At 51.0% G+C, this 57,671-nt stretch carries 53 protein-coding genes (1 of these 53 only partly in view); 30 read left to right on the top strand and 23 right to left on the bottom strand.

Annotated elements, in window-relative coordinates; all coding sequences use genetic code 11:
• The 5 genes in view from T488_RS16940 to T488_RS0104265 are tightly spaced (at most 13 nt apart) and all read right to left on the bottom strand, a layout consistent with a single transcriptional unit that may run on beyond the window.
• Positions 1-813: the 5' portion of a HAMP domain-containing sensor histidine kinase gene (locus tag T488_RS16940; RefSeq protein ID WP_051536260.1), read on the bottom strand. 459 nt of this gene lie to the left of the window's left edge; only the first 813 of its 1,272 coding nucleotides appear in the window; it begins with the start codon at positions 811-813; its stop codon lies off the left edge, out of view.
• A complete protein-coding gene (locus T488_RS0104280) occupies positions 810-1,550 on the bottom strand; it encodes a response regulator transcription factor (protein WP_028519731.1) in 741 nt (246 codons plus the stop codon). The genes T488_RS16940 and T488_RS0104280 overlap by 4 nt, the downstream gene beginning before the upstream one ends.
• A 13-nt stretch (positions 1,551-1,563) precedes the next feature.
• Positions 1,564-3,483, bottom strand: a complete 1,920-nt coding sequence (locus tag T488_RS0104275) for a serine hydrolase domain-containing protein (RefSeq protein WP_028519730.1) — start codon at positions 3,481-3,483, stop codon at positions 1,564-1,566.
• A gap of 12 nt (positions 3,484-3,495) precedes the next feature.
• Entirely contained in the window at positions 3,496-6,009 is a 2,514-nt protein-coding gene (locus T488_RS0104270) for an ABC transporter permease (protein ID WP_196243264.1), read from the bottom strand.
• Positions 6,010-6,014: 5 nt separating this feature from the next.
• Complete coding sequence (locus T488_RS0104265) at positions 6,015-6,776, bottom strand: ABC transporter ATP-binding protein (RefSeq protein ID WP_028519728.1); 762 nt, start codon at positions 6,774-6,776, stop codon at positions 6,015-6,017.
• A 471-nt stretch (positions 6,777-7,247) separates the two neighbouring features.
• On the opposite strand from T488_RS0104265, the gene T488_RS0104260 reads away from it, so the two are divergent.
• The 4 genes from T488_RS0104260 (at position 7,248) to T488_RS0104245 (ending at position 10,544) form a co-directional block, all read left to right on the top strand.
• Positions 7,248-7,766, top strand: a complete 519-nt coding sequence (locus T488_RS0104260; protein ID WP_028519727.1) for a cysteine hydrolase family protein — start codon at positions 7,248-7,250, stop codon at positions 7,764-7,766.
• 69 nt (positions 7,767-7,835) lie between these two features.
• On the top strand, positions 7,836-8,816 hold the full coding sequence (locus T488_RS0104255) for a 2-hydroxyacid dehydrogenase (protein ID WP_028519726.1): 981 nt from the start codon (positions 7,836-7,838) through the stop codon (positions 8,814-8,816).
• A 10-nt stretch (positions 8,817-8,826) separates the two neighbouring features.
• Positions 8,827-10,023, top strand: a complete 1,197-nt coding sequence (coaBC, locus tag T488_RS0104250) for a bifunctional phosphopantothenoylcysteine decarboxylase/phosphopantothenate--cysteine ligase CoaBC (RefSeq protein ID WP_028519725.1) — start codon at positions 8,827-8,829, stop codon at positions 10,021-10,023.
• Entirely contained in the window at positions 10,023-10,544 is a 522-nt protein-coding gene (locus tag T488_RS0104245; RefSeq protein ID WP_028519724.1) for a DUF3592 domain-containing protein, read from the top strand. Before coaBC ends, T488_RS0104245 begins: the two co-directional genes overlap by 1 nt.
• Positions 10,545-10,594: 50 nt before the next feature.
• Here T488_RS0104245 and T488_RS19785 read toward each other — a convergent pair whose 3' ends face one another.
• Complete coding sequence (locus T488_RS19785; RefSeq protein ID WP_051536258.1) at positions 10,595-12,589, bottom strand: DUF6583 family protein; 1,995 nt, start codon at positions 12,587-12,589, stop codon at positions 10,595-10,597.
• Between the two features lie 195 nt (positions 12,590-12,784).
• Here T488_RS19785 and T488_RS0104235 point away from each other — a divergent pair, with 195 nt between their 5' ends.
• Positions 12,785-12,967, top strand: coding sequence for a DUF1540 domain-containing protein (locus T488_RS0104235; RefSeq protein ID WP_028519723.1), 183 nt, complete (start codon positions 12,785-12,787; stop codon positions 12,965-12,967).
• 60 nt (positions 12,968-13,027) lie between these two features.
• On the opposite strand, the gene T488_RS0104230 is transcribed toward T488_RS0104235, so the two are convergent.
• From T488_RS0104230 to T488_RS0104190, 9 genes are all read right to left on the bottom strand, one after another.
• A complete protein-coding gene (locus T488_RS0104230) occupies positions 13,028-13,198 on the bottom strand; it encodes a DUF362 domain-containing protein (RefSeq protein WP_019680871.1) in 171 nt (56 codons plus the stop codon).
• A 202-nt stretch (positions 13,199-13,400) separates the two neighbouring features.
• Complete coding sequence (locus tag T488_RS16930) at positions 13,401-14,909, bottom strand: O-antigen ligase family protein (protein ID WP_051536256.1); 1,509 nt, start codon at positions 14,907-14,909, stop codon at positions 13,401-13,403.
• A gap of 32 nt (positions 14,910-14,941) precedes the next feature.
• Positions 14,942-16,663: a dockerin type I domain-containing protein gene (locus T488_RS0104220; protein ID WP_028519722.1), complete on the bottom strand. Its 1,722-nt coding sequence runs from the start codon at positions 16,661-16,663 to the stop codon at positions 14,942-14,944.
• Positions 16,664-16,840: 177 nt separating this feature from the next.
• Entirely contained in the window at positions 16,841-18,418 is a 1,578-nt protein-coding gene (rny, locus tag T488_RS0104215; RefSeq protein WP_028519721.1) for a ribonuclease Y, read from the bottom strand.
• Between the two features lie 511 nt (positions 18,419-18,929).
• Positions 18,930-19,316: a YegP family protein gene (locus T488_RS0104210; protein WP_028519720.1), complete on the bottom strand. Its 387-nt coding sequence runs from the start codon at positions 19,314-19,316 to the stop codon at positions 18,930-18,932.
• A gap of 252 nt (positions 19,317-19,568) precedes the next feature.
• Positions 19,569-20,426, bottom strand: a complete 858-nt coding sequence (gene ispE, locus T488_RS0104205) for a 4-(cytidine 5'-diphospho)-2-C-methyl-D-erythritol kinase (protein ID WP_028519719.1) — start codon at positions 20,424-20,426, stop codon at positions 19,569-19,571.
• Positions 20,426-21,604 carry an aminotransferase class I/II-fold pyridoxal phosphate-dependent enzyme gene (locus tag T488_RS0104200; protein WP_037297069.1) on the bottom strand — a complete coding sequence of 393 codons (1,179 nt, stop codon included), beginning with the start codon at positions 21,602-21,604 and terminating at the stop codon, positions 20,426-20,428. The genes ispE and T488_RS0104200 overlap by 1 nt, the downstream gene beginning before the upstream one ends.
• Before the next feature lie 2 nt (positions 21,605-21,606).
• Positions 21,607-22,101, bottom strand: coding sequence for an Lrp/AsnC family transcriptional regulator (locus T488_RS0104195; RefSeq protein WP_242838298.1), 495 nt, complete (start codon positions 22,099-22,101; stop codon positions 21,607-21,609).
• Between the two features lie 6 nt (positions 22,102-22,107).
• Positions 22,108-22,956 (bottom strand): histidinol-phosphatase HisJ family protein, encoded by an 849-nt coding sequence (locus tag T488_RS0104190; protein ID WP_028519716.1) that lies wholly within the window; start codon positions 22,954-22,956, stop codon positions 22,108-22,110.
• A 289-nt stretch (positions 22,957-23,245) separates the two neighbouring features.
• On the opposite strand from T488_RS0104190, the gene T488_RS0104185 reads away from it, so the two are divergent.
• The 8 genes from T488_RS0104185 (at position 23,246) to T488_RS0104150 (ending at position 29,402) form a co-directional block, all read left to right on the top strand.
• Positions 23,246-23,515: an ACT domain-containing protein gene (locus tag T488_RS0104185; protein ID WP_028515335.1), complete on the top strand. Its 270-nt coding sequence runs from the start codon at positions 23,246-23,248 to the stop codon at positions 23,513-23,515.
• 18 nt (positions 23,516-23,533) lie between these two features.
• Positions 23,534-24,892 carry a PFL family protein gene (locus T488_RS0104180; protein ID WP_028519715.1) on the top strand — a complete coding sequence of 453 codons (1,359 nt, stop codon included), beginning with the start codon at positions 23,534-23,536 and terminating at the stop codon, positions 24,890-24,892.
• Between the two features lie 81 nt (positions 24,893-24,973).
• The gene (locus T488_RS0104175) at positions 24,974-25,954 is read left to right on the top strand and encodes a phosphotransferase enzyme family protein (protein WP_028519714.1); all 981 of its coding nucleotides are present in this window, start codon (positions 24,974-24,976) and stop codon (positions 25,952-25,954) included.
• 119 nt (positions 25,955-26,073) lie between these two features.
• Positions 26,074-26,844, top strand: a complete 771-nt coding sequence (locus T488_RS0104170; RefSeq protein WP_028519713.1) for a dihydroorotate dehydrogenase electron transfer subunit — start codon at positions 26,074-26,076, stop codon at positions 26,842-26,844.
• Positions 26,844-27,755 carry a dihydroorotate dehydrogenase gene (locus tag T488_RS0104165; protein WP_028519712.1) on the top strand — a complete coding sequence of 304 codons (912 nt, stop codon included), beginning with the start codon at positions 26,844-26,846 and terminating at the stop codon, positions 27,753-27,755. Before T488_RS0104170 ends, T488_RS0104165 begins: the two co-directional genes overlap by 1 nt.
• Positions 27,756-27,798: 43 nt before the next feature.
• A complete protein-coding gene (locus T488_RS0104160) occupies positions 27,799-28,233 on the top strand; it encodes a hypothetical protein (RefSeq protein ID WP_028519711.1) in 435 nt (144 codons plus the stop codon).
• Positions 28,234-28,242: 9 nt separating this feature from the next.
• Positions 28,243-28,593: an ArsR/SmtB family transcription factor gene (locus T488_RS0104155; protein ID WP_028519710.1), complete on the top strand. Its 351-nt coding sequence runs from the start codon at positions 28,243-28,245 to the stop codon at positions 28,591-28,593.
• A gap of 8 nt (positions 28,594-28,601) precedes the next feature.
• Complete coding sequence (locus tag T488_RS0104150) at positions 28,602-29,402, top strand: amidohydrolase family protein (RefSeq protein ID WP_028519709.1); 801 nt, start codon at positions 28,602-28,604, stop codon at positions 29,400-29,402.
• A 409-nt stretch (positions 29,403-29,811) separates the two neighbouring features.
• Here the strand turns inward: T488_RS0104150 and T488_RS16925 are convergent, their stop codons facing one another.
• Together T488_RS16925 and T488_RS0104140 are read right to left on the bottom strand one after the other, a co-directional pair.
• The gene (locus tag T488_RS16925) at positions 29,812-30,060 is read right to left on the bottom strand and encodes a hypothetical protein (protein ID WP_037297056.1); all 249 of its coding nucleotides are present in this window, start codon (positions 30,058-30,060) and stop codon (positions 29,812-29,814) included.
• Positions 30,061-30,078: 18 nt separating this feature from the next.
• On the bottom strand, positions 30,079-30,645 hold the full coding sequence (locus T488_RS0104140; RefSeq protein WP_028519708.1) for a DUF1836 domain-containing protein: 567 nt from the start codon (positions 30,643-30,645) through the stop codon (positions 30,079-30,081).
• Positions 30,646-30,993: 348 nt separating this feature from the next.
• Here T488_RS0104140 and ruvX point away from each other — a divergent pair, with 348 nt between their 5' ends.
• A complete protein-coding gene (gene ruvX, locus T488_RS0104135; RefSeq protein ID WP_028519707.1) occupies positions 30,994-31,422 on the top strand; it encodes a Holliday junction resolvase RuvX in 429 nt (142 codons plus the stop codon).
• Here ruvX and T488_RS19780 read toward each other — a convergent pair.
• The gene (locus T488_RS19780; RefSeq protein ID WP_173330340.1) at positions 31,415-31,588 is read right to left on the bottom strand and encodes a hypothetical protein; all 174 of its coding nucleotides are present in this window, start codon (positions 31,586-31,588) and stop codon (positions 31,415-31,417) included. The two genes, ruvX and T488_RS19780, sit on opposite strands and share 8 nt — an antisense overlap.
• Positions 31,589-31,821: 233 nt before the next feature.
• Here T488_RS19780 and trmL point away from each other — a divergent pair, with 233 nt between their 5' ends.
• The 4 genes from trmL (at position 31,822) to T488_RS0104110 (ending at position 34,783) form a co-directional block, all read left to right on the top strand.
• Positions 31,822-32,319, top strand: coding sequence for a tRNA (uridine(34)/cytosine(34)/5-carboxymethylaminomethyluridine(34)-2'-O)-methyltransferase TrmL (trmL, locus tag T488_RS0104125; RefSeq protein ID WP_028519706.1), 498 nt, complete (start codon positions 31,822-31,824; stop codon positions 32,317-32,319).
• Between the two features lie 13 nt (positions 32,320-32,332).
• On the top strand, positions 32,333-33,205 hold the full coding sequence (locus T488_RS0104120; RefSeq protein ID WP_028519705.1) for a DegV family protein: 873 nt from the start codon (positions 32,333-32,335) through the stop codon (positions 33,203-33,205).
• A 217-nt stretch (positions 33,206-33,422) separates the two neighbouring features.
• Positions 33,423-34,001: a helix-turn-helix domain-containing protein gene (locus T488_RS0104115; RefSeq protein ID WP_037297054.1), complete on the top strand. Its 579-nt coding sequence runs from the start codon at positions 33,423-33,425 to the stop codon at positions 33,999-34,001.
• A 65-nt stretch (positions 34,002-34,066) separates the two neighbouring features.
• Complete coding sequence (locus T488_RS0104110) at positions 34,067-34,783, top strand: hypothetical protein (protein ID WP_028519703.1); 717 nt, start codon at positions 34,067-34,069, stop codon at positions 34,781-34,783.
• Positions 34,784-35,113: 330 nt separating this feature from the next.
• Here the strand turns inward: T488_RS0104110 and T488_RS0104105 are convergent, their stop codons facing one another.
• Entirely contained in the window at positions 35,114-35,311 is a 198-nt protein-coding gene (locus T488_RS0104105) for an alpha/beta-type small acid-soluble spore protein (RefSeq protein ID WP_028519702.1), read from the bottom strand.
• 170 nt (positions 35,312-35,481) lie between these two features.
• Here T488_RS0104105 and T488_RS0104100 point away from each other — a divergent pair, with 170 nt between their 5' ends.
• Positions 35,482-37,779 carry a hypothetical protein gene (locus T488_RS0104100; RefSeq protein WP_028519701.1) on the top strand — a complete coding sequence of 766 codons (2,298 nt, stop codon included), beginning with the start codon at positions 35,482-35,484 and terminating at the stop codon, positions 37,777-37,779.
• A gap of 210 nt (positions 37,780-37,989) precedes the next feature.
• Here T488_RS0104100 and T488_RS0104095 read toward each other — a convergent pair whose 3' ends face one another.
• Genes T488_RS0104095 through T488_RS0104085 form a run of 3 tightly spaced genes read right to left on the bottom strand, consistent with a single transcriptional unit; the run spans position 37,990 to position 41,473 of the window.
• Positions 37,990-39,117 carry an ATP-binding protein gene (locus tag T488_RS0104095; RefSeq protein WP_028519700.1) on the bottom strand — a complete coding sequence of 376 codons (1,128 nt, stop codon included), beginning with the start codon at positions 39,115-39,117 and terminating at the stop codon, positions 37,990-37,992.
• 9 nt (positions 39,118-39,126) lie between these two features.
• Positions 39,127-40,797: a sensor histidine kinase gene (locus T488_RS0104090; protein ID WP_028519699.1), complete on the bottom strand. Its 1,671-nt coding sequence runs from the start codon at positions 40,795-40,797 to the stop codon at positions 39,127-39,129.
• Positions 40,790-41,473 carry a winged helix-turn-helix domain-containing protein gene (locus T488_RS0104085; protein WP_028519698.1) on the bottom strand — a complete coding sequence of 228 codons (684 nt, stop codon included), beginning with the start codon at positions 41,471-41,473 and terminating at the stop codon, positions 40,790-40,792. The genes T488_RS0104090 and T488_RS0104085 overlap by 8 nt, the downstream gene beginning before the upstream one ends.
• 288 nt (positions 41,474-41,761) lie before the next feature.
• On the opposite strand from T488_RS0104085, the gene T488_RS0104080 reads away from it, so the two are divergent.
• The 8 genes from T488_RS0104080 (at position 41,762) to T488_RS16915 (ending at position 50,977) form a co-directional block, all read left to right on the top strand.
• Positions 41,762-42,142, top strand: coding sequence for a hypothetical protein (locus tag T488_RS0104080; protein WP_028519697.1), 381 nt, complete (start codon positions 41,762-41,764; stop codon positions 42,140-42,142).
• 3 nt (positions 42,143-42,145) lie between these two features.
• Positions 42,146-43,096: a D-2-hydroxyacid dehydrogenase gene (locus tag T488_RS0104075; protein ID WP_028519696.1), complete on the top strand. Its 951-nt coding sequence runs from the start codon at positions 42,146-42,148 to the stop codon at positions 43,094-43,096.
• A gap of 15 nt (positions 43,097-43,111) precedes the next feature.
• Positions 43,112-43,903: a glutamate 5-kinase gene (gene proB, locus T488_RS0104070; protein WP_028519695.1), complete on the top strand. Its 792-nt coding sequence runs from the start codon at positions 43,112-43,114 to the stop codon at positions 43,901-43,903.
• Between the two features lie 28 nt (positions 43,904-43,931).
• On the top strand, positions 43,932-44,420 hold the full coding sequence (locus T488_RS0104065) for a deoxycytidylate deaminase (RefSeq protein WP_028519694.1): 489 nt from the start codon (positions 43,932-43,934) through the stop codon (positions 44,418-44,420).
• A 3-nt stretch (positions 44,421-44,423) separates the two neighbouring features.
• Positions 44,424-44,756, top strand: a complete 333-nt coding sequence (locus tag T488_RS0104060; RefSeq protein WP_028519693.1) for a hypothetical protein — start codon at positions 44,424-44,426, stop codon at positions 44,754-44,756.
• 16 nt (positions 44,757-44,772) lie between these two features.
• Positions 44,773-46,020, top strand: a complete 1,248-nt coding sequence (locus T488_RS0104055; protein ID WP_028519692.1) for a glutamate-5-semialdehyde dehydrogenase — start codon at positions 44,773-44,775, stop codon at positions 46,018-46,020.
• 54 nt (positions 46,021-46,074) lie between these two features.
• Positions 46,075-48,444, top strand: coding sequence for a hypothetical protein (locus T488_RS16920; RefSeq protein ID WP_037297051.1), 2,370 nt, complete (start codon positions 46,075-46,077; stop codon positions 48,442-48,444).
• 538 nt (positions 48,445-48,982) lie between these two features.
• Positions 48,983-50,977, top strand: coding sequence for a protein kinase domain-containing protein (locus tag T488_RS16915; protein WP_196243263.1), 1,995 nt, complete (start codon positions 48,983-48,985; stop codon positions 50,975-50,977).
• Between the two features lie 126 nt (positions 50,978-51,103).
• Here the strand turns inward: T488_RS16915 and T488_RS18595 are convergent, their stop codons facing one another.
• Positions 51,104-54,355: a carbohydrate-binding domain-containing protein gene (locus T488_RS18595; protein ID WP_051536252.1), complete on the bottom strand. Its 3,252-nt coding sequence runs from the start codon at positions 54,353-54,355 to the stop codon at positions 51,104-51,106.
• Positions 54,356-54,728: 373 nt separating this feature from the next.
• Here T488_RS18595 and T488_RS0104030 point away from each other — a divergent pair, with 373 nt between their 5' ends.
• The 3 genes from T488_RS0104030 (at position 54,729) to pflA (ending at position 57,574) form a co-directional block, all read left to right on the top strand.
• Complete coding sequence (locus T488_RS0104030; RefSeq protein ID WP_028519691.1) at positions 54,729-55,271, top strand: glutathione peroxidase; 543 nt, start codon at positions 54,729-54,731, stop codon at positions 55,269-55,271.
• A 237-nt stretch (positions 55,272-55,508) separates the two neighbouring features.
• A complete protein-coding gene (locus T488_RS0104025) occupies positions 55,509-56,834 on the top strand; it encodes a CCA tRNA nucleotidyltransferase (RefSeq protein WP_028519690.1) in 1,326 nt (441 codons plus the stop codon).
• On the top strand, positions 56,831-57,574 hold the full coding sequence (gene pflA, locus T488_RS0104020) for a pyruvate formate-lyase-activating protein (RefSeq protein ID WP_028519689.1): 744 nt from the start codon (positions 56,831-56,833) through the stop codon (positions 57,572-57,574). Before T488_RS0104025 ends, pflA begins: the two co-directional genes overlap by 4 nt.
• The last annotated feature ends 97 nt before the right edge of the window (positions 57,575-57,671 follow it).

Genomic DNA, 57,671 nt, shown 5'->3' with positions numbered 1-57,671 from the left:
GGCAAGAAGGTCGCTGACCAGCACGTTTATCTGCTCCGCCTTCTGGTGGATGTCCCCTATCTTTTTCTTAACGTACTCGTCCTCCGTTTTCACCGTCATCAGCTCACAGAGCAGCTTTATTCCCGTAATTGGCGTTTTCAGGTCGTGGCTCAGCGACGCCACCATTTCCTTTTCTCTTATCTTCAGCTCGTCCTCTCTGCGGCGGGCGTTTTTCAGCTCCTCGCGCATGATGTCGAAGCTCCCTGTAAAGGCGCCGAACATATTGTTTTTCTCCAGCCTTATGGGCACGTCCAGTTTGCCCGAAGCCACGTTCTCCGCGAATTTTTCCATCTCGCCGAAGGGCTTGACTATTGTCCTGCGTACGTATCTCCCGTAAATTATCCCTGCCAGCAGGAACATCACCGAAAGCACCGCCGCAGCTGTACAGATACGCCTGTTCACCCTTTCGTACTCCAGCCTGTCGGGGTCGGGTATCACCACTGTGCCAAGATAGCGGCTGTCTGCTGTGACCACCAGTGAAATGCAGCCCTTTTCTGTTGCCTTTTTCGTGGAGTCAACGCCCTCAAGCTCCTCATCGGCTGAGGAATAGACGATGAAGTCCTGGCTGTCGAAGACTATCATCTCCGTATCAAAGCGGCTGCCGTCGAAGCTGTCCATACTGTCCCAGCTCTCTCTGACGGAGCTTATAATATCGTTTATCATCAGTGTGTCGACGCCGCTGCCCCTGTATGAAAAAGACATTTTCATAAACAGGAAAATGCCTGTGAGCAGGAGTGCCGTGCTGATAATGAGTATCCTTCTGTAAGCCTTCATGTGTCCTGCCCGTCCTCAATGATATATCCCACGCCCCAGACCGTCTTTACGATACAGGGAGAATTCGGGTTCTCCTCGGTCTTTTCGCGGATATGGCGTATATGTACGGCAAGAGTGCCCTCACCTATGAACTCATCTCCCCAGACATTTTTCAGGAACTCGTCCTTGGTGACCACCCTGCCGCGGTTGGCAAGAAGATAAGCCAGCATCTTGTACTCCATAGCCTTGAGAGGCACTACTTCACCGTCCCGAATGAGCTTATGGGCGCCCGTATCAAGTATGAGCCCCTCTCTTATAGCTATCTCGCGGGAACTGCTGACACCCTCCCCGTAAACGGCTTTGGCGGAGACAGCTTTCGCTGCCTCCGCTGAACGCTCGTATCTTTTCAGTATCGCCTTGACCTTGGCGAGGAGTATATTAAGGGTGTAGGGTTTCTTTATGTAGTCGTCTCCGCCTATATTCAGCGCCGTCAGCACATCGTCATCGCTGGTCCGCGCGCTGATGAACAGTATGGGCATATCGTATTCCGCCCTTATCTGCTTGCACAGCTCAAAGCCTGATCTGTCGCCCAGATTGATGTCAAGGAGCAGCAGCGACACCTGATTATCCTCCAGAAATCCGACAGCATCGTCATAGCTTGTGACATAGGCTGTCTTTATATCGAATATATTGAAATACTCCGCTGTTGTCTCCGCAATGGTAACATCATCGTCGATCATTAGGCACTGATACTTCATTGATACTCTCCTTTCAACTGCTGATCTTCACGGTCCCGCCGTCCTCGCCCAGGAACACTATCTTTCCCTTTGCGGGCAGGGGAACTGAATCCCCATGATCTTTCATGTAGCTGGAGTATACGACACGATCCACCGAATCATAGACATATACCGCAGCATTTTCGGGTATATCCAGAGTAATGGTCCTGGACTCGTTATCGGCTGTCCTGAACCACACAGCCTTTTTAGTGGAAAGCTCCACCTCTGAGATACCGCCTGTGAACTCGGGTATAGCCTCCTCGGAGATGAACTCCAGAGCGCAGTTTTCAGCCACCGCAAATTCCTTACCGTCCTCATATCTGATCTCAACATCTCTGAGGTCACGTCCGCCGGGCATTTTCAGAGCCGCCTCCAGGTGGTCCTTGTCAATTATCTTACTGCCCGAAACATACCCCTCTGCCTCGGGAGCAGTTCTGAAGGAAACGACTTCCTCCCCGTTATATACGGCATTGGAATATTTTCCGTTATACAGGTAATACCTCCTGCCGCTCCTCTCGTCCCATGCCTTCTGAGCCTCATCGCTTACGGGATTGGGCTCAGCCTTCTGCATTTTATAGTAACGGTACTGTGCACCTATATCCCCTGAACCCATATATTCATCGGCACAGATATAGTCAATGCCGTTCCTGCTGCGGAAGCTGAGCAGTGAAGCGTTTTTGGGCTGTACAGCTCTTCCCGCCTTCACCGAGCCCTCCACCTGCACGAACCTGTCGTCGGCGGTATACATAAACTGCTGTGTCTTCCGTCTTTCTTCCGTCAGCACGGTTATCTCCATATATTCCCCGTCGGGGAACGCTACCTCATATTCGGCATCTGAGGAGATGTATATTCCCGCATAGGACAGGTACTTCTCGGGTACCTTGTCCAGAGTCTCCGCCTTTTCGGGCTTGGGGTGAGAGATATTTATCCCCTTCTCCGCAAGGGCAATGTCCATGAGAGCCATTGCCATGAGCTGGTTCACGGTGCTGTTTCCGCCCGAGGAAAGCACCGATACGCTTATCTCCTCATCGGGAGCCACTACAAGGCTTGCGTGCTGGTGCATTACGTCTCCGCCCTTGGAGACCACCTTTACTCCTGCTGCGCTGTAATCCTCATACTCGGTCTGGTCCCAGCCCAGTCCGAAGCCGTCCTCATAACGGTCCTTTGCGGCTGCTCTGCCCATTTCCTTCTTGGACTTTTCCGACAAGAGCCTGTTGTCTCCGCTGAAAAATGTGCTGCCGAAGCTGCACAGCTCAGCCGCCGTGGACATTATTCCTCCCGAGCCCAGATCCATGCAGTAGTCGGGAGCAATGGCGATATTCTTGCCTGTAAAGGTGTCCACCTGCTCCTCTGTGCGGAAGGCGTTCCAGGGAGTTCCTGTCTGTGTAAGCCCCAGGGGATCGCAGATATGACCGTCCACATAGTCGGTGAAGCTCTCTCCGCTCACCGCCTCAACGATGAGCTCCAGCACCTCGAAACCGTCGTTGCAGTAGGCGCCGAAGTCTCCGGGGTCAGCCTTGAGTCTCTGACTGCTCAGCTCAGCCAGCATGGTATCATGGGGAGCGGCGTCCCTGTCATCATAGAGCATGAAGTCGCCCTCTGTGGTCCCCATGAGTCCCGATGTGTGGTTCATGAGCATACGGACGGTGATGTCCTTGTACCTGGGGTCAGCCATACGGAAATCGGGAAGATACTCCGTTACCGGCTTGTCTATATCCACCTTTCCCTGCTCTGCAAGCTGCATTACTGCGGTAGTCGCGAACATTTTGCTTACCGAGCCTACACAGGAGAGGGTGTCCCCCTTCCCGGAGACGTTATCCTTTTCTGTGGTGCGGCCTGCATTTACGGGCATAGCCGCCGCTGTGGCCGTCATAACAGCCGCAGCCAGAATTGAAGCTATCCTGCCTTTTCTCATACCTGTCCTCCCTTACTCCGTCATAAGCTCGTATACGGATATTTTCTTGATCTTTCTTGCGCCTGCATATGCACACAGGAAGCAGAACAGGAGCAATACCGCGTCCATGAAGAATACTGCTGCCATATTTGTTTCGATAACGCCGATAAAACTTGCGAAGAGCTTTACAGCAATAACCGAAAAAGCCGTACCGACAGCCACCGATATAACAGCCGCAGGCATTATCCTGAACGCCAGCTGGAGCATAAGCTCACGGGAGGTGTATCCCATGCTCTTCATTACGCCGAATTCCTTGCGCTGGCGTCTTATGGAAGACTCCATAAGGATAAAGAGTATTATCATTACCACCAGTGCCGAAAGCAGCATGAGCACGGTCGTCAGTGCGGATATTGCCTTTGCCATGCCTGCCAGCTGAGTTTTAATAACGCCGCTCAGATTGATGACAGAGTCAATGATAAAGCCGCTGCTGCTGCCCTTGATGACAGTATCACCCGACTGTATAGCGTACTCAACATGGTTGCCGCCCTGATTGGCGATGATCTCGGCTATCTGCTTTTCAGCCTCAGCCCTTATCCTGTCCTCATATGAGCCCTCTCCATCAGCCGCATTGCCTGCATCTGCGATGCTCCTGCCGTATCTGTCGGTGAGAGTATATTTGAACTCATCCGCATCAACTCCGTCCTTCAGATAAAGCTCTATGGTATCGGGAGCATAGGTGGGGATAAGTCTTTTCATTCCGTCCTCGGTGATATAGAGGTTGATACCGCCGTTGGTAAGCGAGGTGACGAAGCCTGTGATGATGTATTGTCTCTTTACTCCGTTGTATTCCAGGGTAACACTGTCACCTGTGCTGAAGCCGTCAAGCTTGCCCAGCATATTTGTCAGCATTATCTCGTTGTCATGCTGAGGGTATCGTCCCTCTGAGGTGAAGATGTTCTCTGTAACGTCAAAGCTGGTGAAAGCCGTGGGCAGGAGCACCTGTTTCTTTTCGGGCATATTTATCATGATGCTCTCGCCTGATGTGGGAGTAGCCTTTCTTACCTCGGGAAGAGTCTCAAGCTCCTCTGCCAGCCATTTCGTGTCCGTTGGATTGATAAGAGTTATCTTCATATCGCTGAGCTCAATGCCCGAGCTCTTTGAGATAGCGCTCATACCGCCGCTGAAGAAGGTGAATATGATGAAGCAGAATACTATCGCCGCAGATGCAGCGGTGATACAAACTGTAAGTCCCAGATTCTGTTTGAAGTTCTGTACGAAGCCCTTCATGGCGAGACGGAGGTGTACGCTGCTCTTTGTCTTTCTCAGTGGGAAATGCTCCCTGCCGAAGCGGTGGTCGCCCTGTCCTTTGCGGAATGCCTGAACAGGCGGGAACTTCCTTACGGCTCTTGCTCTCAGGAATGAAATGACCGTCACGAAAGCGATTATAATAACAGCAGTTACGATAAGGGGCTTTGCAGTTATCCTGCTGTCGCTGAGGTGTCCCGACATTATCTCTCCCGTGCGGAAGAAAGCAGGCGACACCAGGAAGCAGCCTGCTGTACCGATGATTATGCCCGCAACAGTGATGAGCAGGTACTCAAGAACGTAGGAAAGGGTGATATTCTTTGAGGTATAGCCCATAGCCTCAAGAACGCCGATATTCACTATCTGATCCTTTATATCTCCTGCTATCCTGAAGCGTATCATTATTGCAACTGCGATTATGATAAGGACCGCCATGCCCACAAGTATCTTCAGCAGGACATCCGTATCATATGTGATGCCCTCTTTCAGATCCTTATACAGGGCAGACATAACGTTGTCACTCACATTGGAGTTTGAATATTCATCGAATTCTCTGAGGGTTTCCTCCAGCAGCTTATCTCCGCCCTTGCCCTGACCGTCATTATATGCCAGCACAGTATACTTATCAATGATCGCCTCAAGCAGATGATAATCCTGATCGCTGACGATCATTTTCAGACCGACGCCGGGAGTATCAAAGAGTATGGCGTCATAGAAGCCTGCGATCACAAAGGAAAACCTGCGGGTACCGAAGATCATGTCGAAGTCGTCTCCCACCTTATAGCCCATGCTGTCTCTTGCCGCATAGGGCATATAGATGGGGTGCTCAAGAGCAGCGATCTCCTCGTCGCTGAGAGTTGTCTCTATCTCTGAGAGCTCCAGTATCTCGTGGCTGTACCCGGTAGAGAAGCACATAGTCAAAGCCTGTTCCTTGCCCTCGTCGTCCAGGTAATCAGTGCTCATACTGTAGATGACCTCTGCGTGAGCGGCATCGGAAACTCTCTCGTCAGAGGCGAGTATATCTGCGAACGCCTCTTTGTAATACTCATCGGGAATGAATATATGGTTCTCATATCTGCAGGTATGCTCCATGAGGTGGGGGAATATGGACTTTGCTCCCTTTATTCCCTCCAATGCAGAGCCCATGAGCAGCATACAAAGAGTGACCAGAACCACAAGGGCGGCAGTCTCAAGCTTGTGCTTTCTGATATTCGCCCATGATAATCTCAGGATCTTTTCCATTGCCGTCACCATCCCATCCTGTCAAGGAAATCCTGAAGCCCGTCACGGCGCTTTTTCAGATCGTCGGTGCCGTAGGGCGGCATCTCATGCTCTCCTACAACCGAGCCGTCGGAAAGGAAGATGACCCTGTTTCCGCGGAGGGCTGTCCTTATGTCATGAGTTACCATGACTATGCTCTGTCCCTTGCTGTGAAGCTCGGTGAAGATGTCCAGCACATCACGGCTTGAGGCTGAGTTGAGACTTCCCGTAGGCTCGTCCGCAAAGAGTATGGCGGGCTCATTGATGACAGCGCGGACAATGCCCACACGCTGGCACTCACCGCCCGAGAGCTGATTGGGATACTTCTTCCAGGTCTCCTTGTTTATGCCTACCTTTATCAGCAGGTCCTCCGCCTTTTTGATAAGCTCAGGAGAGTTCTTCTGTGCTACGAGAGCACCTGTCATCACGTTGTCGAAAACGTTCATATTCTCCAGAAGGTATATGCTCTGGAACACGAAGCCGCAGTTCTTTCTGCGGAATATGGCGAGCCGGTCGTTGGAATAGTCCGAAATATCCTCCTTTCCGAAGAATACCTTGCCCAGAGTGGGCTTGTCCATACCCGAAAGTGCATAGAGCAGAGTGGACTTTCCGGAGCCCGAGGCTCCCATTATTACAGTGAAATCCTTCTCGCGGATCTCAATATCCAGATTTTTGATAACGTGCTGCTGGAAGCCTCCGTTGGAGAAGGTCTTGCACAGCTTTTCCGTATGTAATACAGCAGTACCCATAATATTCTCCTTTTCCGCGGCACCCCGAGGGCGCCGCATTTATCCTGTGATCTAAGTATAGCGTATTTCCGGGAAAACTTCTTTATCATACTGCTATTAATTTCTTATCTGTTTCTTAAATATTCATTATCACCGTTGAATGGCAATAATAATTACAGCATAAAAGCGGAGCGTTATGCTGTAATTGCCCGATTGCAGGGAGCAGATCTCCGATCTGCGTATCTGCAAGGGCTTTTAATAATTTATAATGAATACTTTGTATTCATTATAGCATAAAGAATATATAATAGCAAGGAAGGGGGACGGTCACTGCCTTCACATTTTTTTGCGTTTTTAAGGGTAAGATTTCGTGATTATGACTACTGCTCAATTAATTGACACAACTGCCGCGATGTGGTATACTAAAATAAAAAAATATCTGCCGCTGTTTCAGCAGGCGGATACAGCACTTTTTCTTAGGGAGATATGAATATGAAAGAAGCTTTGATCATCATTGACGTTCAAAACGATTACTTCGAGGGCGGAGCCTGCGAGCTCCATAACCCCAGACAGGCTGAGGCGCGCATTGCCGAGCTTATCAGCGAGAGCCGCCGTATCGGCAGGCACATCATCTACATACGACACATCAACCCCGATGATGAGACTTTCTTCAACGAAGGGACCTACGGCTGCGAGATCTCGGACCGCATAAAGCCCCTTCCCACAGACATTGTTATCAATAAGTACTGCCCCAACAGCTTCCTGGGTACAGAGCTCAATGACTGCCTCCGCAGTCTCGGGGTGGAAAAGCTCATAGTATGCGGCATGATGACCCATATGTGCGTTGACACCACTGTCCGCGCCGCTATGGACCACGGCTATGAGGTGTCTCTCGTTGCAGACGCCTGCGCAACTATGGACCTTGAGATAAACGGCGAGGTAATACCTGCCGAGACCGTTCAGAAGACCTATATCGCTTCTCTGGCAGGAATATTCGCCAAGATAGTGTAAATAATCAAAACAGCCGACGTGAACGCTTCCGTCGGCTGTAAACACATCATAACGAAAGAAGGTAATGCAATGAAAGTCGCGTTTTTTGACGCAAAGCCCTACGATATGCCATCATTCGAGAAGTTCGGCAGCGAAAACGGCATACGCTTCAAGTTCTACGAGACCAAGCTCAACGAGGACACGGCAGAGCTGGCAAAGGGCTGCGAAGCTGTGTGCGTATTCGTAAACGACACCGTCAACGCCGCCGTTATCGACAGGCTCTGTGAGCTGGGCGTGAAGACTCTGGCGCTCCGCTGTGCAGGCTACAACAATGTGGACATACAGTACGCCAAGGGCAAAATAACGGTCGTAAGCGTCCCCGCCTACTCACCCTATGCAGTCGCCGAGCACGCCATGGCTCTGCTGCTGACCTCAATACGCCGCGTCCACAAGGCTTATATCCGCACAAGGGATCACAACTTCTCACTGAACGGACTTACAGGCTTCGACCTTCACGGCAAGACCGTGGGCGTTGTGGGAACAGGTAAGATAGGACGCATCTTCATCAATATATGCCGCGGCTTCGGCATGAACGTCATCGCCTATGATAAGTTCCCCGCAAAGGACAGCGGTATCGAATACGTTGAGCTGGACGAGCTGTTCAGCCGCAGCGACATAATCTCATTCCACTGCCCTCTCACCGACGAGACCTATCACCTTATCGACGAAAAGTCAGTGGACAAGCTCAAGAAGGGCGTAGTCATAATCAATACCTCAAGAGGCGCCCTCATCGACGCAGAGGCTCTCCTTGAGGGAATAAAAGCCCGTAAGATAGGCGCTGCCTGCCTTGATGTATACGAGGAGGAGGCTGACGTTTTCTTCCAGGACTTCTCGGGACACATCATCGCCGACGATACTCTCGCCCGTCTTATTTCCATGCCAAACGTTATCGTAACTTCTCATCAGGCATTCCTCACAGAGGAGGCTCTCAGCAATATCGCCGAGACCACTGTGAACAACATCATCACCTGTCACAAAGGTGAGGAGTGTCCCAATGAGCTCCGTATATGAGGTGGATAATATGCTTACAGGAAAAACAGTTTTACTGGGAGTGACAAGCTCCATAGCCATTTACAAGACCTGCAACCTTGCCCGTATGCTGACCAAGCTGGGGGCAGATGTTCACGTTGCTATGACGCCAAACTCCCTTAATTTCGTACACCCTCTTACCTTTGAGACCCTTACTCAGCACAAGTGCCTCATCGACACCTTTGACCGCAACTTCGAGTACAGCGTGGAACACGTCTCGATCGCAAAGAAGGCAGATGTAGTCATGATAGCTCCTGCCTCCGCAAACGTCATAGGCAAGATAGCAAACGGCATTGCAGACGATATGCTGACCACAACTGTCATGGCGTGTACCTGCAAGAAGATAATCGCTCCTGCCATGAACCATAATATGTTCCACAACCCCATAGTCCAGGACAATCTTGACAAGCTGAGAAAGTTCGGCTATGAGATAGTGGAGCCGGTCCGCGGTATGCTGGCAAACCGCGACATCGGCGACGGAAAGCTCCCCGACGAGGAGACCCTTCTGGAGTACATCGTCCGCGAGGCTGCCTTTGAGAAGGACCTGGCAGGCAAGCGCATACTGGTCACCGCAGGTGCTACCCGCGAGAGCATAGACCCTGTACGCTTCATCTCAAACCATTCCAGCGGCAAGATGGGCTTTGCACTTGCAAGAGCAGCAATGCTCCGCGGCGCAGAGGTAACGGTTGTTGCTGCACATACCGATGTGGAGCCCCCCATGTTCGTGAACGTTGTCCCCGTAAAGTCTGCGGAGGATATGTTCAATGCCGTAAGGGAGCGTCTTGACGAGACCGACATCATCATAAAGGCTGCCGCCGTAGCGGACTATACTCCCGTTACCACTGCCGACAGCAAGATAAAGAAGTCCGACGGGGATATGAGCATACCCCTGAAGCGCACCACGGATATTCTTGCCTATATCGGCGAGCACCGCCGCGAGGGACAGGTGGTCTGCGGCTTCTCCATGGAGACTGACAACGTTATCGAGAACTCCCGTAAGAAGCTTACCAAGAAGAACTGCGATATGATATGCGCAAACTCGCTGAGGAAGGCAGGCTCCGGCTTCGGCACCGACACCAACATCATCACCATGATAACCAAGGACGGCGACGAGGAAATGGAGCTCATGTCCAAGTTCGATGCCGCAAATATAATCCTGAGCAGGCTCAGGAGCCTTTCCGAAAAGTAATGACAGGCGGTGACAGCGGCTTCGTCTTCAAGGACGATATGAGCAGAAAGCGCAAGATAACTCTTGTTGCAGTATTTCTCGGTCTGGCAGCTATATTTTTCCTGCTGACCATCTTCTGTGACTGCCTCACAAGCAGTCTGGAGAAAAAATGCACAGGCACGGTCTATGGCGTTGTGACAGATGTTAAGACAGAACACTACAATGAAAGCTATTACTTAAACGGCAGGGAAAAAAATCGTACCAAGACCCGCAATGAATACACTATAACCGTGGAGAACGACGATATTTTCAAATACCCTACCCTCTCCTCCTCAGATACATCACTGAGCGTGGGCAGCAGGGTAACTATCCACTACGACCCGAATGACACCGCTCTTTTCTACTTTAATGAGACTGAGGACAGCATAAATGCATTAGGCATCACATTCACGGTCCTTGGCTGTATTTGCCTTATAGTCGGACTTGTGCTGCTCTTTGCCTTTTTCATTCTCAGAAAATACCGCGAAAGTCAGTTATATTAGCATAAAAAAGACCTCCGTATCTCACGGAGGTCTTTTTTATTACTGTTTTATCAGTTTGCCTTAGTTGATGAGCTCTCGTACTCGTCGTAGTACTTCTTCATCTCGTCCATCCATTCGTTGAACTCATCCTCGGTCATGAAGTCCTTATAGTCCTCATACTTGAAGTCGTCGGGATTGAACTGGAAGTCATAATCATCGTAATCGTCATCATCTTCGTCGAAGTCAAGATCGTCGTCATCATCATCGAAGTCAAGATCATCGTCGTCATCTAAATCGAAGTCATCATCGTCAAAGTCGAGATCAATGTCATTGCCAAGATCGTCATAGAGCTCATTTGTTATGGATTCTGAGAACTTGTCAACAAAGTCGCCGTCCATGCCTGCCCTTGTAAGAACGCCGCTGATGAAGCCGCTGAAATCGTCCTTGGAAGCATATGACTCAAAATCGGGAGCTTCCTCGCTGTTAAAATCGATAATGAATGCGCCGCCCTTGTCGGGAACTTCGATGTCAGCCTTAAAGTCAACTGAGTAGTCAAACGAGAGCTTGCCGTAGTTTGTGCCGTCGATAACGATGTCACAGCTTACGTTCTGACCGTCCTTGTCAGCGCTGCAATTAACAGCGAAGGGAGCTGTGTCGGGGATATTCACTGTGAAATCGCCGTTGAAGTAGCCCTTCTCCTCGTCTACGACCTCAACGTTCTCGAAAAGAACTGAGATAGTTACGGGAGTGAGCTTCTTTTCGTAATCGTCGTCGGTGTAGTCGTAGCTTACCTCATTGTATGTGAACTCAAGGTCGCCTGTGTACTTCTTGTGATCCTCCTCAGCTGTGAGCTTTGCGGAGAACTGCTCCTCGCCGCCCTCTATGAATGTGAGCTCACCACGAATGCTGTCGCCGTCCTTGCCAATGACCGCAGTGAAAGCGTTGTCATCATCATAGAACTTCAGACCGCGGATAGTACCTGTGGCATCGATGTATGTATCAACGAAAATGACCTTTTCATCGTCATCATAGTAGTCGTCCTTGAGGTCGGTCTTTATATCCTCGATCTCTCCGTCGAGTTCCTCAGTAAACTCGTCCTCTTCAAGAAGATCAAGCTTGTCCGTGAGGATATTCATGACGATCTCATCGTCGCGGAGCTCCTTGAGGAAATCAAGCTGGAGCTTTGCGATGTCCTTTTCTGTCAGGTCTACTGTAGCAACTGTGTAATTTACGGTAATATCGCAGATGTCGACCTCTTCCTTCTTCTCAAGCTCAACATCACTTGCGAAATTGGACCATACTGCGGCATATCTGTTGACCTCAGTCTCTACGTCCTCGGGTGAGAGGAATGACTCGGGGTCCTTCAGTATATCCTTATATGATGCTGTAGGATCACTGTCAAGGTCTAACTCATCCAGAACAGTCTCCATGAGCTTTCCGTACTCGATGCCTATCCACTGCTCCTTGAGCTCGGGGATACGGAAGAAGTAATCGGAAGCATCTGCATCAGCGATAACGTCTGCGCCGACAATATTCTCGTCGCCGAGGATAAGATCCAGACCTGCGTCGAAGCTGCCCTTCTTATTTGCGACCTCTGCGCTTAAAGTGTACTTGTCATTTTTGTCGATAATGTCAAGGACAGACGCAACAGCCTCATTCTCTTCCTCACTGTAATAGTCGCCTGAGAGCTCATTCTTCAGCAGTTCCTTTGTATCATCGGTAGGCTCAAATGATACCTTGAAGTCGATGGTCTGACCCTTTTCGTATTTGTCAAGGCCCTTCTTGTAAGCCTCGCTTACTGACTCGCCAATTGTCTTGGAATTCTTTTCGGTCACCCATGCGTAATACTTCTCGGGAGAGCTTACGCGGAGCTTTACCTGATTCTTAACTGTATCGGAAACGCCGTACGCCGTAGCGCCGCCGCCTGCGATAACTGCTGCGGATATTCCCCCGATCACCGCTGCTTTCTTGCCCTTGCTCTTCTTTGTAACAGGCTCTACGCCCGAAACGCTGAAGTCGCTGTTCATAGGCTGATTTTCAAAATTATTCTGATCCTTGTTAAACATAAAGATCCCCTCCTGTAGGTATATCATTATGGGCATATAACCCCATATGATAATACTATCACAAACATTTCAAAAAGTCAATATGGCAGTCTGATTTGTATTCATGCTGTAATCATTCCATCACGAATAATTCACAAATATAAGGGCATACTATTCTTGCCCGAAAGGGTAAATACTCTTAAAGAGGTGTTTATCATGGACGATAAGAAGAAAAACAAGAGCATCAAATGTGACGTTTCACAGTGCCGCCACAACCTTGTGTCAGAGAATTACTGCTCTCTTGACTGCATTTCCGTAGGCACGCACGAGGATGATCCCACTGTCCCCGAATGTACCGACTGCAACTCATTCGTAAAGCGCACAGGCTGCTGCAGCTGAGAAAAGGGCAAAAAAATAAGCAGTTCCTCAAATGGAACTGCTTATCTGCTTTTTGTTGGATCACTCAGCGTTAGGAGCGCCTACAGGACATACACCTGCACAAGCACCGCACTCAACACAAGCGTCTGCATCGATAACGTACTTTCCGTCGCCCTCAGAGATAGCGCCAACAGGACACTCACCTGCACAAGCACCGCAAGCTACGCAATCATCAGAAATAATATATGCCATATACATACACCTCCGTGTTATTCGGGAGCAGCGCTCCACGTTATTTATATTGTAGCATATCCAAGCTAAAAATCAAGAGTTTTTTGTTAGTATTTACTTACATTTACACCTGTCAAACCGCGTAAAATCGCCGAAAGAAAGCCTGAGAGTCAGACTCTCAGGCTTTAAATTTCATCTTATTTTCATTATCGTATCACAAAGCTCAAGCCTTTGCTTTCTTTGTGTTTTTCTCCGGTGTCTTCTTTTCAGTTTTCTCAGCGTTTTTCTTTTCCGCCTTCTTCTGCTTGTCCGACTTCAGTTCAGCACAGGCAGCTCCCGCAGCTGTCCAGAAAACAGGAGCATAGGGTATGCTGCTGCAGCCGATGAGGAAGATAAGAACTCCGCCAAGGGTAAGAACGAATATAGTGAAGGTCTCGGCGCTGCGTTTTTTGCGGAAGGCTGCAAAGCCCAGAGCAACTGACGAGAGAACGGTTATTACCAGAGCGATACCCGATACCACGCCTCTTGTAGCTGTGGTGTAGAGGTACTCGTTATATACCTTGTCGAAGCTGCCCTTGCTGGCAGAGATGACCTCTGTTATGCCGCTGTAGCCGCTCAGATCCTCAGGAGCTTTGAACACAGCGAAGGCAAGCTGCTCGGGACCTGTTCCCGTAAGAGGATTATTCTCGATGACGTCCATTGCTCTTCTGTTCAGATAGAAGTAAACGTCTGCTGTGTCATCAATGTCCACAACTCTCGGATCGAATGTACCCGAAGCAGAGACTCTCATGTAGGCGTCTGCCCACCAGAGTATCCTTCCGTCATAGAGCCTGTAGGAGCTTATATTTCCGATAGCTCCCGCAAAGACCAGAGCGACAGCGCCTGCTGCGGCAGCAATGCTGACAGGAACGCTGAGAAGCTTCTTCTTCGGAGCCTTCAGCACGAATACTGCTGCGACTGCTGCGATAAGAGCAAAGCCCAGTCCGCAGAAGCCGATGAAGGAATAGGTGTACATCATAACGAATGAGAACAGTGCTGCACAGACCAGCATACCGATGCTGCGCTTCTTGTTCTCAGAGGAGATGAAGCTGATAAGTGCGGCGGTAAGCGAAAGAGTCAGCACCATCGCAAGGAACAGAGGTGACATTGAAAGTCCCGACGCTGCATTTATCTTTGTATCGGAGGTTATAAGCACATAGCGGCTGAGCACACCTCCGAACACCTGTATGAGAGCGATGATACTGTTGAGCAGTCCCACGCCTACGATACCGTCAATTATGGTGCGGAGGGCAGTCTCACGCTTCAGCGCGGAGGCTGAGGCAAAGAAGCAGAAGTAGAAGATGATGGCGAGCATTCCCTCGCCTCTCTCGGGGTAGCCGTAGAAAGAATAGCTCAGGATAACGCCTCTTGTCAGGGAGAATATTCCCCAGAGCTCCATAATGACCATAGCGCCTATGGGAACTATGAGACGTTTTCCTATGTACTTCTTCATAAAGGCGATAATAGCGATTATCATTGCGATAACGCCGCCTGCCACAAGACCGCCTGCGGAGATAGCGTAGGTAGCCTTGCTGGTAAGTCCCTCGTGCATTATCTCGGGGATAAGAGTGAAGAGCGGAGTCATAAGCATAGCAATGGCAAGTCCCCTTGAAGCCAGCTTTGAATACTGCTCCTCAGTCATATTGAGAATAAAATTAGATTTTTCAGTTGAATGGAATATGGTTTTTGGCATTTAACTCTTTCCTTTCTGCCCTTATACAGAATTTATTTCGGTGATACAGTAACTGTGTAGCTGTCGCCGTTCTTGTCTCCCACGGTTATGATAAAGTCAGTGGCAACGCTCTGAGCTCCCGAGGACAGGTCATACCAGGCAAAGCCCGGGGTACTTCCGTCAACGCGGCTGCCCTTGCGGAGGAGATTGTCCTTGTCACCGTCATTTACCAGTCTGATGAAGCGTATGCCCTCATCGTTGTTGGTCATTTCGTTGTTGCCGCTCTCGTACATAAAGTACTTGCGCCAGCCGTCGTCCGCCTCTGTGGCATTGATATGGAGCAGTCTCACGCCGCTTCCCGTAGGTCTCCACCAGAAATGGGGCTTGACCTGGCTGTTGTTGGCGTCAAGGGTGGTGTACTCAAGTATGAAGTACTCCGACTTATAAGCGCTGTTCAGCTGCCCACGCGGAATGATGAGGCAGTTGCCCTCGGCGGACTGTCCGTTGGTGAGAGTGAAGGTCTGTGTGCCCTTTGAGCTGTCATAGACCTGTATCTGATCCTCTCTGTACCAGCCCAGCATCAGCTTGGATATTGAGCTGAAATCCGAATAAGCCTCGTCCATGAGGTCATAGCCTGCGGAGCCGTGCATACCCTCGAAATCGTCCCTGTCGTAGAGATAATAGTCGGGAAGTCCCATGCAGTGACCCATTTCATGGAGGTAGGTAGAGGTGAAGTCGGTGTAATCGTTATCGCCCTTGATAGCGGCGTTGCCTGTGATGACATGGCCTATGGACATACCGTCCGCCTTCATCCAGTAATTGCCGCCGAAGCCGCCTGCACAGGGCCACCACTCGTTCTCATCGGACGAATTAGGCACGCAGAACAGGATAGCGTCGATGGTCTTGTCGTGATCAGCGTCGAACTGTGAATAGTCCACAACGCCGTCCATAGCCTTAATTACCTCTGTGGTGAAGTCAGCCTTATAGACGTCTCCCTCATAGGAGGAGATGTTATTCTTGCAGGTATATCTGTAAGCCTTGCCGCTGAGTTTCATCTGTCCCTTTGAGGCACGCGAGTAGAACGCCGAGAAGCTCTCGAAGGGATAAGCTGCCGATTCTGCATTCTCAGCGCCGAAGGCTATCTCCTCGATACGGTCGGTTGAGGGCAGATAATCAAATTTACAGTCGGGGAAATCAACATAGAATATGATGAGGTTCGAGTCCCCCTGTGACGGCAGGGTGCCGTACATATCGTAGATAGGTGCAGGAATGAAGTCCTTCTTCGGCGGAGCCGTGGTGGTTGTGGTGGTAGTCGTTGTGGTAGTTGTGGTAGTGGTAGTGGTCGTTGTGGTAGTTGTGGTCTCATACCAGCGGTAGATCTCGTCCTGAGGCTTTGATGAAACGATATTCTTCCTGAGCCTTGAAAGATCCAGGGAATCGATAACGCCGTCTCTGTCGAGGTCTGCCTTCTGGATAAGGCTCTGCCCCTTCTGTGCACCTGCCGCAGAGAGGCTGTTCTTGTCTGCTACGCTGCCTATAACGTAGTAGGAACCGCCGATACTGTAGGTGCCCGTTGAGGAAAGCTTTTCTTTGCCGAGAAGGTGTCTTGTGAGGGTGACTATATCCGCCACATTGACGGCGCCGTCGCCGTTCAGGTCACCCATTCTGTCTACCTGCCGCCATTCCGCGCCTGCGGAGGCAGGTATCACCGCAGCAGCCATAAGTGCTGTAAAAGCTGCTGATGTAAGCCATTTGAGCAATGACTTCCTTTTCATAAAAATACCCCCTTCGTATTTTATACGAACATTTTGTTCTGAAGACATGAGGAATAAGTTATCTTTATATATTTCTCTCCCCTCCTGCCTTCACAGCAAAATAAAAGGAACGGCTGTCGAGCATAAAGCCCGACAGCCGAAGCATACGCGGTAACTATCCGATCCGCAGCGGTCGAATTATTTAGCGTAGTCAGTGACCCTGCTCTCGCGGATAAGGTTGACCTTGATCTGTCCCGGATAATCCATCTCAGACTCGATCTGCTGAGCGATCTGTCTTGCGACGAGGACCATCTTCTCATCGTTGATGACCTCGGGAACGACCATGATCCTGACTTCACGTCCTGCCTGTACAGCAAAGCACTTCTCAACGCCGTCATAGGAGTTGCATATCTCCTCAAGCTTCTGGAGGCGCTTGATGTAGCTTTCGTAGTTTTCGCTTCTTGCGGCAGGTCTTGCAGCGGAGATAGCGTCGGCTGCCTGAACTATGCAGGCAATGACTGTTCTGGGCTCGACATCGTTATGGTGAGCCTCAACAGCGTGGATAATAACAGGATTTTCGTTGTATTTTTTACAAACGTCAACACCGATCTGAACGTGTGAGCCCTCGATCTCGGAGGTGAGTGCCTTACCGATATCGTGGAGAAGTCCCGCACGTCTCGCCATGTTAGCGTCAACGCCCAGCTCGGAAGCGAGAACTCCGCAGAGCTTTGCGACCTCGATAGAGTGGTCAAGGACGTTCTGTCTGTAGCTTGTACGGAACTTGAGGCGTCCGATAAGCTTGATGAGCTCGTGGTTGAGACCGTGAACATTGGTCTCGATAACAGCTCTTTCGCCCTCCTGCTTGATGCGGTATTCCACTTCGCGGCGGGCTTTCTCGACCATTTCCTCGATACGTGTGGGGTGGATACGTCCGTCAGCGATAAGCTTTTCGAGAGCGATCCTTGCGACCTCACGTCTGATCTGGTCGAAGCAGGAAATAGTGATAGCCTCGGGGGTATCGTCGATGATGAGATCGACGCCTGTGAGGGTCTCAAGAGTCCTGATGTTACGTCCTTCACGGCCGATTATACGGCCTTTCATCTCGTCATTTGGAAGAGGAACGACTGAGACAGCCGCCTCGGACACCTGATCCGCAGCCACCTTGGCGATAGCCAGTGAGATATAGCTTCTTGCCTTCTCCTGACATTCGTCCTTGATCATCTGCTCATAAGCAGCGACCTTGACAGCCTTTTCGTGGACGAGGTCGTCCTCAAGCTTTGAGATTATGTACTCCTTAGCCTGATCCTTGGTAAACTCGGAAATACGCTCCAGAATATCCATCTGGCTCTTCTTGATAGAGTCAGCCTCCTTCAGCTTTTCATCGGCTGATTTGATCTTCTGGTTGAGGGTTTCCTCCTTTTTCTCGAGGTTATCGGTTTTCTTGTCTAAATTCTCTTCCTTCTGCTGCATACGTCTTTCCTGACGTGACAGCTCTGCTCTGCGATCCTTGATCTCCTTGTCCGCTTCTGTGCGGAGCTTATGTATTTCGTCCTTAGCCTCTATGAGAGCGCTCTTCTTCTTATTGTCGGCATCCTTTTCGGCGTCCTCGACAATACGTTCAGCCTGCTGTTCAGCAGAACCGACGATAGCCTCTGCATCGCGCTTACGCTGTTCGACACCTGCTGCAACGCCCTTCTTGAAGAAAAGCATATAGCCCAGAAAGACACCGCCTGCCAGTGCAACGAGGATAAGAACAATAGCCAGACCCGGGTTCATACAGTGCATTACCTCCTTTTCTGATATAATTAAAAGTTTGTATCATGTTTTAATTATTACTTAAAGGCGGTAAATGCCGCATTATTTTATTCATTTATAAATATATAGATCAAGAGTCTTGCCCTGACAAGTGGGCAGACCCGCAAAAGATAGACGGACGTTATCCCGTCCAAATTTTTGTTCCGTTATCATATTTAAAAAACCGCGGCTTGTATATATATCGCCATGTGCGGATAATGATGTAAAACAAAGCTGCATATACTGCCATAGTAATATTATGCAAATAAATACAACATAATTATTATATAATATTTCAGCCGTTCTGTCAATAGATTTTTGGACATTTCTTCACTATAGCACATTGGTACAGTCGGTCGGCGGCACAGCCGCAAACGGATTTTTCCGCCTGCTTTTACGCAGGGCAGAACGCTTGCGGGAAAATACCAATAAAAAAGCCATAGCACTTCCGCGATACGGAAATACTATGGCTCTCAGTTCTGATATATCCGGCTTACTTTTTCTCGGGCTCGGGCTCGATAACGGGAGCATCAACAGCGTTCTTTCTTACGCTGGCGATACCCTTCTTGCAGCTGTCCTTCTTCACGTAGCCCTCGCTGGCGGCAATGATCTCACCGTTTTTTGCTTTAAGGCGGAATCTGAACGCGCCCGACTTGTCCTTATATATCTCGAACTTCGGATTTGACTCTGTCTGGTATCCCTCAATGGTCTGATCCTCAAGATTAGCCACGGGAGCATTTTTAGCAACGCTGGCGATACCGTTCTTTACACTTGCGAGAGTGTTGTATACCTCTCCGCCTGTAGCGATGACCTCGCCGTTGCCTGCCTTCAGGCTGAATGTGAAGCCTGTTTTTGTAGCCTTGATGATAAATTTACCCATAATGTTTTCAACACCTTTCAGCAAAGAATTAAAAATCGATAGCTTCGATTTACACCATAATTATAACTGAATATTATCATCTTGTCAATAGATTTTGTTAATTTTCATCAAAATGCCAAAATTATGAACAAAAAGCTCAAGACCGCTGCCGGCGGCAGTCCCCGTGCTGTTCTGCTGTATAGAGTGCAAAAAAGGGACGAAATAGTCGTCCCTTCGCAAACATATATAATTGTACTTTCGGCAGCAGAGCTTTCAGATAATGACGAAGCTCTCGGAAACAGTCTCGCAGACTGCGGAGAAATACCCCCATTTTTTCAGCTTTTCCGCGCATATCTCAGCCTGCTCACGGGTCTCAAAAAGTCCGAAAACTGCCGAGCCGCTTCCCGTCATGACAGCTCTGAGAGCGTCCTTGTTGAGCATTGCGGACTTCAGCTTGTCCACTTCCTCAAGGCAGACCGCCTGCTCAAAGAGATTGCCGAAATGTTCCCAGGCTGTGTCGGGAGCGCCGTCTATAGCCTCCGCCAGAGCCTTTGCGTCGGGGTGCTGAGGTGCTTCGAGGGCGTCTATGTTCCTATAAGCCTCTGCTGTGGAGACTCCCTCGCCGCCCTTGGCGATAACCAGGATACGTCCCGAATAATCGGAGATCGGAGTTATCTTCTCGCCGATGCCTTCCACATAGGCGGTCCCGCCCGTCAGGAAGAACGGCACATCAGCCCCCAGCTTTTCGGGAGCACTGACGCTCTTTCCCGTCAGCTCACCGAGGCAGTAAAGCACAGCAGCCGCATCGGTGCTGCCGCCGCCCATGCCTGCCTGTGAGGGGATACCTTTTTTTATGTGTATACGGCAGCCGCAGTCCATACCGTTCTCCTCAAAGAACAGCTTTGCGGCTTTGTAAGCGATATTGCGCTCATCGCAGGGTATGGGGTCCGCAGCAGCGAACTCCGCGGGGACGTCACAGCTCAGTTCTATTCCTGCCTCGGTAAGCTCCACAGACACCTCGTCGTAGAGCCCCACGGTCTGAAAAACACTTTCGATGGTGTGATAGCCGTTGGGCAGCTTTCCCGTAACGTCCAGTGCAAGATTTACCTTTGCAGCAGTCTTTACCCTCATTACTTTTCAGCCTCCAGCTTCTTCAGGAATTTCTCGATACGGCTTATAGCCTCCATGAGGTGCTTGAGGGAATAGGCGTAGGATATGCGGATATAGCCCTCTCCGCTCTCTCCGAAGGCGCTTCCGGGGACTGTTGCCACCTTCTCCTCAAAGAGCAGTCTCTCGCAGAACTCCTCGCTGGTGAGACCGGTGCTCTTGATACATGGGAACACATAGAAGGCTCCCTCGGGATTGAAGCAGGTAAGTCCCAGGCGGTTGAACTCGCCCACCAGATAGCGGCGGCGGATATTATACTCGTCCACCATCTTGTCCACCTCGGCGTCGCAGGAGGTAAGTGCCTCAACAGCGGCATTCTGGCTGATAAAGGGACTGCACATGATACCGTACTGGTGTATCTTTGAGATCTGGCTGATAACAGGCTCCGGAGCAGCAACATAGCCCAGTCTCCAGCCCGTCATGGCATAAGCCTTGGAGAAGCCGTTGACGTAGATAGTCCGCTCTCTCATGCCCTCCAGCTCGATGATGGAGAAATGCTTTCTGCCGTAGGTGAGCTCCGAATAAATCTCGTCGGATAGTATCATTATATTGGTATCGCGGAGGAACTCGGCAATGGGCTCCAGGTCCTCCTTAGTCATTACTGCTCCCGTGGGATTGTTGGGGAATGGCAGTATGAGCAGCTTTGTGCGCTCTGTGACCTTGTCTTTGAAGTCCTCAAGGGTCAGCTTGAAGTTGTTCTCTATCCTTGTGGGCACCGATACGGGCACACCGCCTGCCAGCTCCACAAGCGGAGCATAGCATACGAAGCAGGGCTCCACCACCAGCACCTCGTCGCCGGGGTCAAGGAGGCCTCTTACAGCAAGGTCGATAGCCTCTGAGCCGCCCACGGTCACGATCATTTCCTTGTCGGGATCGTATTTTACGCCGTGCTTTTTCTCAAGGTGAGCGGAAATGGTGTTTCTCAGAGGCACAAGTCCCTTGTTGGGGCCATAGATTATGTGCTTGCGCTCCAGCACCTTTATGGCAGCCTTCCTGATAGCCCAGGGAGTATTGAAGTCGGGCTCACCCACGCCCAGGGAGATGACTCCCTCCATAGTTCCTGCAATATCGAAGAACTTTCGTATGCCCGAGGGCTTGATATTCTTTATTTTGTCCGAAAGAACCTTATCGTAGTCGATCACGATCAAACGAGTCCCCTTTCATCGGGCTCTTCACTGTCGATGAAGATGCCTTTTTCCTTGTATTTTTTCAGAATGAAGTGGGTAGATGTGGAGAGTATGCCGTCGATAGTGGCAAGTCTCTCAGATACGAAGAAGGCAACGTCCTTGAGGTTGTCGCCCTTTACCTCAACGGCAAGGTCATAAGCGCCCGAGGACATAAGGTTCACGCTCTCCACCTCGTCATACATCATGATAGTCTTGGCAATGTCGTCGAAGCCGCAGTCTCTCTGAGGAGTTACCTTCAGCTCGATGGTAGCGTAAACAATGGACTTGTCGTAGAGGTCATCGTCAACGATAACGCTGTAGCCCTTGATGACTCCGCTCTTTTCAAGCTTTTCTATCTCCGCAGCAGCCTCCTCCGCGGATATGCCCAGCATCTCTCCCAGCGCCGCATTGGAGATACGGGCGTTCTGCTGTAATATTTTTACGATGTCGTTCATGGTATCAGTTCCTTTCATATAATATCAGTCTATGTCAATAAAATAAGGTGTTCTTTTAATAAAGTAAGCAATGCGGCGGAAGCCTGCCGCTCGTGCGATGTCAATGCCCTTTTCTATGTCGGAGCCTATATCCTCAGCCCTGTGAGCGTCGGAACCTATACTGAGTATCTCTCCCCCCAGGTCGCGGAAAAGCCTTGCGTATTTAAGGTCGGGGAAGCAGTCCCCGAAGCCCTGACGTATACCCGAGGTGTTGATCTCAATGCCCCTGCCCTTTTCGATAAGTGCGCGGAAGCTCTCGGCGATAAGCTCATCAAACCTGCTTATATCGGGCTCAATGCCGTCCCTCTGCTTCATATAGCGCAGACAGTAGGTAAGGTGCGCCAACACATCGAACTCCACGGTGGTACACATCTCGTATATCTCGCGGAAGTACCGCTCCAGCAGGTCGTATATCCTGTCCCGGGAGAAGTCCTTGCAGTCGATATAATAGAAGTCCCACTCATCGCGTATCTGGTGCAGGGAGCCTATAATGAAGTCAAGGCGCCTGTCTGCCGCTATCTTAGCGGCTATGTCGGGAGCATGGTGTCCCTGTCCCATTTCCGTACCGCAGATGATACGTGTCTTGCCGCTGTACTCCTTCTTTATCCTGTCCACCGCAGACACGGAGCGCTCAAAGTCCTGACCGAAGCCGAAGTCCTCGGACTGAACGTCATCGCCGTAATGCTCACGGGGGTACCACCAGTTGCACTCGCAGTGGTCGGTTATGGCATAGGCAGCAAGCCCCAGCTTCTCCGCCTGTTTTATGCAGTCCCCTATGGGAGCGTCGGAATCAAAGGAGAACTGAGTATGTGTGTGGCAGTCGATAAGATCCATAGTTTCAGCCCCTTTTTAGTGTATTTTATTATTATAGCACATAACGAAGCAAATTTCCACTGTTTTTTAAAAAAAGTGAATAGTGATAAGTTATTAGTGAGCAGTACAGGGTACGGCGCCCCCTACACAGGTTTATTCGGTTATTGCGTTATCGGCGCACGCCAGATGGGCACCCCTGCTAAGCACTAAGCACTGAAAAAGCGATATTGACTTTGCAGGGCAGGTATGATATAATTATATCAATCATATGGGGGCTCCCCATATAACAACAAAACGGAGGTTTTTGATTATGAGAGCAGTTGTAACTGTTATCGGTAAGGATACTGTCGGTATCCTCCACAAGGTAAGCGGTATCTGTGCCGAGTACAATGTTAATGTTATAGAGGTGACACAGAGCGTTCTTCAGGATATGTTCGCTATGATTATGCTGGTGGATATATCAGCTATAAAGGGCGATTTCTCGGAGCTTGTTGACAGGATGACTGCCCTTGGTACAGAGCTGGGGCTCTCTATCCACACAATGCACGAGGATATTTTCAACTCCATGCACAGTGTCTGATGAAAGGAAGTCCGCTAAATGCTTAACGTATATAATATTCTTGAAACTATCCGCATGATACAGGACGAGTGCCTTGATATACGTACTATCACTATGGGTATATCTCTCCTTGACTGTATCGACACGGATATAGACAAGGCCTGTGAGAAGGTCTACAACAAGATAGTGACCAAGGCAGGCGATCTTGTGCCTGTTGGTCAGCAGATAGAGAAGGAGTACGGAATCCCCATCGTAAACAAGCGTATCTCCGTAACTCCCATAGCTATGCTGGCAGCAGCCTGCCCCGACGGTGACCCCGTCAAGTTCGCAAAGACTCTCCAGAGAGCTGCGGATACCTGCGGCGTAAACTTCATCGGCGGCTATTCGGCACTGGTGCACAAGGGCTTCAGCGCAGGAGATATGGCTCTTATCAAGTCTATCCCAGAGGCTCTTGACGTTACACAGAATATTTGCTCATCTGTAAATATAGGCTCTACAAAGTCGGGTATCAATATGGACGCTGTCAAGCTCATGGGTCAGATAGTCAAGGAAGCTGCCGTAAAGACCGCAGACCGCGACTGCATAGGACCTGCAAAGCTGGTAGTCTTCTGTAATGCCGTTGAGGATAACCCCTTCATGGCAGGCGCCTTCCACGGCGTAGGCGAGCCCGACTGTGAGATACACGTGGGCGTTTCGGGTCCCGGAGTTGTACGCGCAGCTCTTACAAAGTACCCCGACGCTTCAATAAACGAAATTGCGGACATCATCAAGAAGACCGCATTCAAGATAACCCGTATGGGACAGCTGGTAGGCGCAAGAGCTTCCGAGCTCCTTGGCGTTCCCTTCGGTATAGTAGACCTGTCTCTGGCTCCCACACCTGCTGTAGGCGACAGTGTTGCCCATATCCTTGAGGAAATGGGACTGGAAATGTGCGGTACCCACGGCACCACAGCCTGCCTTGCAATGCTCAACGACGCAGTCAAGAAGGGCGGCGTAATGGCTTCGTCCACTGTTGGCGGACTTTCGGGCGCATTCATTCCCGTATCCGAGGACGCAGGCATGATAGATGCCGCAGTTGCAGGTGTTCTCAGCCTCGAAAAGCTGGAAGCCATGACAGCAGTATGCTCCGTTGGTCTTGACATGATAGTAGTTCCGGGAGAGATAAGTCCCGAGACCATTTCCGCTATCATTGCAGACGAAGCTGCTATCGGCATGGTGAACTCCAAGACCACAGCGGTACGTCTTATCCCTGCCATCGGCAAGAAGGAGGGCGAAACCCTTGAATTCGGCGGTCTGCTGGGAAGCGGTCCCGTTATGCCTATCAGGGAGAAGTCTCCTGCCAAGTTCATCAACCGCGGCGGACGTATCCCTGCACCTATGCAGAGCCTGAAGAACTAAAACAGTAGGGGCGCACAGTGTGCGCCCGTTCTTTTTGCACACAGAAAACCATTCACTATCCACAAGGGCAGGAGTGATAACATGGAAATACGCTGTATACCCACTCTTTTCGGGCTTCCCGAGGCTGAAAAGCTGACAGAGCTGAACAGGGGACACATAAACCGCACATTCCTCGCGGACTGCGGCGGAGAACGGTATGTGCTCCAGGGGCTTAACCGCTCTGTATTCCCCTGTTCCGAGGCTGTTATGGACAACATCGCTGTTATCTCCGAAGCCTTCGGTAAGGCAGGCGACATAGGGGTGACCGTCCCGTGTTTTATCGCCTGCGGCGATAAAACATATGCGGTCGCGGATGAAGAAGTCTGGCGTATATACAGGTATCTTTCCGCGACCGCAACAGCCGCGGACAAGCCCGCGGCTGCGGGACTGGCTTTCGGCTCCTTTATCCGGGTAATGGAGGGCAGGAAACTGAGTCCTGCTGCTCTTCCGAAAGGCTACCACGACTTCGGCAGCTATTATATGGAGCTTACCGCTCTTGGCGGAAGGGCTCCGCGGCTTGAGGAGCTGAAAAAGGAGCTGGACGCCGTGTTCACAGAGGAGCTCCCGAGGCGTATGATCCACGGCGACGCCAAGACCGATAACGTCCTTATCGGGGAAGCCCTTACGGTCATCGACCTTGACACCGTCATGGAGGGCTATGCTGCCATTGACTTCGGAGACCTGGTGCGCTCGGTATGCAAAAACGATATGTCAGACCTGTCCCCTGTCCGTGCCGCTGCACAGGGCTTTGCGGAGGGACTTGACGGACTTCTCACCGCGGAGGAGGTAAACTCCCTTTACTACGGCATTTTGCGGAGTACGGGAGAGCTGGCGGTCAGGTATCTGGCAGACAGCCTGCGTGAGGAGAAGTACTTCCGCGGCAAGACCACCGAGGACTGCATCGCCCGTGCGGAGGAGCTCATGACTCAGCTTGAAGCCTTTATCGCCGCAAGGGCAGAGCTGACGGAGATAATATCGGACAGCTTCGGCTCCGCCCGCCTTGCTATTTCCGATCTTTTATGATATAATTATAAAAATAAGTGTAAATCAGGATATTTACTATCCGTCCGCAGCAGCGGACACCTGAATTATGCATTATGCATTATGCATTATGAATTATGAATTATCACAAGGAGGTCTTTATGAAATATACTCAGGGTCAGTATATCATTACTGAAAAACACGCCATTGCCCGTGAGATATACAGCTTCACCATTTCATGTCCCGAAGTTGCTGAGGCTGCCTGTCCCGGACAGTTCGTACACATAAGGGCAAAGGGCTACACTCTCCGCAGACCTATCTCTATCTGCGGCATAGATAAGGAAAAGGGCACCCTCCGCATAGTTTTCGAGATACGCGGCGAGGGAACGGCAGAGATCGCAAAGCTCAACAAGGGCGACCTCATAGATATGCTGGCGCCCCTGGGTCACGGCTTTACCGTGGACAGCTCCTACAAAAAGGTAGTTCTCATAGGCGGAGGAATAGGAACTCCTCCCATGCTGCCCCTTGCAAAGGCTTACGGTGAAAAGGCAGTTGCCATAAGCGGCTTCAGGAATGCCTCTGCGGTGATACTTCAGGACGACTTCCGCAGCACAGGCGCCGAGACCGTGCTCTGCACCGACGACGGCTCGGCAGGTATCCACGGCTTCGTCACACAGCCCTTTACCGAGCTTGCCGAAAAAGGCGGCATAGACGCAGTTTATGCCTGCGGCCCCATGCCCATGCTGAAGGGTATCGCCGCTATCTGCAAGGAAAAAGGCATATTCTGCCAGATCTCCCTTGAGGAGAGGATGGCTTGCGGCATAGGAGCCTGTCTGGGCTGTGCCTGCCGCACAAAGAGAAACGATGAGGAATATTTCGCCCACGTCTGCAAGGACGGTCCCGTATTCAACGCTGAGGAGGTACTCTGGTAATGGCTGATCTTTCTGTAAGAGTCTGCGGTACAGACTTCAAGAACCCCATAATCCCCGCTTCGGGAGTTTTCGGCTACGGCAGGGAGTACGAGGAGCTCTTCCCTCTTGAAAAGCTGGGCGGTATCGCCACAAAGGGAACCACACTCCATCTCCGCACGGGAAACCTTGCTCCCAGAATAGCTGAGACCCCCTCGGGAATGCTCAATTCCGTAGGTCTCCAGAACCCCGGAATCGACCACTTCATCAGCACCGAGCTCCCCTACCTGCTCACCAAGGACCTTGTAGTCCTCGCCAACATCGCAGGTGCTACACCCGAGGAGTGCGCTGAGGTAGCTGCAAAGCTGGAGGACACCGACGTCCACATGATTGAGCTGAACATCTCCTGCCCCAACGTAAAGCAGGGCGGAGCAGCCTTCGGTACCAGCTGCGAAATGGCTGCGGAGGTAACAAGGAAGGTCCGCGCAGCTACAACAAAGCCCCTTGTGGTGAAGCTCTCACCAAATGTGACCAGCATCACGGATATTGCAAAGTCCGTTGAAGCCGCAGGTGCAGACGCAGTTTCACTGATAAACACTCTCCTGGGCATGAGGATAGACATAAACACAGGCAGACCCATTCTCCGCAACAACGTAGGCGGTATGAGCGGTCCTGCGGTATTCCCCATAGCTGTACGCATGGTATGGCAGGTGGCAAACGCCGTTAATATCCCCGTTATCGGCATGGGCGGCGTGTCCTCGGGACGTGACGCCATTGAGCTGATGATGGCAGGTGCCTCCGCAGTACAGGTGGGCGCCGCTATCTTCACAGACCCCTACGCTCCCGTAAGGATAGCCGGGGAGATGAACGACTGGCTGGACAGCAAGGGAATAAAGTCGGTAAAGGACATAATCGGCACTGTAAAGCCCTGGTAACGCCGGGAAAGGCGTATCCGTCATAAATGCAGGAGGTGAGCCCGTGGAAGCCATCGCAGTTATCGCGGTCATAGTGGTACTTTGTCTGGTGATAGGCGTTAAGCCCATATTTCTCGTATTTGCCGGCGCCTCGCTTATAATAGCGGGATTTGCGTTTTCCATGCTGTTCCTCTGCTTCTTTTTTGTGCGGCTGCTCTTTGCAAAAAAGCACAAAGCTGTGTTCTCACGCATAGACAAGAGCCCCACAAGCAAATTCAAAAACGCCTACTACATCATCGACGGAACGGAATACCCCAATATCTTCCCTGCGGAGAGCTTCCTGCTCAGCAGACTCTACCGCAAGGACAAGGGCTATACGGTATTCCTCAGCAGAAACAAGAAATTCGTTTTCGACAGATTTGCCTGTATCACCTGCACTGTGGGCACCGTTATCGGCATTGCCTGTGCAGTGGGGGCAGTCTGTATATTCACATCATAGGAGGAAATTATGGAGGAACATATCTGCGGTACCCACGGCGTCCATAAGGACATAGTTGAAAAGGTATCGAAGGTGATGCCCGACGAAGCCGTTCTCTACGACGCGGCGGAGCTGCTGAAGGTTTTCGGCGACTCCACAAGAATAAGGATAATATTCGTGCTCTGTCAGAGCGAGATGTGCGTCTGCGACATAGCAAGGCTGCTGGGAATGACCCAGTCGGCGATCTCTCATCAGCTGAGAGTGCTGAAGCAGGCTCGCCTTGTCAGCTCACGCCGCGAGGGCAAGACCATATTCTACTCCCTCTGCGATGACCATGTAAAGACCATTTTCTACCACGCAATGGAACACGTTATGGAGTGACGCCCCCCATGAGGTACTTTGATTTTCACACCCACGCATTTACCGATGCCCTTGCGGAAAGGGCTGTCTCGGGACTTTCCGACACCAGCGGCATAACTCCCGCCACCGACGGCACTGTTGCAGGTCTCCTCAGAAAAATGGCAGAAAACGGCATAGACCGAGCACTGCTCCTGCCTGTGGCTACAAAGCCCTCACAGCAGACCACCATCAACAACTGGGCGGCTGAGATAATGGGGGACGGGCTATACTGCTGCGGCACAGTCCACCCCGACGCAGAGGACGCAGTCCGGGAGGTAGAGCGTATAAAGTCACTGGGGCTCTGCGGTGTCAAGTTCCATTCCGAGTATCAGAAATTCGCTCCCAATGAGGAGAGAATGTTCCCCGTATACGAAAAAATAGCGGAGCTTGGTCTCATAGCCGTTTTCCACGGCGGCTGGGACCCATACTCCGAGGACGTCATAAGAGCAACTCCGCAAAGCTTCGCGGCTCTTGCGGAAGCCTTCCCACAGCTCACCATAGTCGCCGCACACCTTGGCGGACTGGGAATGTGGGACGATGTTGAGAGATACACCGCAGGGAAATACGAAAACCTATGGTTCGATGTGGGAGTTATCTCCCGATATATCGAGGACGATCAGCTCCTCCGCATAATCCGTAAGCAGGGAGCGGACAAGGTACTCTTCGGCAGCGACTGTCCCTGGGACGATCCCGCCAACGAGATAGCCATGATAAACAGGCTTCCCCTGACGGAAAAAGAAAAGGAGCTCATCTTCCACGAAAATGCGGAAAGGCTCCTTAAACTGAGATAATATGCGAAAAAGCCCATGCACCCCTGCATGAGCTTTTTCTTTTCCCCTTATTAAGAGATAATCCCCTTATCCCTTCAGAGATCCGTCTGAAATCATGTTATATGCTTGCATTTCATAAGAGGAAGCTTGTCCGCATACCCCTATGCGGCAGAGCAATCTTTTCCCCGATCACCCCTATATCATGGCTATTGTGTCACTATTGCTTCGTCGTTATACAAAGTTGTTTACCCCTGTGCGTTTCGGTCCCCCCAGACCTCTGCGCACTGTTATTAAATGAAGCTTTCCCTTATTTCAGCTTCGAATCCCTAACCAGGTCAGATGAGTACTCACTCTCCGTCCCCCCGAACGGAGAATGAGAACAGCTTTCATTGCCGCTCCGAGAGCAGCCGTCATTTCCCCCGAAAGACTTTTATTCATTGCGGTCCTGCGTATCAATTTCAGTGCTTTCCCCCGTATCGGAGCTCTTACGCTTTTCGGCGTCAAGAGCGGCACCTATGGCAACTCCGATGGACATCCCTATTCCCATTCCAAGCGCCATATTATCAAAAACCATCTGTCCTATGAGCATCCCCACGCTCATTCCGATACACATAAAGCACGCAAAATACGAGTCCTGCCCCTTATGAACGGTTTTCTTGTTTACATCTTCATTTTTCATAGTATAGCCCCATTTGACTTACATTTCGTCGAGAATGATCTCCAGACCCTTCTCCATCTCAGTTCTGAGGAAACCGCTTCTGTACCCCATTACCATGACGAACATAGCCTTTCTAAGCTTGTCGTCATCGGCGATCTCCCTGGTATTCTCTGCCACCTCACGGGCGACGAGAGTTTTGATTTGGTCGCTGTCGAATGCGCCCTCGTCCTCGGCGGTGAAGATTATCCTGCAAAGAATATCATAGAGAAGGACCTCCTCGATGATGTCATCTGAGGTATCCTCCACATCGCCGTTTATGTAGCGCATAAGATTTGCAATGTCCTCCAGCTTCATAGCCTTGCGGAGCATATTGATAAGCAGTATGCGAAGTATCTGCTTTTCTGAGTATTTCTTGCCCTTGGTAGCGGATACCCAGCCCCGCTTTATCCAGTTCTGGATAGTGGTGCCCTCAAGACCTGTGAGCTTTGAGAGCTGGGAAAGAGTAAGTCCGCCTGTAGCTTCAAGAACGGGAGAGATGAGCGAAAATGCCGATTCTCTTGCCTGTTCGGAAAATTTCATTGTAGTACCCGGAATAAGTCTATTCATAGTCTTTAACTCCTCTCTGACGATGATATGATTATATCACAGGTTCATACGAACTTCAAACGTCGTCCGCGGTTGATTTTGGGCTTTTTGAGATATTTTTTTGCATTTATCTCACTATTTCATTAGTTTTCATAATTTTTCGCGTTTTTCCACATTGGTCTGAACACTTGATACATACAGTCTCCGACTTTGCAGCAGAGAACGCCGTCCCCGCCGTTTTCACACTATAATTCTGACACGCAAGAGCTCTTATCCCACGTACCTTGCATTTTTGTGCAGTTTATGTTATAATATAATGTAAACCAAAAATCAGCCCATGTACACGGGTTGAGGAAAAGGCGGTATATTATGATAATCATGTCTGTGGACTTCGGCGACGCAAGAACGGGCATAGCTGTCTGCGGCAAAAGCGAGATGATAGCTTCCCCCGTGACGGTCATCGCGGAAAAGGACTTCAATAAATGTATAGAAAAGACCGCCGCTCTCGCAAAGGAGCAGCGTGCGGAGCAGATAGTGGTGGGCTATCCCATGAATATGAACGGAACAGTCGGCGAAAGAGCCGAGAAATGCAAGCTCTTCGCCGAGGAGCTTGAAAAGCTCACAGGCTGTCCCGTAAAGCTCTGGGACGAGCGCTGCACCACAGTTTCGGCGCATAACGCCCTCAACGTCACCAACACCCGCGGCAAGAAGCGCAAGGCTGTTGTGGACGCTGTTGCGGCTGTGCTCATACTCGAGAGCTATTTAGGCTACAGACGCAACTCCGGCGAGCCTACATAATTACCGACTTTATATCGTCCAGGAGATTTCCTGCGGCTCTGAGAGCCTTTCCTGCGTCCCGCTTTATACTCATCTTCTTAATGGGACGTGCGCTTGAGAGCGCATAGCAGGCAAAACCTACCGCCGCACCTGCGGCTGCACCTTTGGCAAGTGACTTAATATCCATTTCAAACACTCCCGTCAGTTATTGTCCGTTTCTTCGGACGATGATATTATCTGTACTTTGATAAGAATTATTCTGTTTTGAAAAGGAGACGCCATGAAAATAAAACTCACAGCCCTTTTCTGCTTCCGGCAGCGGCAGAGACAGCTGCTGTATAAAGACGCTTTCAGCCAAGTAAACACCGCGTCCTCCTTACAGAGGAGAACGATACTATTATAAATAACAGAAGGATAATTATGCAGAACCTTAATATCGTCCTGGTTGAACCCCAGATCCCCCAGAACACGGGAAATATATCCCGTACCTGCGCCGTCACGGGCGCCAGGCTCCACCTGGTACGCCCCCTGGGCTTCGAGGTAAGCGACAAGCACCTCAAGCGTGCAGGTCTGGACTACTGGGACAAGCTTGACATCACATACTACGACAGCCTTGAGGACCTCTTTGAGAAGAACAAGGACGGGCATTTCTTCTACTTCACCACCAAGGGACTTCACGTCCACAGTGAAGCGGAATACCCAGATAACGCCTATCTCGTCTTCGGACGGGAGGACAAGGGACTTCCCGAGGAGCTCCTCCGCGATAATCCCGATAGCTGCGTAAGGATACCCATGCGCAATGAGCTGCGGAGCCTTAATCTTTCCAATTCCGTAGCCATAGCGGTATATGAGGTCCTCAGACAGTGGGACTACCCCGACCTTTCCCGTGAGGGAAAACTGACAAAATACGAATGGTAAAGGAGATATTATTATGTCAAAGATAGCATTACTTACCGATTCATGCTGCGACCTTTCAAAGGAGACCATTGAGGAGCTGGGGATAAAGCTGCTCCCCTTCACCCTCACCGTAGGCGGCGAGAGCTTCCGTGAGATTATAGACAAGTCAACTCAGGAATTCTATGAGCTCCTCGAAAAGACAGACGAGATACCCAAGCATTCGCAAATATCTCCCGTCACCTTTGAGGAAGCCTACAAGGAGCTCTTTGACCAGGGCTATACCGATATAATCAGTGTGTCCATCAACTCCCAGGGCTCGGGCACATACAATAATTCACTCATCGGAAAGAACGATTTCTTCGAGAATGTTCCCGAAGCCAAGGACAAGATCCGCATTTTCAACCTTGACTCCAAGTGCTACACCCTTTTCTACGGCTATCCCCTTATGGAAGCCGCAAAGAAGATCCGCCGCGGCGCTGATGCCGAGGAGATAGTGGCTTATCTGGAGGACTGGTTCAATGTATGCGGCATATACGCAGTTCCCTACAACCTCAAGTACGCCAAGAAGTCGGGACGTATCTCCGCAGCAAAGGCTTTTGCGGGAGAGCTTTTAGGTCTCAAGCCCGTTATCCTTTTCGCCGACGGCACCACAACTACCGTTGACAAGATAAGGGGCGAGAAGAATATCGTTCCCAAGCTGGCAGAGATAGTAGAGAAGAATATGACTCCCCAGACTCCATACCTGATGATACACGGCAAGGACAACACCCTTGCAAAGGAAGTGGAGAAGGAACTCTATAAAAAGACGGGCAGAAAAGCTGAGATGTACGGCAGCATCGGTGCAGTTGTTACTGCAAACATAGGTCCCGAGCTGGTAGCGGTACTGGTAAGACGCAAGAACAAGTGATATTATCTCAAAAGAGACAGGGCAGCCGCTCCGTCTTTTTTGATGTTCGCATTTGCCTGTATTTCGGGATGTAAAAGGGCTTTGACATGGCTTTTCCGTCAGTTGTCAAAGGCTTTTTGCAGCATTTTTTTCAGATGTAAAAACAGATTGGTAGCATTTTTCTCACGGGGCAGGTATACTGGTATCTGTCAGGAGAAAAAGCTCCGAAGGAGGAAATATGGAGATCGGAAATCAGATCAAAAAGCACAGGACCCGACTCAAGTGGTCCCAGGAGACCCTTGCGGAAAATGCTTATGTCAGCCGCCAGACCATATCAAACTGGGAGAACGGCAAAAGCTATCCCGATATCCACAGCCTCCTCATTCTCGGAAAGCTTTTCAATATATCTCTTGACGAATTAGTTAAAGGAGATGTTGAAACTATGAACAACGAGATCAGCAAAAATGAGGTAAAGAAATTCAATGCCCTGGCATGGGTGCTTGCGGCGGAGTACATTATAATGATAGTATCTCCCCTGCCCCTTATCAAGTACCTTGGCTGGGTCGGCGGTGCCATATGGGCAGTCATCACCGCGGTGTCACTGTTTACTGCCGTAAAGGTGGAGAAGCTGAAAAAGGCAAACGATCTTACCACCTACAAGGAGATAAAAGCCTATATGGAGGGCAAGCCCCTTGAAGAGATCTCTGCCGAGCGCATAAAAAAAGGCAACAGCAATCTGATGAAGGCACTGTTCGGCGCAGTATCGGCAATGATCGGCTTCACAGTCTGCATACTGGTGGCGTGGCTGCTGAAATGACGTTCTCTCCCGAAGGTCAGACAGCTATAATATGACCAATAACACATGATCTGGTGGTAAATATTATGATAAAGGGATTTAACGATAAATTTACAATAAAGCTCGACACCTCAGCCTGTACATCATGCATTGCAGGTCACAGCACAGAGCTTAATGACACATGGTATTACAAGGATCTGACCTTTGAGAGCGGTAAAATTTACGGCTTGGTAAGCGAATACGGTCTGGGCTGTGAGTATTTATCCTATTTTCTGGGCGGAAGGATAGAATTTGAGGAAGTCAGGGTCTGTTACAGCGGCAGCCCCATAAGCCGTCAGGACCTTTGTGATGTATCATGGAATCTGGAGCCCTCACGAGAGCCCTACGGCAAATATCAGGTGAAAAGATCAATAGAAAAAGCCTTGTCGCGGCGCTCAGATACCATGAGCTTTCAGGACATCGCCGGAAGGTTCCTGCTGACCGAAGAACGATACAACAGAAAGTTCACAGGACTGAGCGGAGAGCGCTGGAGAGCCTCTTCTGCCTATGGATATGCTCAGAACAAGCGCATCTACTTTGCCCCGTACAATTCAAGCGCTTTTTACGAGAGAATGTGCAGCTCTAACTTATTAAAAGCGCTGCATGAGCTTACAGACAGCGGCGCACTGGTGGTCCTTCCTGTGGGAAGCGACGAATTTATAAAGCATATCGCAGATGAAGTCATATACCTTGGGAAAAGCTACAACATTGCAGAATTGAAGCAACTTAACAACGCTTTTTTCGGCAAAGACCGGATACATTGAAATAACGAAAAGGGAACGCATAAGGGCGACACTCGTACAGAAGTTTTACGGGTGATATTGAGGGAAACCCTTTTGAGAAAGGGTTCTCCCTCAAACTCCCTTCCTAAAACTTTTAGCATTAAATTTAGCCCATACAGGGCGCTCCACAAGATGTGGAAACCAGTAATTTACTGGGAGCGCCCTGTATGGGCTAAATTCAGTTATAAAGTCTTTGGAAAAGGGGCTCGGGGGAAGAACCTTTCCTCAGAAAGGTTTTTCCCCGATAATTACGCATAAACTGCTATATGAGCACCGCCCTTAAGCGTTCCCTTTTTTATTATGATACAGCTGTTACTGCATCTTATATGAGTCGATCATCTTCTTGACCATGCTGCCGCCGATAGAGCCTGCCTCTCTTGAGGTAAGGTCACCGTTATAGCCCTCCTTGAGGTCGATGCCCAGCTCGTTAGCGGACTCCATCTTGAATCTTTCGAGAGCCTCTCTGCCCTTCTGTGTCATTACGCCCTTGTTATTGCTGTTATTGCTCATTGCTGTTTCTCCTTTGAAAAAAAATTGATGCCGTGATAGTATTATAGCCTTCGGTGTAATTTTTATTACATGGAAATAAATGCACGAAAAATTTTTTTAATTTATGTGAGAGTTTTTTATAACATAATCGTCTAATATATGTACAATTAATTTCAAGGAGTGACTCGATCATGATCCTGCCTGTAATTATCCCCCTTCTATGCTTCGGAGCCGCCTTCGCTGCGGACATAATCATCGCGAAGAAAAAGTCCGATAAAAAAGCAAAGCCCACTGTTCCCAAAAAGCTCATTTCAGTTTTTCTGGTGCTGAGCGGCGGTATGCTGATGCTTGCGGCACTTGCCTCCGCAAACATGATAGCCGGCGATAAGGGACTTTCCGCCGCAGCCGTAACGGCAGTCTCACTGCTTAGCTTTGCCGCAGTCACAGTCTGTCACCGCGTTGACAAAAGGCTGTCAGGACTGCTGAAAAAGAGCGCTGTCTGCGCGGCTGTGCTTATAGCTTCGGAGGTACTCATCTTCAACGGAAAGAGCTTCACAGGCACAAAAAATATAACGGAAATACCTCTGACATCTGTGGGCATAGATGACGATACAGAGCTTACCGAGGACAACAATATACGCATAAAGAGCACATCTTTCATTTATCTTAATTCTCTTCCTAAAGACGCCCGTGCCCTTGAAATGGACATAAAGGGCGAAAAGGACGTTGTCCCCTTTGATGTGAAGATGAAGATGACCGACGATGACCTGACCTCCAGTGAATTCGTGGTGCAGCACAAGCACCCCAGCGGAAACGATACCCATCTCTCCATGACCTTCCGCCCCTACGGAAAGGTAAGGACCATGTCAATATTCATCGAGCGCACCAATACCGACCTGACTATCAGCGGCATAAGAGCCCTGAGTGCTCCCCGTTACAGCTTTTCGGACGCAAGGTACTTCTTCCTGCTGATACTGTGCATAATCGTTGCAGCCATAAAGGAATACCGCTTCTACAGCGTGGTATACGACAGAAAGAAGACCTCACATATATTTGCAGTTGCCGCCATGACCCTGGCAGTGGTAATATCTGCCACTTTCCTGGCAGTCCCCGACCAGCACGGACGTCCCTATCCCGACACTCCCGATATAGGCAGCGACCCATTTGCCGCCACCTTTGACGCCTTTATGAAAAAGCAGTCCTGGCTGGACCTTGAGGTGGACCCCCGTCTTGCGGAGATGTCAGACCCCTATGACAACAATCTCCGTGCTGAGCTCCAGGTGGGCTTCAACTGGGACTACGCCTTCTACAAGGGGCATTACTACTGCTATTTCGGCGCTGCTCCCGTTGTCACCTTCTACTATCCCTACTACAAGCTGACGGGATTTATCCCCACACTGGCAACAGCGAACAATTTCTTTACGGTACTTGGCTCCCTATTCGTCTGCGCAGCCATTCTCGCCTTTGTCAGGGCTGCGAAGCTGAAGGCGAACCTGCTCATGCTGCTCCTTCTGATGCCTACAGCCGCGGCGACCGTCGGCATATGGCACACGGGAAGCTGGATAGACCGCTACACACTGCCCTCCGCCGCAGGAATATGCTTCCTTATGCTCTGCCTTGCGTCAGGCTTCACCGCTGTATGCACAAAGAAACAGCTGAAGCGCTGTCTGCTGCTGTTTGTCAGCGGAGCGGCACTGGCGCTGTGTGTGGGCTCCCGTCCCACCATATCACTGTGTGCGGTGGTGCTCATACCATTTTTCGTGGATATACTCCGCAATAAGAAGCTTAGCCTCACTCACCGGCTAATACAGGCTGCAAGCTTTACGCTGCCTGTAGCGGTGGGAGCGGTGCTCATAATGCTTTACAACAACGCCCGCTTTGACTCCCCCTTCCAGTTCGGCAATATATATCAGCTGACAGTGAATAATCCCGCTGCCAACGACATATCGCTGACCTATCTCCCCGATGCGCTGCTGCACTACTTCGTACAGCCCTGCCGTTTCAGGACATCATTCCCCTTCATCGAGACCTTCCCCATAGACCGCGATAACTATACCCGCTTTTTCTACATAGCCTCCGGCTGCGGCGTACTGAGCTATCCCGTGATACTGCTGGGAATGTTCCTGCTGCCCCACGCCATCGGCAGGAAGGAGAATTCTGCGGAATACCGCAGGAGAAGGCTGCTGATATGCGTATCTCTGGCAGTCTCTGTCATCACCGCCTGGCTGGACTTCTGCATGGGCGGCATAGTAGCCCACTACATATTCGACTTCATGCCATTGCTGTTCATGATAACCATAACGGGCATACTCCGCAGCAGCGAAACGCCCTCGGAGTACAGGAGCAGATACGTTATAACTGCCGCCATAATGGCAGTGACCATGGTGTTCTCCACCGCCCTGAACTGCGGCAATCCCGAGGATTCGCTGCTGAGACATTTCCCGCACCTTCTCGACGCTGCCGAGGATCTGATAATATTCTGGCAGTGATACAGTGCAGAAAGCCCCTGAGCGCTTGAAATGCTCAGGGGCTTTTTATTTGCTAAGATAAATCATAATTTACATTTGTAGGGGACGGCGTCCTCGACGTCCCGTTGGGCGTGTAATATATCTCGCGGGACGCCGGGGGCGGCGTCCCCTACATTAGCTAACGGCTAAGGGCTCAAATCATAATTTTGCTCCGCAAAATTTTGATTTATGTTAGCACATATCATAGCTGTCGGTAAAGCGGTGGACACCCTCGTTGTCCTTATAGGCAATGACTGTATTGACGTTGACATTTTCCACGCTGCGGAAGATATTCTTCTCCACCTGCGGATTCACCTTTTTCAGCTCCGCGATGAGGTTCTTTATCTCAAGGCGCTTGGACACCGAGCGGCTGTCGGGAGCACAGGTGGTGCAGGTATCGGTGAACTTGCAGGCGCACTGTATGAAATGAAGACCGTTGTAGTCCCTCCAGTGCTTTATATCCGCCTCTCTTACCAGATAAAGGGGACGTATGAGCTCCATGCCCTCAAAATTGGTGCTGTGGAGCTTTGGCATCATGGTCTGGACCTGTCCGCCGTAGAGCATACCCATGAGGATAGTCTCGATAACATCGTCGAAGTGATGACCGAGAGCGATCTTGTTGCAGCCCAGAGCCTTTGCGTGGCTGTAGAGATAGCCCCTTCTCATTCTTGCGCAGATATAGCAGGGGTTCTTCTCGATATTGTATACCGAATCGAAAATATCCGACTCAAAAATATGTACGGGTATAGACATTGACCGGGCATTCTCCTCGATAACACGGCGGTTCTCGGGACTGTAACCGGGGTCCATCACAAGGAACACCACCTCAAAGGGGAACTTGTCATGGCGTTTCAGCTCCTGAAAGAGCTTAGCCATGAGCATTGAGTCCTTGCCGCCCGAGATACAGACGGCTATCCTGTCTCCCGGCTGTACCAGCTCATACTCGTTTATCGCCTTGGTAAATTTGCACCATATTGACTTCTTGAACTTCTTCCGCAGGCTCAGCTCCACAGCCTCGGTGACCTGGCTGTTCTCCATTTTAAGCCTGAGCCACTCCACATAGCCCCCCTCAAGGTTGTATGCGTCAAAGCCTTTATCGCAGAGCTCGTCGGCTATATCGCGGCTGATGATACCGCTGCGGCAGCAGATGATGAGCTTTTTATCCCCGGGGAGCTCCGCTGCGGCAATATCCTCCTGAGCGATATTCACCGCCCCGTCGATATGACCGTATTCAAAGGCAGAGCCGTCACGTATATCTATAAGCGCATAGGAGCCGCTCTCAAGCTTTGCCAGCTCCTCAGCCGTAATACTGTTTCCCATCAGAACACCTCACTGTTTTTTCTCTATGGGCAGCTCAACGGTGAACACCGTTCCCCTGCCTGCTTCACTGTCAACATGGACAGTGCCGTTGTGGTACATAACGCCATGCTTGACTATGGAAAGTCCCAGACCCGTGCCCTTGATCCTGCGGGAGCGGCTCTTGTCCACACGGTAGAAGCGCTCGAAGATACGTCCGATATGCTCCTTCGGTATGCCCATTCCCGTATCGCTGACTGTGATAATGGCGCGCTGAGGGATATGGGCTATCTTCACGTCCAGCCTTCCGCCGCTGACGTTGTATTTTATGGCGTTGTCGCAGAGGTTGTACAGCACCTCTCCCAGGATAGTCCTGCTTCCCATGAGGGATACTCTTTCCCCCGACACTGAGACCGCTACGCCCTTTTCCTCTGCACTGAGCTTCAGGCGGTCCAAGACCTCCTCCGCAAGGCTATAGAGCTCCACGCTCTCATTCTCGCGGGGAGCGGAGTCCTCGTCCAGCTTGGAGAGTGAGACAATATCGTTTATCAGGTTTATGAGCCTTTCCGCCTCGCTGCGGATATTCCCGCCGAACTGCGCCACGTCCTCCTGCTTCACCATGCCGTTTGCCAGTATATCGGCAGTTCCGTAGATGGTAGTCAGGGGAGTTTTCAGCTCATGGGACACATTCGATGTAAACTCGCGGCGCATGGTCTCAAGCTCCTGCTTTTCGGTGACGTCCATGATGAACACAACCAGTCCGCAGACCGTATCTATGGTATTGGAGGGGCTGGCGATGACCTCTCGCTGACCGTCTCCTATCCTCAGTATGCACTCCGAGCGCCTGCCGCCCAGGGCATTGAGGAGACAGCGCCTGAAAATATCGGAATTGTTGAGGGCGTAGATGCTCTGTCCCTCGGTGAAGGAGCCTGCTCCAAGGAGCCTTCTGGCACTGGAATTGCAGGTGAGTACGCTGAGCTTGGGGTCTGCGATGATAAGTCCCTCGGTCATGCTCTCGGTCATGAGGGCGAACTGCTCACGGCGGCTCTGTATCTCATCCATCTGGCGTGTTACCTTTATATTCTGGCTGCGGAGCTTATCCAGAAGTGGGGCAAGCTCCTCATAGCCCTTTATATTGCTCGGGTGAGCAAGGTCTATATCGTTTATGGGCTTGACTATGTTTCGTGACACCTTTGAGGCAGCAAGCGCCGAAAACAGCACCAGTACAGCCAGAGTCAGCAGCATTGGTGTCAGCACCTTCAGCAGCTGAGCCGTCAGGGAGGTATGTACTCCCGAAACTCTTATGACGGAGCCGTCTGACAGCCTTACAGCGTGATTAACGGTCTTCTGCATTATGGTGGCGGAATAGCGTGAGGAGCTGCCCTCGCCCTTTTTCACGGCTTCCCGCACCTCCTTGCGGTCGGCGTGGTTGTCCAGCTTGGCGGCTTCCTCCTCAGAGTCGAAGAGCACCTTGCCGTCCCTGCCTATCCAGGTCACACGAATATCATTATCTATATCGGCAGACTCAAAGTAGCTGTCGCCGCTCTTCTCCACTGCGGAGGCTATGAGCTTTGCGTCCGTCCTCACCTCTGAGGCTGCCAGCTCAGCGGAAGCACCGTAGAGTATGGCGGTGACTATGATTATGGCAGCCACAACGGAAAGGCTGCAAATGGTGATTATGCTGAGAAATATCTTCTTAGTCAATTCCGCCGTCACCTGCCTTATAGCCCACTCCGCGGATAGTCTCGATCAGCTCTCCGCAGTCGCCCAGCTTCTGTCTGAGAGTCCTTATATGAACGTCAACGGTGCGGCTCTCACCTGCGAAGTCATAGCCCCATATCTCTCTGAGGAGACTGTCGCGGGAGAAAACCTGTCCCCTGTTTCTCATGAGCATCAGCAGCAGGTCGTACTCCTTCAGCGTAAGTGTGACTTTTTCGCCCCCGGCAAAGACCTCGTGCTTTGAGGGATACACCGATATGCCGCCCAGCTGAAGCCTGTCAGTGTCCGCAGGGCTGTCGGCAGTACGTCTCAGCAGCGCCTTTATGCGTGATATGAGCTCCATAGTGCCGAAGGGCTTGGCTATGTAGTCATCGGCGCCGCTGTCCAGCCCCTCCACCTTGTCAAGCTCCGTGCCCTTCGCGGTCAGCATTATAACGGGCAGCTTTCTCGTTTCCGGAGCACTGCGCAGCTTTTTCAGCACTTCCAGACCGTCCTCCTCGGGGAGCATACGATCTAGGAGCAGCAGCTCGGGAAGCTCCTCCTTCACAGCCTCATACAGATCTGAGGGAGCCTCAAAGCCCCTGGCGCCGAAGCCAGAGCTTTCCAGGGCATATATGACGAAATTCCTGATGCCCTCCTCGTCCTCAAGCATATATATCATGAAAAAGCCTCCTTTCCCCGCAGATATTGAACGGTTATCAGCGATCACCGAACATTAAGCAATGGTCTGACAAATAATATTATACGTCGCTTTATGAAAAAATTCAAGTCCCTGTTAAAAACAGCCGAAAATACGCGAAAATGCGTCATAAATTTTTTGTGTATTTTTTAAAAATGTAGTTGAATTTCTCGGCTGTTTGTGTTATACTGTAATGTGCAGACTTTTGCAATCTTATAAATTTCCGCCTTTCCCGAAAATACAAGGAAAGGACGGAGGATCGGAGATATTATGAACTTTACAACCATGCTCACCTCTCTCGCACAGATCTCGGACACCGAAAATCCTACGATCTTCCCATTCCCGTTTCCAATGCACATCGCACTGGCAGTAATATCTGTCATCTTTTTCAGCTACAGATTCGCAGTACAGAAAAGACCATTCCAGCTTATCTTCGCAATAGCTGTTCCACTTTCGCTCCTTTTATGGGTATCCGACAACAAGACACTGTTCTACGCCATCGGACTCATTGAGCTCATACTCATACTTCTCGCTATCATTACTTCCATATTTTCAAAGTCAAAGAAGGAAGAGACTGCCGCTGCTTCTGCCGACAGCAAGACAGAAAAGGCTGACAGCGATGAGGCTGAAGACGAGGACGAGGAGGAATAAGCCGTGAAAATAGCAGTCCTTGACTGGTACACGGTCAACATAAGCGGTGACATTCCCACAACTCAGCTTGAGGAGCTGGGCGAGGTAAAGATAATACCGCTTACAAAGCCCGAGGAGACCGCCGCCAATATCGGCGACGCAGACATTGTCCTCTGCAACAAGGTGCTCATCACCAGAGAAGTCATGGACGCCTGCCCCAACATAAAGTATGTGGGACTTTTCGCAACGGGCTTCAACAACGTGGACATAGACTATGCCGCTGAAAAGGGCATAACCGTATGCAACGCAGGTCAGTACTCCACCAATGCCGTGGCTCAGCAGACCTTCGCCTACATACTCGACCGCTTCAGCCGCATAAGAGACTACGATACCGCCGTGAAAAACGGCGAGTGGGAGCGCTCTCCCGCCTTCTCATACTTTCCCGTGCCCACCTCAGAGCTGGCAGGCAAGACACTTGCCATAGTGGGCTACGGCTCCATAGGAAGAAAGGTCGCCGAGATAGGCTCAGCCTTCGGCATGAACATAGTTATAAGCACAAGGACTCAGCCAAAGGACTGCCCCTATGAGGTCACAGACCTGTTCACAGCGGCAGAAAAGGCTGACGTCATCACCTTCCACTGCCCTCTTACGGACAAGACCGCAGGCATCATCAATAAGGAGCTCCTCTCCCGCATGAAGCCCACGGCAATGCTGATAAACACTTCAAGAGGCGGAGTGGTAAACGAAGCCGACCTTGCAGATGCGCTCAGCAGCGGAAAAATAGCTGCTGCTTACCTTGATGTGCTGGTGAAGGAGCCCATGTCTCCCGACACTCCCCTCAAGGGCGCAAAGAACTGCGTTATCACGCCCCATACCGCCTGGGCCCCCCTTGAGACCAGACAGCGCCTTGTGGACATCGTCTGCGAGAACATCAGGGCATGGCAGAGCGGAAAGCCGCAGAATAAAGTCAACTGAAGGAAGACATTACCTATGAGAAATATATCCGAAAAACAGCGTATCGTCATAAAGCTGGGCACTTCCACCCTGGCTCACAAGACGGGCAAGCTCAATATACGCCGTATGACCAACCTTGTGCGGGTTATTTCCGACCTGCACAACTCGGGACGTGAGATAATCATGGTCTCCTCCGGAGCTGTTGGTCTGGGCGCAGGTAAGCTGGGACTCCCCGAAAAGCCCAAGGACACCAAGACCAAGCAGGCTGTTGCCGCTATCGGTCAGTGCGAGCTCATGCACGTCTATGACGATATGTTCGCGAAATACAGCGTTACGGTGGCGCAGATACTGCTCACCAAGACCATCATCAACAACCCCAATCACTGCGAGAACTTCATGAATACCGTGGAGAAGCTGGTGAATATGGACGTTATCCCCATCGTAAACGAGAACGACACCATCGCTATCGACGAGCTGGAGCTTGAGATAGGCGAGAATGATTCCCTCTCCGCCCTTGTTGCGGAGCTGTCAGGAGCAGACCTTCTGCTGATACTGTCGGACATCGACGCTCTCTACGACGATGACCCACGCTCAAATCCCGACGCAAAGCCAATCCCCCTTGTTGAGGAGATAACTCCCGAGATAGAGGCAATGGCAGGCGGCGCAGGAACAAGTCTGGGCACAGGCGGTATGTCCACCAAGATAACCGCCGCAAAGATAGCCACAAACGCAGGCATCGACATGGTCATCATGAACGGCAGAGACCCCGAGAAGCTCTACGACCTCTTTGAGGACAAGGAGATAGGTACCCTTTTCAAGGCAAAATAACCGCCGACACCATTCACGGAGGTGCTATATGATAATTTCCAGGGGCAGCGAGAGAGTGTCCAAGGAGGACACATATCTCAACTGCGCAGAGGTATTCGCTTACAGGAGCACCTGTCTCAAGCGTAAATACGGCGCGGTCATAGTCAAGAACGACGCAGTGCTGTCAACAGGCTACAACGGCTCCCCACGGGGCACGGAAAACTGCTGTGACAGAGGAGAATGTCCCAGGATACCCCTTGGGCTCCACCAGGGCGAGGGCTACGGTATGTGCAGGGCTGTACACGCCGAGGCGAATGCGCTGCTGAACTGCTCCCGCGAGCAGACCGTGGGCGCTGACCTCTACCTGACAGGCGTGAACCCCTCCGACGGCAGCGTACACAAAGCAAAGCCCTGCCCCCTGTGTGCAAGGATGATAATACAGGCGGGGATAAGGAACGTCTACCTCCGACAGAGCGGCGCTCCCAACGACTATATAAAAATGCCTGCAGAAAAGCTTGAATGGTACCTTGAGGGATAAGCAATGAAGATACTGATAACCGGTGAAAACGACAGGCTGTCCCTTCAGGACGGCATTATAAAAGCCCTTTCCGAGGGCAAAGAGTACACCATAGACATTTCCCGTGTGGAACAGGCGGTGATAATAACCACCGACCAAGGTCCCTTTTATGACGATATGGCACTGGCGCTCCGTGCAGATGACGGTAACGCCGTGTTTATCCTCTCCTCCCACCACGACTATGAGACCTTTCTTTTCGACAGTCTGGGCAAAGCGTTGGAAATAGACTATAACGCCATAATAGCGGCTTCATCGTGTACAGAAAACAAGATATTCGTAATATATAACAGAGATTGAACAAGAGGTGTGAATAATGAGCTATACAGAGGAACTGGGAAAAAGAGCCAAGGCAGCCGAAGCTGCCGCAGCAGGCGCTTCAACTCAGATGAAGGACAGCGCCCTTGCAGCTATTTCAAAGGCGCTCATCGAAAACAAGCAGCTTATCATCGAGGCTAATGCCAAGGACATCGCTGCTGCACAGGCAAACGGCATGACTGAGGCAAAGCAGGACAGACTGAAGCTGGACGAAAAGCGTATCGAGGGCATCGCCAAGGGCGTTGACGAGCTTATCGCCTTGAAGGACCCCATCGGCGAAGTCATCGGCGGCGGAAACCGTCCCAACGGCTTGCAGATAATCAAGACCCGCGTACCGCTGGGCGTTATCGGAATAATCTTCGAGTCACGCCCCAATGTTACTGTTGACGCCGCTGCACTGTGCCTCAAGGCTGGCAACGTTGTTATCCTCAAGGGCGGCAAGGAGGCTATAAACTCCAACATCTGCCTGGGCAATATCATGCGCAAGGCTGTGGAGGAAGCAGGTCTCCCTGCGGACGTTATACAGGTCGTTGACAACACCGACCGCGAGACTACAAACGAGCTCATGCGTCTCAACGGCTATGTGGACGTTATTATCCCCAGAGGAAGCGCTAATCTCATTCAGGCAGTAGTAAAGAACGCAACTGTTCCCGTTATCGAGACAGGCGCAGGCAACTGCCACGCCTACATAGACGCCTCAGCAGACCTTGACATGGCTGTGAACATCACCGACAACGCCAAGACACAGCGCCCCTCGGTGTGCAACGCTATCGAGAGCCTGCTGGTACACAAGGACATCGCAGACAAGTTCCTTCCCCTTATAGCAGAACGCTTCAAGGAGCACGATGTGAAGATATACGGCTGTGACAGGACAATTGCTATCCTGGGAAGCGGCATCGAAAAGGCTACGGAAACAGAGTACGCCACAGAATTCAACGACTTCGTCATCGCAGTCAAGGTAGTTGACGACATCGACGAGGCTATCGCTCATATAAGAAAGTACAGCACAAAGCATTCTGAGTGCATAGTTACAAGCTCACTTGCAAATGCACGTAAATTCCAGAAGCAGGTAGACGCAGCAGCTGTCTACGTAAACGCTTCCACCCGCTTCACAGACGGCGGTGAATTCGGCTTCGGCGCAGAAATAGGCATTTCCACCCAGAAGCTCCACGCAAGAGGTCCCATGGGACTTACTGAACTTACCACAGTAAAATACCTGATCAACGGAGACGGACAGATCAGATAAATCTGCCGCTCTCTGCGGCATCATCAGAATATTCACTTGATTTTGGAGGTCGAAATGGCTATTAGAAAAGATCTTGACGATATGCTCAACAGCCTTATGGACGGCGGCGGAAGCGGAAGCAGCAGTACCCCCGCAAGAAGCCATACCACGCCAAGGGCTGTGCGCAAAAGCAAATTCGACAATATGTCTGTGGACGATCTGCTCCACGCCCTTGAGGAGGAAAAGCACCACATAGAGGACGAGCAGCCTGTAATTCCCGATAATACGCCCCCTGCGTCCTGGGAATTTGCTCCGCCCACACACGAATTTGCTCCTGCCCCCGAGAATATCGCCCCCGAGGAGCCCTCTGCCGAGGAGGTGCCCAACATCATTGACGAGGTGATGCACACAGAGCCCACAGCGGAAATGACAAGGGTATTCGACACGGTACCTGCAAACGAGGAACTCCCCAAGCCCACAAAGAAGAAAAAGATAGTTATCACGGGAGAGCTGCCTGACTATGAGGCGCTCCGCCGCGAGGAATTCGAGAGAGAGCAGCAGGCACAGAAAGCTGCGGAGGCTGCTGCCGAGGAGGCAAGAGCAGCCGAGAGAGCAAGAAGGGCTGCGGAGGCTGCTGCCGAGAGACAGCGCCTTGCCGAGGAAGCAGAACAGCGCAGACTTGCCCGTGAGGAAGCCGAGAGACAGCGCCGCCTTGCGGAAGAAGCAGAGCAGGCTCGCCTTGCTGAAGAAGCCGAAAGACGCAGACTGGCACAGGAGGAGGCTGAGAGACAGCGCTGCCTTGCAGAAGAAGCAGAGCAGGCTCGTCTGGCTGAGGAATCCGAAAGACGCAGACAGGCAGAGGAGGCTGAGAGACAGCGCCTTGCCGAAGAAGCTGAAAAGCAGCGCCGCATAGAAGAAATGAAGCGTCTTGCGGAGGCTGCCGAGGAAAAAACAGCCGATCCCGTCACCTTCGCTGAGGAGATAATCGTAAATTCCGCAGCCGAGGAAGATGTGGACGCCGCAATAGAAGCACTCGGAGAAGCCGCTGCCGCTCCCGCTGAGGAGACCGCAGAAGCTGCTGCCGAGACAGCAAAGCCCAGGAAGATCAGCCTTTTCAAGAAGCTGAAGAACAAGGGCAAGGAGGAACCCAAGCCCGAGACTGAGGCTGCTCCCGAGGACGGACTCTTTGAGCCCGCTGAGGAGCCCTCTGCCACAGACCTTATCGACGCAGCTATAGCTGCTATCCACGATGAGGAGGTATCCCACGACAGCGATCCTGTAGGAAGTATGCTGGAGAATATCCACGAGGACGCCGCAGAAGCCATCGCCGATATGGACGAGGTCAAGGAGGAGGAGCCTGCCGCAGTAAGCGATGAGCCCCTTATAATGTCCGATGAGGACATCATCTCAGGCCTCACACCCGACCTGAAGGAGCGCTTTGACGCACTCCCTGCCGACAAGCAGCAGCAGGTCATCGAGATGCGCCGTGCACAGATGGGCGCTATCGCTCCACCTATAGTTATTGACGAGCCCGAGGAGGACATTCTCCCCGAGGAGGATACAGACTTCGGCGAGACTGCGGAAAAGACCGAAGAACCCGAAAAGTCAGCGGAAACAGCTCCCGAAAAGAGCGGAGAGTCCGTAGAAGAAACAAAAACCGAGGAATCAGCACCTGCTGCCGCGGAAAAGCCCAAGGGCAAGGTGACCACCGCACTTGAAAAGATACTGGACGAGGATCCCGATGAGCTCATTGCCCAGCGCAAGGAGAATGTGGAGAGCAGCTCAGCAGATACCGCGAAGGATCCCAACAGGAAGAAGCTCCTCTACACCATTCTTGGTGTGGTAATGACAGCATTTGCCGTTATCGGCATCATCGCCACCATAGCCAAGGGCGTGGGACTTGCAAAAAGCTTCACATCGGGTGAGGTAAAGAAGGACAGCTTCACTCAGATGGTATATCCTGCTGCTATCATGGATATAGAGCCATTCAGCGATCCCTCACAGCTCACCTCAGAGCAGATCGTCACCGCTACTATATGGTCTATCATCATGGACGACAGCAAGATCTCCAAGTATGACCTGACCCTTGATACAGTCACTATCCCCGACGTTGACGTTGAGAAGTACGCAGTTGAGCTGTTCGGCGAGAATATCCCCCAGTTCAATCACTGCACAGTAGGACCTATCGAGTCCAGATTCTATTACTCCGACGGAGCATACAATGTAAAGGTGAAGCCTATCACCCATACATATTATCCCGAGGTAAAGTCCATCGTCAAGAACGGAAGCGAGTACACACTCACCGTTGATTATATCGCGGAGCTTCCCCAGTGGATGGACAAGAGCGTCGCAAAGCAGGCAGAGTACAAGCTCACAGAGAAGGAAGACGGCACATTCCGCTTCAACTCCATGAAGATACTCTCCGTAAACAGCGGCAATATCTGATACAATGCAGAAAGCTCCTGAGCACTTGAAATGCTCAGGAGCTTTTTATTGGCTCCGATAAATCATAATTTAGCATTATGTAGGGGACGGCGTCCTCGACGTCCCACAAAATTCGTATTATAGTGGCGACTATCATCCGCTCAACCAGGGGACGCCTTCTCTTACAAGGCGTCCCCTCTCCAAAAACAGTCCACCGGACTGTTTTTGGATTCACCCCTTGCGAGGCGCCTGACGTAATAAGGGGCTCTGCCCCTTGACCCCCGCCAGAGGCGCTGCCTCTGGACTCTGCCAAAGGAACACAGTCCCTTTGGAATCCCATTCATAGTTGCCGCAAGGTATTACGATAAATTATGATTTATATCAGCCGCAAAAGGTTACAATTAAGAAAATTTACCGCTGAAATTGTTACAAAAAAAATACAAATTCATATGTTTTCGCATTATAAGCCCTTAAACAGTTGACATTTCGGCGATTTGCTGTTAAAATAGATATGATGCCTATTTTGGGCATTGACTTTTCTTTAGGAGGAGGAGCTGCTTTGGGAGACAGTAAATATTGCTTTAAATGCATGGAACCATACGGACAGGAGCTTCATGTTTGCCCGTCATGCGGATACGTAGAAACTGCTTCATATGACCCCATGTACGTCCCACCCGGTACTATACTCCACAGCAAGTACCTCTGCGGTATTCTTCTGGAATATAACGGCGAAGGCGCCACATATATCGGCTGCGATATATCCACAGGAAAAAAGGTCCTTATCAGGGAATATATGCCCATAAACCTCTGTACAAGGGTAAAGGGCAAGGCTATCATCAGCGTGAACTACAACAACCTTGCAAAGTACAAGGCGTTCATGGCTGAGTATACAGAGCTGAACAAGTCTCTGGCAAGACTGCGCAATAACTCTAATATCCCGCCTGTACTGGATATGTTCGCCGAGAACAATACCACCTATACCATTTTTGAAAATATCGAAGGCGTGAAAATGCTGGATTATCTCAAGGAAAATGCAGGAGAGCTGAGCTGGGATCAGGTCTCAAGGATATTCCCCCCCCTTTTCACGACTATAGGTATACTGCATAACGCAGGTATCATACACCGTGCTATCAGCCCCGATACGGTATATATCACCGACAAGGGCGAGCTGAAGCTCTCAGGCTTCTGCGTATCCGCTGTGAGAACAGCAAACGCAGGTCTTGAATATGAGCTTTTCAAGGGCTATGCCGCTCCCGAGCAGTATTCTGCAAGCAGCAGCAGCCGTCAGGGCTCATGGACAGACGTTTACGGAGTCTGCGCACTTCTCTACCGCGCACTGACAGGCTGTATGCCCGTTGACTCTGTGAGCCGCCAGAAGCACGATGACCTCCACGAGCCTCATATGCTGGATTCGCGCATACCGCGCCACGTTTCCAGAGTCATCATGGAGGGTATGAACCTCAACGGCAGAGACCGTATACAGACCATCACAGAGCTGGTAACACGACTTTTCGAGCAGCCTGCCGAGGACGAGGAAGAGGACATCGACAGCACAGTCCTCCTCAGCAGCGGAGCTCCCGCGGAAACAGCACCTGCCGCTCCCGAGGAGCCCGTATATCAGCAGAGCGCATATCAGCATGAGCAGCAGAGCTATGAGCAGCCTCAGGAGGTGCTCCACCAGCGCAGTGCAGCTCCCTACAAAAAGCCAAGACGTGATGACAGCTATAAGTACGAAAAGGTCAACACAGTTGACAGGATAAAGGTGCCCATAATCATCGGTCTCCTTCTCCTGGCTATACTCCTTGTCCTTTCAGTCATCTTTTACACTATACTTACTCCCGAAAAGGAAGAGACATTTTCCTCAAGACCGAGACGTTCCTCCGTCAGCACCAATGTTGTTGATGAGACAGAGGCAACAAAGCCTGCGGATACCGAGATGCCCAACCTGGTCGGTAAGTTCTATGACGTTGTCAAGGAAAAGTGGAAGGATTATTTCGTGCTTGATGCTGAATACGAATACAACAACGATTACGATAACGACATGATCTTTGAACAGGCTGTCGAAGAGGGAGAAATGATCTCTCAGGGACAGGTCATCAAGGTCAAGGTCAGCAAGGGCAAGGAAGCCGCTTATATCCCCGATTATGCGGGACTTTCAGTGGATCAGTACAAGAACGCCCTTGATAAGGCAGGTATCACGGACTTCAACTATCAGTTCATCGAGTCCAAGAACGCCTACGGCAAGGCAAATTCTATCGTAGAGCTCCAGGTGGACGGCAAGGTCGTTCACGCAGGCGACTACTTCAGCAATAAGGAAGGAAAGAAGCTTACCGTCTTCTATGTATCCGAAAACGCAAACACTCAGTACTACACAACAGCTGCACCTCAGGTGACCGAGGCTCCCGTTACAACAGCAGAGCCCGTTACACAGGCACCTACAACAGCTGCTCCCGCACCGACAGATCCGCCTCCGACGGATCCTCCCGCAACGGATCCTCCTGCTCCTCCCGAGCAGCCCGTAGAAGGCGGCGGTGAAGGCAGCGGTGAAGAATAAGCCGCACCGATACAAGCATAAAGCCATAGTATTTCCGATAACAGAGATACTATGGCTTTTTTATATCCATACACAAAAGAAAAAGGCAGCCGAAGCTGCCCTTTCCCATATGGAGAACCGGATATATCAAACCTTTGAACCGCCTGTAAGTGTTCCGCCGTAAGCTGCCGGCTGAGTCTGGTCAAGCTGCTGGAAATATGTGGAGCCGCTGAGAGTTCCGCCTGTGTAGAAGGAAGCTCCCGATACGCCTGTGCCGCCTGCCTTGAGCTGGCTTACGGACTTGTCAGCGATGAAGGAAACGATGACCTTGCCGTCGCTGCCCACCAGTGTAAGGCGTGTATTTGCGTTTACGGCAGCGGAAGCCGATACGCTTGCTGTCATGAGGTTTGCGCCCATGGTCATACCGCCGGAAGGACAATCCGATACCCAGACGCCGCCCTTTACGTTGATAGTGCTGCCGCTGTCGCCGCAGTCATAGGGCTCATTGCCGTTTGATACCAGATAACCGCCGTTGATCTCTATATTGCCGTTGGAGTCGAAGCCGTCATGGTCGCCGTTGGCAGAGTTCACGATAGCAAAGCCGCCGTTGATCTCGATAACATAATCTCCCGAGTTGCCGCTGAAGCCGCCTCCTCCGAAGCCGCCGAATCCCTGCCCCCAGGGCATACCTGTGTTTCCTGTGCCGGAGCCGTCGCTGCCGCCTGCTGCGTTGTAGCCGTCGTCGGTGGCATTTACGATGACCGAGCCGCTGTTCTGATATATCTTCTGAGCTTCAATGCCCTCATAGCACTTCTCGACAGCTATAACGATGTCATCATATCTGCCGCTGTCCTTGGTGCCGATAGTGAGGTCATGGTCAGCGTGAGCGCCGTCATCAGCCGATGAGAGCTTCAGCTCGCCGCCGATGAGCTGCATACTGCCGCCGCAGTGGAGACAGTCGTCAGAGGAATCGACAGTGATAGTACCGCCGTTGACAGTAATATCGCCCACGCTCTGCCAGGTAGTGCCTGCCTCATCGTAGAGACCTACAGCCTTTATGCCCTTAGCGGAAATATCAGTCTTGTTGGCATTGCCGTCCATTCCGGGACCGCCGGGGTTGCCGCTGGGTCTGCTGCCCCAGCCGCCTGTAGTGCCGCCTGTGGCGGCAGTTGTACCGCCGTAGGCGCTGCCCTCGTAGGTCTTGATATTAAGGTCTCCGCCGTTCATAACGAAGAACTGCTCTGCCGAGATACCGTCAGCGTAGGAGTCGATGTCTACCGAGCCGCCGTTAATGGTAACGATACCCACCTGCTTTGCCGTTGAGGAAACCTCAGTTGAGGTAGCCTTGATACCGTCGCCTGCCTTGGTATTGACGCTTACGCTGAGAGCAGAATAATCCACCTCTGTGCCGTCATCTGAGGTATTTCCGATAGTAACGCTGTCCTTGCCGCGGATACCGTCATCAGCAGCGTTCACGACCAGAGTGCCGTTGTATATCTTTATATCGTCCTTGCCGACGATAGCGTCTGCGGCGTTGCCGTTTACGGTGAGCTTGCCCTTGCCCTTGAACTTTATATCGTCCTTGGAGTAGACAGCTCCTGTATCGCCGTCGGCGTTGGTGTAGCTCTCTCCGTCCGAGATAGTGTTCTCAGTACCGTTCTTGGCGACAATGACCACCTCGTCTGCGATAGATGCTACATATATAGGGGAAGTATTAGTATTTGTAAGGCTCATGCCGCTGAGGTCGAGCTCAACGACGCCGTCGGGATAGACAGTCTTATCTACGTCAATTACGATCTGTCCGCCGGTCATCCCGCCGGTTACTGTAAAAACACCGGGCTGAGAGATAGTGCAAACGTTATTTTCCACCTTGGCTTCCGATGAAGCATTTGTGGTCATGCCCGAATCCGAAAGAGTGATGGTAAGACCCTCGGGAGCGGGTGTAGGCTCGACCACTGTGCCGCCGCCTGTGCCTGCGGGGTCAACGTTGTTGAAGGTCGTAACGAGACCGAGCTGGAACTGAGTCTGCTTGCCGTCTGTATGAGTTACAGAAGCGCCTGTTGCAAGGTTCTTGAAGCCGCATGACTTAGCACCGTTGATAGCAGTATCGCTGTAGAGCACGAACTTGTACTTCTTGGTGTACTTGGCATTGAGGCTGCCGGAAACGAGAGCGTTTGCCTTCTTCCATGTGCCGTCCTTCTCATTAGTCGCGTCATTGATACAGTTGAGGAGCACTGTGGTCTGTGTAGTACCTGCCATGAGCTTCTCGTCTGCCTGTTTATCGGTAGCAGTAGCGATAACAGTACCGCCTGTGATATTGATAGCAGTTACAGCTGTAAGACCGCGGTCGCCGCCTGCAATGAGAGTACCGCCGCTGACGCTGATAGAGGTCTCAGCCTGTACAGCGTCCTTAGCCGCCTTGATATTTGTAGTACCGCCCGAGAATTCAACAGCGTCCTTGCTGGACTTGATACCGTCGCCCTCGGAATCGATATTGAGAGTACCGTCCTTGACTGTAATGGTTTCCTTAGCCTTTACACCGTCGGTGCCGTCTGTGGAGTTCAGGGTGGTGATATTGACTGTACCGCCGTTGAACTTGATGTCATTGTTGCTGAATACAGCGTCCTGAGTATTTGCGGTTATCTCAAGGACACCGTCGCCCTTGTCGCCGCCCTTGAAGGTAATATCGTCCTTAGCCTCGATAACAGCAGTTTTGAGGAAGTCCCCTGCATAAGCAGTGTCGCCGTCGGAGATACTGTTAGTAGTGCCGTCCACTATATTAATAGAGGTATTCTCTGCATTAGTGACAAGGATAGCAGGAGCGCTCCTGCCTGTGATATTAGCGCCGTTCAGGAATATCTTGACTGTTTCGGCGTCAGCCTTCTCGTCGGGGATATTAACCTCTATCTGACCGTCGTCAAGGGTACCGTCGATATAGAACTCGCCTGAGTGAGTGATAGTCACCTTTGTGCCTTCAACTGTAGCGTTCTCACCCTCTACCTCGATAGCAGTGTTCTTCAGATGGATCTTTGTAGCCTCAGCAACAGGATCCTCTGAGCCTGCTCTGGGAGTCAGCTTACCCATGCCTAAAAGGTAAAGCTGTATAGTAAGAGCATCATCGGTAGTGATGCCCAGCTCGCCGTTTACGTCTGCGTTGTACCAGCCCTGATCCGTGAAAGCGTGGGGGTCGCTTCCACCCTTGCCGTACTTGTCAGGGTTAGCCAGAGCCTGCATGATGAGTATAGCGTCCGCCAGCTCAACTATGCCGTCGCCGTTAGAGTCGCCCAGGACCTTTGATGAAGCAGTCTCTGCTGCGAAGCTCATAGCAGGCAGAGCAGAGCCCATTACGCAAGCCGCCGAAAGACCTGCGATCAGCTTTTTTAAGCCATGTTTTTTCATAAATATCAATCTCCTTTTTTTAATACCGACCTGATTTTTGGTATCCGATCCTCTTAGATCATGGTCTTATTATAGTGCAATGACCTTAAAATAATCTTAAAATCGGCTTAAAATAGATTTAAATTTACCAAAAACAGGTAGTATAACTTAGCTATATTATTATTTCAGCACGCCTCTGCTGTAAATATCTGTCAATTATAATTATACATTATAATATGAAAAATAACAACTCCGCAAAGTGTGAAAAATAAGTTAAAACAAAAAAAGATGTGTGAAAGTTCTTGACAAAAGATAAAACTTGAGCTATAATAAAAGCGCAAATAAGATTGAGTTCAATTTAATTGTGCATAATTTATTTTAAGGAGGACTGTTTATGTCAGTTTATGATTTCAAGGTAAAGGCACAGGACGGCAGCGAGGTAGCTCTCTCGGATTACGAGGGAAAGGTGCTCCTCATCGTCAACACCGCAACAGGCTGCGGATTTACACCTCAGTACGACGAGCTTCAGGACATCTATGAGGAATTCCATGACAAAGGACTTGAGATACTTGACTTCCCCTGCAACCAGTTCGGCGAGCAGGCTCCGGGCAGCGATGAGGAGATACACTCATTCTGCACAGGCAGGTTCGGCATAACCTTCCCCCAGTTCGCAAAGATAGACGTAAACGGCGAGAACGCTATCCCTCTCTATAAGTGGCTCGTTGAGAACAGTACCTTCGAGGGCTTCGGAAAGGGTCCCAAGGCACTTGCCATGAGCGGAGTCATGAAGGTCATGGACAAGGACTACAAGAACAACAGCAAGATAAAGTGGAACTTCACCAAGTTCCTCATCGGCAGAGACGGCAATATCATCGGCAGATTTGAGCCCACCAACTCCATGAAATCCGTAAGAGAAGCCGTAGAAAAAGCACTGTAAGAGCTTAGCTGAAGCTATGCCTGAATATGAAAGCGGTCAGGGACGTCCGTCGGGCGTCCCTGTAATTCGGCTTTTTTACACGGACATTTCCGGGAACACCGCTCTTTGACGCTCTCAGTCCGACCCTGAGCTCAGGCTTTGGACCGCTCTCCCCTCACAGCTTGCAAAAAAAGTCGATTTGTTGTATAATAGATATGACAGCCGCAAGGTGAAACATTAACGAAAGGAGGCAGCTGCATGGAGCTTGACATGAATACCGGTAAAATACTCTCTGAGCTTGAAAAAAACGGCTTTGAAGCATATATGGTAGGCGGCTGCGTCCGCGACAGTATAATGGGCAGGGAGATACACGACACCGACATCACCACCAACGCCCTCCCACAGCAGATAACCGAGGTCTTCCGCGGATACAAGGTCATACCCACGGGTATACAGCACGGCACTGTCACCGTTATCTGCGGCGATACCCCCTATGAGATAACCACCTACCGCATCGACGGGAAGTACTCCGACCACCGCCGTCCCGACACCGTGGAGTTCACCACGGATATAACTGATGACCTGGCGCGCCGCGACTTCACCATGAACGCCATTGCCATGGACAGAAATGGCAATATCGTGGACCCCTTCGGTGGAATAAATGACATAGAAAACCGCATTATCCGCTGTGTAGGCGCTCCCGAGCAGCGCTTTGCAGAGGACGCTCTCCGCATAATGAGGGCAGTCCGCTTCTCCTCACAGCTTGGATTTCGCATTGATATAAGAACAGCCCGCGCCATTTACGATATGCACCCTCAGCTCAGGGATATTTCCCGCGAGCGACTGCGCGAGGAGCTTGACAAGCTTATCTGCGGCAGTAACGCCGTGGAGGTGCTTATGGAGTACAGCAATGTCATAACCTCCATAATTTCCGAATTCAAGCCCTGTATCGGACTTGACCAGCGCTCCCCCTATCATAAGTACACGGTCTGGGAGCACATAATCCGCGCCATGGCTGCCGCTCCGCAGGAGGACCTGTTCCTGCGCAGGGCTCTTTTCTTCCACGATATAGGCAAGCCCCCCTGCATGAAGCTAGACGAGACAGGCAGAGGTCATTTCAAGCAGCATGACCGCGTGGGAGCGGAAATGACCGAGACCATAATGAAACGGCTCCGCTACGATAACCGTACCATCGCCGACACCGTAAAGCTCATAGCCAACCACAGCAAGAAGCTGAAAAACAGGATAGATGTTAAGAAAATGCTGTCTGTTATGGGCGACAAGCTCTTCTTTAAGCTCATGGAGCTGAAAAAGTGCGATAACTCGGCGAAAAATCCCTTTGTAGCTGACGAGAACCACGTTTTTGACAGCTACATTGAAATGGGACGTGAAATGATAGCGAACAACGAGTGCCGCAGCATAAAGGGACTTGCCCTCAAAGGCACCGACCTTATGGCTCTCGGACTCAAGGGCGAGGAGATAGGTTCCACCCTTGACGAGCTCCTTGAGCTTGTAATGGAGGAGCGCCTGCCCAATGACAAGCGCACTCTCACAGAATACATGAGACAGAGGTGCAGCAGATGAAAGGTCGCATACATTCAACGGAAAGCTTCGGAACAGTAGACGGACCGGGAGTCCGCTTCGTGGTATTCTTTCAGGGTTGTCCGCTGAGGTGTAAATACTGCCACAATCCCGATACCTGGGACTTTTCAGGCGGCAGAGAGGTGACGGCAGAGGAGCTCATGAAGGAGTATGACTCTTATAAGGAGTTCCTGAAATCAGGCGGAATAACCGCTACAGGCGGCGAGCCGCTGGCACAGCCCGAGTTTCTGGCGGAGCTGTTTGCACTGGCAAAGAGCAAGGGCGTCCACACCTGCCTTGATACCTCCGCAGGAGTATATGACCCTGCCCACCACGAAAAGATAGACGAAGCCCTGAAGTACACCGACCTGGTCATGCTTGACATAAAGCACATAGACGATGAGGAGCACAGGAAGCTGACGGGCAAGGGAAACCGCAATATACTTGCCTTTGCGGAGCATATCCGCGAGTTGGGCATACCCGTGTGGATACGCCATGTGGTAGTCCCCGGGATAACCGACAAATATGAGGAGCTTTTTGCGCTGGGGGAGTTTCTCTCCACTCTCAGCAATATCAAGGCGCTGGACGTGCTCCCCTATCATGATATGGCGAAGCCAAAATACGCCGAGCTGGAGCTTGAATACCCCCTGGGCGATACTCCTCCCCTTACCAAGGAGGAAGCCATAAAAGCCCGCGACATCATCATGGACGGCATAAAGTCGGGACTCCGCAAGCAGAAGTGAATAAACACAGAGACCTCCGTAACCAAGCGGAGGTCTTTTTCATATAATGAAGTCGGAACCTGTAAAAGCTGCTGACCCCATGAAGGGGATTCCAAAG

The organism is Ruminococcus flavefaciens ND2009 (assembly GCF_000621785.1).
GTDB lineage: Bacteria > Bacillota > Clostridia > Oscillospirales > Ruminococcaceae > Ruminococcus > Ruminococcus flavefaciens_C.
This window is presented reverse-complemented; position numbering and strand designations above follow the sequence as displayed.

Bases quoted from the DNA above. Each gene is read 5' to 3' on its own strand.
- T488_RS0104280 (WP_028519731.1), bottom strand. From the start codon at position 1,550: ATGAAGTATCAGTGCCTAATGATCGACGATGATGTTACCATTGCGGAG.
- T488_RS0104275 (WP_028519730.1), bottom strand. From the start codon at position 3,483: ATGAGAAAAGGCAGGATAGCTTCAATTCTGGCTGCGGCTGTTATGACG.
- T488_RS0104270 (WP_196243264.1), bottom strand. From the start codon at position 6,009: ATGGAAAAGATCCTGAGATTATCATGGGCGAATATCAGAAAGCACAAG.
- T488_RS0104265 (WP_028519728.1), bottom strand. From the start codon at position 6,776: ATGGGTACTGCTGTATTACATACGGAAAAGCTGTGCAAGACCTTCTCC.
- T488_RS0104260 (WP_028519727.1), top strand. From the start codon at position 7,248: ATGAAAGAAGCTTTGATCATCATTGACGTTCAAAACGATTACTTCGAG.
- T488_RS0104255 (WP_028519726.1), top strand. From the start codon at position 7,836: ATGAAAGTCGCGTTTTTTGACGCAAAGCCCTACGATATGCCATCATTC.
- coaBC (WP_028519725.1), top strand. From the start codon at position 8,827: ATGCTTACAGGAAAAACAGTTTTACTGGGAGTGACAAGCTCCATAGCC.
- T488_RS0104245 (WP_028519724.1), top strand. From the start codon at position 10,023: ATGACAGGCGGTGACAGCGGCTTCGTCTTCAAGGACGATATGAGCAGA.
- T488_RS19785 (WP_051536258.1), bottom strand. From the start codon at position 12,589: ATGTTTAACAAGGATCAGAATAATTTTGAAAATCAGCCTATGAACAGC.
- T488_RS0104235 (WP_028519723.1), top strand. From the start codon at position 12,785: ATGGACGATAAGAAGAAAAACAAGAGCATCAAATGTGACGTTTCACAG.
- T488_RS0104230 (WP_019680871.1), bottom strand. From the start codon at position 13,198: ATGGCATATATTATTTCTGATGATTGCGTAGCTTGCGGTGCTTGTGCA.
- T488_RS16930 (WP_051536256.1), bottom strand. From the start codon at position 14,909: ATGCCAAAAACCATATTCCATTCAACTGAAAAATCTAATTTTATTCTC.
- T488_RS0104220 (WP_028519722.1), bottom strand. From the start codon at position 16,663: ATGAAAAGGAAGTCATTGCTCAAATGGCTTACATCAGCAGCTTTTACA.
- rny (WP_028519721.1), bottom strand. From the start codon at position 18,418: ATGAACCCGGGTCTGGCTATTGTTCTTATCCTCGTTGCACTGGCAGGC.
- T488_RS0104210 (WP_028519720.1), bottom strand. From the start codon at position 19,316: ATGGGTAAATTTATCATCAAGGCTACAAAAACAGGCTTCACATTCAGC.
- ispE (WP_028519719.1), bottom strand. From the start codon at position 20,426: ATGAGGGTAAAGACTGCTGCAAAGGTAAATCTTGCACTGGACGTTACG.
- T488_RS0104195 (WP_242838298.1), bottom strand. From the start codon at position 22,101: ATGAAAGGAACTGATACCATGAACGACATCGTAAAAATATTACAGCAG.
- T488_RS0104190 (WP_028519716.1), bottom strand. From the start codon at position 22,956: ATGGATCTTATCGACTGCCACACACATACTCAGTTCTCCTTTGATTCC.
- T488_RS0104185 (WP_028515335.1), top strand. From the start codon at position 23,246: ATGAGAGCAGTTGTAACTGTTATCGGTAAGGATACTGTCGGTATCCTC.
- T488_RS0104180 (WP_028519715.1), top strand. From the start codon at position 23,534: ATGCTTAACGTATATAATATTCTTGAAACTATCCGCATGATACAGGAC.
- T488_RS0104175 (WP_028519714.1), top strand. From the start codon at position 24,974: ATGGAAATACGCTGTATACCCACTCTTTTCGGGCTTCCCGAGGCTGAA.
- T488_RS0104170 (WP_028519713.1), top strand. From the start codon at position 26,074: ATGAAATATACTCAGGGTCAGTATATCATTACTGAAAAACACGCCATT.
- T488_RS0104165 (WP_028519712.1), top strand. From the start codon at position 26,844: ATGGCTGATCTTTCTGTAAGAGTCTGCGGTACAGACTTCAAGAACCCC.
- T488_RS0104155 (WP_028519710.1), top strand. From the start codon at position 28,243: ATGGAGGAACATATCTGCGGTACCCACGGCGTCCATAAGGACATAGTT.
- T488_RS0104150 (WP_028519709.1), top strand. From the start codon at position 28,602: ATGAGGTACTTTGATTTTCACACCCACGCATTTACCGATGCCCTTGCG.
- T488_RS16925 (WP_037297056.1), bottom strand. From the start codon at position 30,060: ATGAAAAATGAAGATGTAAACAAGAAAACCGTTCATAAGGGGCAGGAC.
- T488_RS0104140 (WP_028519708.1), bottom strand. From the start codon at position 30,645: ATGAATAGACTTATTCCGGGTACTACAATGAAATTTTCCGAACAGGCA.
- ruvX (WP_028519707.1), top strand. From the start codon at position 30,994: ATGATAATCATGTCTGTGGACTTCGGCGACGCAAGAACGGGCATAGCT.
- T488_RS19780 (WP_173330340.1), bottom strand. From the start codon at position 31,588: ATGGATATTAAGTCACTTGCCAAAGGTGCAGCCGCAGGTGCGGCGGTA.
- trmL (WP_028519706.1), top strand. From the start codon at position 31,822: ATGCAGAACCTTAATATCGTCCTGGTTGAACCCCAGATCCCCCAGAAC.
- T488_RS0104120 (WP_028519705.1), top strand. From the start codon at position 32,333: ATGTCAAAGATAGCATTACTTACCGATTCATGCTGCGACCTTTCAAAG.
- T488_RS0104115 (WP_037297054.1), top strand. From the start codon at position 33,423: ATGGAGATCGGAAATCAGATCAAAAAGCACAGGACCCGACTCAAGTGG.
- T488_RS0104110 (WP_028519703.1), top strand. From the start codon at position 34,067: ATGATAAAGGGATTTAACGATAAATTTACAATAAAGCTCGACACCTCA.
- T488_RS0104105 (WP_028519702.1), bottom strand. From the start codon at position 35,311: ATGAGCAATAACAGCAATAACAAGGGCGTAATGACACAGAAGGGCAGA.
- T488_RS0104100 (WP_028519701.1), top strand. From the start codon at position 35,482: ATGATCCTGCCTGTAATTATCCCCCTTCTATGCTTCGGAGCCGCCTTC.
- T488_RS0104095 (WP_028519700.1), bottom strand. From the start codon at position 39,117: ATGGGAAACAGTATTACGGCTGAGGAGCTGGCAAAGCTTGAGAGCGGC.
- T488_RS0104085 (WP_028519698.1), bottom strand. From the start codon at position 41,473: ATGATATATATGCTTGAGGACGAGGAGGGCATCAGGAATTTCGTCATA.
- T488_RS0104080 (WP_028519697.1), top strand. From the start codon at position 41,762: ATGAACTTTACAACCATGCTCACCTCTCTCGCACAGATCTCGGACACC.
- proB (WP_028519695.1), top strand. From the start codon at position 43,112: ATGAGAAATATATCCGAAAAACAGCGTATCGTCATAAAGCTGGGCACT.
- T488_RS0104065 (WP_028519694.1), top strand. From the start codon at position 43,932: ATGATAATTTCCAGGGGCAGCGAGAGAGTGTCCAAGGAGGACACATAT.
- T488_RS0104060 (WP_028519693.1), top strand. From the start codon at position 44,424: ATGAAGATACTGATAACCGGTGAAAACGACAGGCTGTCCCTTCAGGAC.
- T488_RS0104055 (WP_028519692.1), top strand. From the start codon at position 44,773: ATGAGCTATACAGAGGAACTGGGAAAAAGAGCCAAGGCAGCCGAAGCT.
- T488_RS16920 (WP_037297051.1), top strand. From the start codon at position 46,075: ATGGCTATTAGAAAAGATCTTGACGATATGCTCAACAGCCTTATGGAC.
- T488_RS18595 (WP_051536252.1), bottom strand. From the start codon at position 54,355: ATGAAAAAACATGGCTTAAAAAAGCTGATCGCAGGTCTTTCGGCGGCT.
- T488_RS0104030 (WP_028519691.1), top strand. From the start codon at position 54,729: ATGTCAGTTTATGATTTCAAGGTAAAGGCACAGGACGGCAGCGAGGTA.
- T488_RS0104025 (WP_028519690.1), top strand. From the start codon at position 55,509: ATGGAGCTTGACATGAATACCGGTAAAATACTCTCTGAGCTTGAAAAA.
- pflA (WP_028519689.1), top strand. From the start codon at position 56,831: ATGAAAGGTCGCATACATTCAACGGAAAGCTTCGGAACAGTAGACGGA.